Genomic DNA, 54,283 nt, shown 5'->3' with positions numbered 1-54,283 from the left:
GGCGAAGACGACGCTCGCGTTCGTCGCCCACGACGAGGACGCGGAACGCGGGTTCTCCTTCTACCGCGACGAAACCGCCGACACGCGGATGCAACCCGGCGGACTCGCGGACGAGGACCTCGAAGGTGCCGAGTGGGTCCACGTCGGCGGCGTCACCCTCGCGGACGAACCGTCGCGCGAGGCCACCTTCGACCTGATGCGCCGCGCGCGGGAGGCGGGCGCGACGGTTTCGTTCGACCCCAACGCCCGGCCGGAACTGTGGGAGACGTTCGACTACGTCGGGTCGATGCGCGAGGCGTTCGGACTCGCCGACGTGGTGAAGGCGACGCCGGAGGACTTGGCCGCCTTCGACGTGAGCGGCGACCCCTCGGAACTCGCGCACGCGATTCTCGACGAGGGACCGCACACGGCGCTTCTCACCCTCGGCGGCGACGGGTCGCTTGCGGCCACCTCCGACGGGTCGCCGTGGACGTCGGACCTCTCGGTGGTCGAACACGGCGGGTACGAGGTGACGCCCGTCGACACCACCGGCGCGGGCGACGCCTTCACCGCGGGCGTCATCGCGGCACTCGTCGGAGACGAACCGCTCTCGGAGGTGTTGGCGTTCGCCAACGCCGTCGCCGCGGTGACGACCACCGCCGCGGGGGCGATGACGGCGCTTCCGGACCGCGAGGCGGTCCGGGCGTTCAGAGAAGAGCAGTCCTGACTACTCGACGAGTCGTTCCGCGATGCGCCGGGCACCCTCGGCGGGCGCGGTGTCCGGCCGGTCCGCGGCGACGCACTCCACGTCGCGGTTGAGTTCCTCGCTCATCCGCGCTTCGAACTCCTCGACGATACCCGGGATGCACGCCATCCCACCCGTGAGGACGATGGGCTTGCTCAGGGCGAGTTGGTACGGTTTCATGTGGTCGTTCGCCAGTTGCGAGAGGAAGTTGTTCGCTACCTCGTCCACCGCGTCGTCGAGGTAGTCGTCGAGGGGTTCCATCACCGAGCGTTCGATGGTGAACTCGTGGGACCCGCCGCCGGGTTGCTGGATGACGTCCGTGAACGGTTCGAACTCGTCGAAGTCGGCGTGCGTCTCCTTGTACTCCCGCGCCGTCGTCAGGTCGACGTTGACGCGGCCCTGCGTCTCCTCCTCGACGGCGTTTGCGATGCGGCGGTCCACTTCGTTGCCGGTGACGGCCCCAGAGACGAACGGCGACAGTTGCTCGCCGTGGCGGTACGCCGACGCTTCGAGGTTCGTCGAGCCCATGTTGACCGCGACGAAGACGCTCTCTATCGCTTCGAGGCCGTCGCCCAACGCGGGAATCGAACCGGTGAGCGACTCGGGGAAACTGCGGACGAACGCCCCGCCGACGGGACTGTCCTCTATCACCTCGTTGAGACTCGCCAGTCCGGGTTCGTTGTCTATCGTCGGAATCGCGTAGACGATGGCGCTGTCGGTATCGAGTCCGTGCGCCGACACCAGTTCCGCGAAGAACTTCTTGGCCAACTCCGTCCCCTCGCGGCTTTCGGGGAGGCCCGACCGGAGCATGTACTCCACTCTGTCGGGGTACTCTTGGGCGGCCTGTTCGCCGAACAGGACTCGCTCCTCGCCGGTCAACGGGTCGTCGTACGTCGCCAGACAGGTCAGCGTCCGAACCGTCTCCACCTCGCCGTCGTCGTTCCGGAACTGAAGCACCGTGCGCGTACTGCCGAGTTTCACTCCGACCGCAGTCGGCCCCGAACTGCTCTCGTCGTTCGTCGATTCGTCTTCGCCGCTTCCATCCTCCGTCATACCCGGACGGATACGCAACTGGTAGAAAATCCTGTTGGTAATCGTTCTTACATAAGTGGATCGAACGCGACGAGTCGAAAAACGGAAGACAGAGAGCCAATGAAGTGGTTCGGAGGGAGGCGTCCGCGGGAGGATGTAATTCCTCGGTTACGTCATCGAAGTGAGGCGCGCGACGTAGAGGAGGCTGAGGTGGTGGTCGTCCACGTCGAACTCCGTCGTGTCGGCGACGTTGCCCGAGAAGCCGATGAGGTAGTCGTGCAGTTCCGTCTCGACGTCCTCGGTGATCCAATCGACGGTGAGGTAGTAGCGGAGGGCGTCCATCGTCCGCTTGAACCCGCCCTTCAGCACCATGAACTCCAACCAGTCGAAGACGACTCGCTCGGCGGCGTACTCGTTCGGCAGGGTTCGCAGGTAGGGCTTCTCGAGCGAATCGCCCGCGGCGGCCGTCTCGTGGACGAGAAGCTGTTCGAGTTGGTTCTGCCGGAGCACTTCGCCCGCCCGGCCGCGGGGGCGTTCGTGGACTTCGTTGTCGAAGCGGAACTGTCCCACGTCGTCGGGGTGGTCGTCGTAATCGTCGTACTCGGCGTCGCGCCCGAAGGAGTCGTTCGACCGACCCTCGTCGTACTCCGTGTAGCCGAGTTCGTCGTACTGGGGGTCGTCGTACTCGTCGTACCCGTCGTCGTACTCCGAGTAGCCGTCGTCGTAGCCTCTCTCGTCGTACTGTCGGTCGTCGCGGGCGTCCCGACGGTGGCCGTTACGGGAACCTCGGCGCTGACCGTCGTTCGCGCGTCCGCGGTCGTTCTCGGCGCGGCCGGTTCCTCGGCGTCCGTCGCGGGAGGAGTCGCCGAACGGGCGACCGAGGCCGATTTCGCTCGCGAGGCGGTCCGCTCTGACGACTTCGTCCTGCGCGTCGCCGTGGTCTGAGTGTCCCTGTCGGGGGCGACTGAGTTCGTCGGACCGGCCGTTTCGGTTCCGACGCGGTCGGTCGTCGCTTCGGCGCTGGTCGCCGCTTCGGCGCTGGTGGTCGTCGTTCCGGCGCGGTCTGTCGTCGCTTCGGCGTCGGCTCTCGCCGTTCCGGCGCGACTCGTCTCGACGCGGCGCGTCCCGGTCCTCACGGGACCGGCGGCCGTCGTTTCGACCGCTTCGGTTCGGCGGGCCCTCGCGTCGCGGTCGCCGTCCGTCGGCCTCGTCCTCGTCGGACGCTTCGTCGGCCTCGGACGTTCGTCCGTTGCGGTCTGCCCGTCGTTCGTCGGCGATACGCCGGAGTTCTCGGAGGTCGTAGTTTTCGGGATCTATCTTCATCAGCCTCACCTCGCTCACGACGGTTCGTCGGTCGAACGCGCCGCGGCAAAGACGCCGCCCGTCGGTCACGGAAGGCGTCGTCGTGTTGTGAGTGCCAATCCGCGGGACCGGGATAAACCTGCCCCCGATATTATCAAAACAGATAACTAGGGTCGGAGGCGTTCGAGAGTCGTTCAGTCGTCGTCAGCGTGACCGCCGTCGGGCGTCGGACGCGCCGTCGCCTCCGTCTCACTCTCCTCGGCGGCGTCGGCGACGGTGGAGTCGTCGCCATCCGGGGCGGCGAAATCGCTCTCCGCATCGGTCGCCTCCGACTGCTCGTCGCCGTCCGACGGTTCGGCGTCGCCGTCGGAGGCGGTCACCGAGTCGAATTCGAATCCGGACTCGGCCTCGGCGTCGGACGCCGGTTCGTCGGCGGACGGCGGGTCGCCGTCCGACCCCGATTCGTCGCCGGCGTCCGGTTCGGTCCCGACGGCGGGCGCCTCCTCGGACGTCCGGTCCCCGCCGGTCGGTTCCTCACGGAGCGAACGTTCGCCGTCGGCCGCCGCGTCGGGTCGCCCGTCGGACCCCGCAACCTCGAAGCGGTCGAGCATCGTCACGAGTCGGTCGGTGTCCGTCGAGAGCGACTGCATCTGCTCGTTCACGTCGTCCACCGTCGCCGTCTGCTCCTCGGCGGTCTCGGCGACGGCACCCGCCTCGGCGGTCATCTCCTCCGCGATGCTGGCGATGTCGTCCGCCATCGACAGCACCTCTTGGGAGGAGGAGGCCTGTCCGCCGGTCGCGTCGGTTATCTCCAACACGCTGTCGTTCGTCTCCTCGACGCGGACGACGATGTCGTCGAGGGAATCGAGCGCTCCTTCGACGTCCTCCGCGCCGGACCGGACGCCCTCCTGCATCCGTTCGACGCGCCGGACGACGCGCTGTCTCTGTTCGGCGATGTCCTCGACGAGGGCCGATATCTCCGAAGCGGACTCTTGGGTCTCCTCGGCGAGCGATTTCACCTCGTGGGAGACGACGGCGAACCCCTCGCCGGCCTCGCCCGCGCGGGCGGCCTCTATCTCCGCGTTCAACGCGAGGATGTTCGTCTGCTCGGCCACGTCGGAGATGACTCCGACCACGGCCTCTATCTCGCGGAGATGACCGTCGAGTCGCTCTATCTCCTCGACGGTGCGTTCGGTCTCCGCGCGGATGTCGTCCATCCCGTCGAGGGCGTCCGTCGCGGCGTCGGCCCCGCCGTGGGCGCGTTCCGCCGTCTCCTCGGAGAGCGTGGCGAGTTCGTCCGCGGCGGAGGCTATCTGCTGGATGGACGCCGAGAGGTCGTCCATCTCTTCGGACACCTGCGCGATGCCCGACGACTGCTGGGCGGCCCCGGCGGATATCTGTTCGATGGACTCGCTCACCGCTCTGCTCCGCTCGCTCACCTCGTCCGTGCTCGCCGCGACTTCCCGCCCGAGTTCGGCCACGTCCTCGCCGAACTGCGAGACCCGACGCACCGTCGCGGACAGTTCGTCCATCATGTCGTTGAACGCCTCGGCGATGGTGGACATCTCCTGCGAACGGCTCTCCTCGTCCATCCGGGCGGTCAGGTCGCCGTCGGCGGTGCGCTCCATCACCTCGCGGTACGCCTCGGCGTCCGCCCGTTGGTCCCGGAGGTCGTCGCGCATCTGCGCGATGCCCGCGAACACGTCGCCGAACTCGTCGTCTCGGCTCGATTCGACGCTCGCGTCGAGTTCGCCCGCCCGCAGTCGGTCTACGGTCGAGTTGAGTCGGTTCAGCGGCGTCACCGTGTTCCGGCGGAGGACGCCCCCGACTCCGGCGAGGGAGACGACGGCGAGGCCGACGATGAGGAAGACGTGCGTCCCGACGGTGTGTTGGAGGCCGTACGCCGTCCGCGTCGGCGCGTACACGAGGACGACCGACCCCTCGCCCGTCGGCGCGTACGCGAGCAGGTGTTTCTCGTCCATCGAGTCGTCGGCCGGACGCTCCGTCACGCCGCTCTTGCCGCTCTGGGCGAGAGAGAGCAGTTCCCCGTCGGACCTGAGCGACGGCGACTCCGCGCCGCTTCCGTCGAACATCACGTCGCCGTCCGTCGAGACGACGCGGACGAACGACCCCTCGACGGAGGTGTCGAGCCTGCTCTCCAACGCCGACACGTCGGCGGTCACGACGATGGCGCGCGCGGGGCGCGTCTGGACTCCGGACGCGAACGCGATGACTCGCTCGCCCGACCGAGAGGCGTACGGGGACGACCGGACGACGTTTTGGGAGAACGACGACCCCGCGGACGCGACGAGGTCCGTCCCCTTCCACGGCGTCGTTCCCACGGCGGACTCGTCGGAGCTGGCCACGACTTTCCCGCTGTTCGTGTCCACGTAGTGGATGGCCCGGTAGCCGGCCGGAAGCTTGTCCACCTCGCGAGTCAACCGCTCGCTGACGAGCGATTCGTGCTGGTCGTAGATGCCGTACGCCGAGAGCATCCGGGCCGTCTCGCGGCGTTGGCTCATCCACTCGCCGAGCTGCGTCGCCTGCAGTTCGGCGGTCTGTTGGAGCTCCTCCTGTTCGTTGGCGTGGACCTTCTCGGAGACGGCTCGGTACTCCATCGCCGCGAACCCGGCGAACAAAAGGAGGACGACGAGAAAGAGCGCGGCCAACTTACGCGCGTAGCTCCGCCGAATCCGCTCGGGCGCGAGCGACCCGATGCGGTCGGCGACCAGTCCCAGTCGGCGGCCGACGCCACCGACCGCTGTGCGGAGAGTAATCATGATAATCGCGTCGCGTCAGTGAACGTATAAATCCGGGGATCCGGATATCATCTGAGATAACAACCGGCGCAGTCGTGCGATTTCTCGTTATCAGAGAGTGCTTACGCCGGCGTTCGCGCTCCGAACGCGGAGGTCGGCGGAGCGGACGGAAAACTGGAGCGAACGGCCGTAGTCGCCGCCGACGTCTTCGGCGACGAGCGGGATATCGAGCGAATCCAACGTGTCGCGCGCCGCGACCACGTTCCTGTCGCCGATGCTCTCTTCGGCCGACGTGAACTCGAACATCGTCGCACCGCCCGCCAGCTTCGCCCGGAGGTTGCCGGGAACGGCCCCCTCTTTCTCCATCGCCCCGACGAGCGCCGGGACGGCGGTGTCGACGTACTTCGCGTCGTTCTCGTCGCCGTCGGCGGTCGGTAACATCGCGTGCGCGAGGCCGCCGACGGACTGCTGGGCGTCGAACACCGCGATGCCGACGCAGGAACCGAGCCCGCTCGTTACGAGGGTCGTCTCGCCGGTTCCGACGGCGAAGTCCGCGATGCCGACTTTGATTCGCTCCTTCGTCCGGTGCGTACTCTGCGTCTCGCTCGTGTATACTTTCATAGTGGTTTGTCGGACGTCACGACGAGGACGGTTCCCGGTGGTGAGCCGGGGGTTCGCCCCCGACGCGAGTTACGCTTCCGCCGCAAGGCGATTGAGCGCCTCGCGGAGTTGCGCTTCGTTCGGGAGGGCGTAGATGTCGCACGTGAACTCGTCGTCGTCGGTGACGATGGTCGAGTCGATGAGGAACGCGTGTTCCTGCGACTGTGCGAGCTCGGTGGCGAGCGGGTCGATTATCGCCGAGCCGAGGTCTTCGACGTACGTCGGCGGCGAAATCTCTATCGTCGTCTCGAGCGCGTTCGCCCACCCGTCGAGGAACCCCGACGTGGTGATGTTGCCTATCTCCTGAATCGCGCTTTGGCGCATCGCCGCGTCCGCCTCCATTCCCGGCATGAGCGACTCCGCGAGGTTGTCCGCCGACTCCTCGTCGAACAGAATCGCGATGTAGCCGGACGGCAACCCCTCGAACTCCAACACGACGCCGAGGCGGGTCTCCTCCGTGAGTTCCATCGGAACGGCTTCGATGGGGACGAAACTGAGGCGACTCACTTCGACCGTCGTGTCGCTTCCGGTCATCGCCGTCAGGTCCTCCGAGGCCTGCTCCGCGCCGTCCGTGATCATCTCGGAGAAGGAGGTGAACGATTCGACGGGCACCGTCTTCCCCTCCGACCCGGCGATAGTCGAGATAGTCTCGATGGAATCGTGGGTCGGGAGCATGTAGATCTGGAAGTTGACCTTCTCGTCTGCGGTCTCGAGTTGGTTCCGGAACGCGAGGACGTGGTCCTCGCCGGTGTCCATCTCGAACCCGGAATCGCCCGTGATGTCGTCCAACGCGCCTTGACTCTCCACGTCGACGAACGTCGGCGTCGTGATGTCTATCGACGTTTCGAGGAAGTCGGCCCAGCCGTCGATGAAGCCGCCGAGCATGATGTTACCGAGCTCTTTCAGTCCGCTCGTCGCCATCTCTCCGTCGGGCTGTTCCGCGGCCCCCGGAACGAGGACGTCGACGAGTTCGACCGCCTTGTCACGGTCGAACGCGAGCACGGTCCGCCCGTCGATACCGCCGTTGAATCCGATGTGGACGCTGACGAGGTCCTGTTCGACGAACTCTCGTTCGACGTCGCCGCGCGTGCTCACTTCGATCTTGGTGACGTTGACGGACGTTTCGACGCCGGTCAACTGCGTGAGCGACCCCGCGGCGCGCTCTGCGCCCGAGTGGGCGAGCCGGCTGAACGTTCGTAACGACTGGACGTCGAGATTCATGCCTCGACGCTCACCACGTCGTCGATGGCTTGGAGGACGTTGGGCTTCTGGAAGGGTTTCGTGATGTACCCGTCTGCGCCCGCTTCGACCGCCTCGCGCATCTTCTCTTCCTGTCCGACGGAGGTGCACATGATGACCGACGCCGAGGAGTCCATCGACTTGATCTCTGTCGTCGCTTCGATTCCATTTCTGATGGGCATCACGACGTCCATCGTCACGACGTCGGGCCCGAGTTCTCGGTAGAGTTCGACGGCTTCGACGCCGTTCTCGGCTTCCCCAACTACTTCGTGCTCTCCGTCGAGCAACTGCTTCAGCAGGTTCCGCATGAACGCCGAGTCGTCCACAACCAGTACGGTGCTTGCCATGGAGAGACTGTTCCGAGAAACGGTCTATAAACCCTCGCTCCCTATTATCAGCGTTGATAGGGTGCGTCCGCGTCGGTACGCCGCCCGCTCCCGCCCGCCGCGTCCCGGTAGCGCGATTAGCGATTCTCCGGGGGTATCTGCAGTCCGTCACTGCCCAACGCCTCGACTAACTCGCCGATGGAGTCGTCCGTCGTGAGGCCGTGCGTTCGCAGGACGGGGGCGAGAACTTTGGTCGGGAACGCGACGTCGGTGTCGGAGGCCAAAAGGAGGATGCCCAACACCTCCTGGGGCGTCGCGTCGGCGTCGACTTGGTCGGCGTACCACTGGACGACGTCGCCGAACGCCGTCGCGATGTCGTCGGAGAACCGTTCGCGTTGGGCGACCCGCCCGCCGAACGACGCGGTGACGGCGATGCCGTGACTCGAACCCTTGTCCGAGACGTACCGCGCCATCTGCTGCTTCGCGAAGTTCCCGCGTTCTTCGAGGGTGCGTTCCTCCTCGGCCTCTCTGGGCGGTGACTCCTCTTCGTCCACGCGCGGTTTCTCGTCGTTGTCCGTGGCGACGACGTACCGACCGTCTCGAATCTGGGCGACGCGTTCGTCGTCCGAGTAGTCGAGTTCGTTCGGGCCGATGACGCCCTCCTCCTCCCGGCGGCGACGGCTTCTGTCTTCGGGCGGATTTCCGGGAGCCATGATGCTTGGTCCCGGCGGGGGAATATTAAGCCCATCGCTGACAGTTCAGCTGATTGATGTCCGAGGCCTGACGGTTATCCACCCGATAACTCGGGCGACGTTTTCGACTTCGAGTCATACTGGTAACCAACACATTCACATGGACTCACGACAGACCTACCCCCATCTATGGAGTCTGACAGGACCCTTGCAGCGTTGGGCAACGAATACAACCCGGACATCTTACGCGCCGCGGACGAACCGCACTCGGCGCAGGAGTTCAGCGAGATGCTCGACATCCCGATCGCGACGTGCTACCGTCGCATCGAGGAACTCACCGCCGCCGGCCTTCTGGAACTTCACGACAGGGTCCTCTCTGACGAACACCGCCGGACGAACGTCTACCGGCGCGAGGTGGACAAGATAGTCATCAGCTTCGACGAGGACGACTACAACGTCGCCGTGACGGAACGACCCGAGGTGAAAAACAAACTCGACGACGTCTGGCGTCAGATCGCACACGACTGATTCTTCAGCGTATTCGACTCTGCCCCACGTTCGTAGAGAGGTCTCGCCGCGTGCTACCTGCTCTCACTCCATTGTAATTCTTCATTCGCCCGCGTGCGCGTAGTATTTCATTAATTCGACGCACACGCCCCCGATTATCATCTCCGAAAATCGGGCCCGTACCGTTATGTAGGATACGATGATTTTCAGCATCGTAGGTCTTCACCTCCGGCGAGGGGGTGGAGGACCGATTTGGAGATAACTAACCCATGTTCGAAGAAAACAACGCCGACCGCGGTCAGGTCGGTATCGGAACTCTCATCGTGTTCATCGCGATGGTCCTCGTCGCAGCGATCGCGGCGGGCGTCCTCGTGAACACGGCCGGCTTCCTCCAGGCGACTGCGCAGGATGCTGGACAGGAAAGTGTGAATAAGGTAACCAACCGTGTCGACGTCGTCAGTAAGCACGGTATGGTCAACGACACCAGTAACGGCCTGGCCGTCGACAGTCTCAACCTGACTGTCCGTCTGGCCGCCGGGTCCGGTAGTGTGTCGCTCGAAGACACGTCGATAAAGTACGTGAGCGGATCTACGGCGAAGAACCTCGTCTACAAGAACTCGACGAGTAACAACGGGACCGAGCTCGGAGCTGTCCACAAGTACAACTCCACCGGTGCTAACGAAGGTCTCAACCACACCGAGTTCACGGCGTACGCGCTCAACGACGACGACGACGCGTCGTACCCCGTTCTGAACAGTCAGGCCGACCGCTACGAGCTCATCATCAACACGTCCGTCGTCGAGCAGAACGGCGCGGGTGTCTCGACCGGCGACTCGGTCAAGCTCGAGATTACGAGCCGGTCCGGTGGCTCCACGCAGGTCATCCTGACGATGCCCCAGCAGCTCGCGGGCCAGAGCGACGACGACCCGGTTCCCCTCTAAGGAGTAATTGACATGAAAAACATATTCAACGAAGAAGATCGCGGTCAGGTCGGTATCGGTACGCTCATCGTGTTCATCGCGATGGTTCTCGTCGCGGCGATCGCGGCGGGCGTCCTCGTGAACACGGCCGGCTTCCTCCAGGCGACTGCCGAGGATGCGGGTCAGGAAAGCGTCAACAAGGTCACGAACCGCGTCGAGGTTCTGAACACCCACGGTACGGTCGGTAACAACACGGACATCGCAAACATCACGATGACCGTCCGTCTGGCCGCCGGTTCCAGCAGCGTCGACATGGACCAGACGTCCATAAAGTACCTCAGCGACTCCGAGGTACAGACGGTGACGAACTCGACCGACAAGACCGCCGACGGGGAGTACTTCGCGCTCCAGAAGGTCACTGACGACGACGGTTCCTTCGGCGTTCTCAACAGCATGAACGACCGCTACGAGGTCAAACTCAACACGTCGGCTATCGAGAGCGGTGACGGTGGACTCAACACGGGCGAACAGGTCCGTCTCGAGATCACCAGCCGAACGGGCGGCACGACGCAGGTCATGCTGACGATGCCCCAGCAGCTCGCGGGCAAGAGCCAGGGTCAGCCGGTCGAACTCTAAGTTCGTCCACCTCTTCGGTATCGGCAACGACTACTCGACTTCTTTCATTTTCCACGCCCGATAGCGGAGCGGACGCGACGGCGCGACGGCCGGTCCGTCGACTCGCGGCGTTCGAGCGAACGACCGGCTCGACGCTCCGAAGCGTCGTGACGCGGACGAAAAAACGAAGGGCCGACTATTCGAGGCCGTCTTCTTCGCCGAACCACGGCGGCGATTCGCCGACCATCGAGAACCCGGCGGCCTGTTCGTATATCTGGATGCCGCCTTGGTTGATCTCCAAGGGGAACATGGAGTTTTTGATGGACTGTTTGCGCATCTTCGCGACCCAGACGTACCGGTTGCTCGTCGCTCCCGCCGGACTCTGGATGAGGTAGATGTTCCCGTCGGTCAGGAAGTTCTCCAACCCGATCTCCGTCTCGGGGAAGATGGCCGACTGTTCGGTCGTGAGAAGCGACGTGAGGCCGCTATCTTTCAGGATGTCGATGAACTTCAGGAGGTACTGTCGCTGCTCCTTCTCGTCTTCGAAGAAGAGTTGGAACATCGTCAGCGAGTCGAGGACGAGTCGGTCGTAGTTGGTGTCCTGCAGGTCGCCGAGGATCCGGTCGAGCGTCGCCGAAAAGTCGCCGTCGCGCAGGAGCGTGCGCTTGTCGTACACCTTGATTCGGCCGTCCTCGACGTACTCGTCCCACTTCTCGAAGCCGATGGACTCCGCCGCCTGCCGGATGTCCTCCTCCGACTCCTCGAAAGTGAGGTAGATGCCGCCTTGGTCGTACTTGTCGACGCCGTTGTAGAGGTACTGCAGTCCGAGGATACTCTTACCGGTACCCGGATTTCCGCTGATAAGTACCGCGGCGTTCTTCACGATGCCGCCGTTGAGGATGGAGTCGAGTCCCTCGACCCCTGTCTTGACGAACTCTGGCATGATTGGGTGACTTCCGTGGAAGGTTATCGGTACGAGGGTCGGTTCCCCATCCGGTTAATTCTTCTTACACCCGTCCGTCGGTCGATGCGCCGCGGCCGTCGAGATATTCGGTCGGTCGACGGACCGGGTTCTCGGTTTTGCCGATATCACGGCTGATAATCGAAAGCGAACATTCTTGTATTACTGTAAGTACCGTAGGATCAATGCTACCTGCACCCCCGAGCCCGGAGACCCGATCCGGTCGGGAGTCGGCGCGTTACCGCCACGACGGTTCGGTGTCGTCACCGGAGCCGGTTCGGTGGCCCGCAGAGCGTGACTCTGCGCTGTCATCGAGCGGTGTCCGATGGCCCACGAAACGCCGTTCGGCGGCGCCGTCGGCGAGACACTCTCGTCGGTCACGTACGCGTGGTCGGACGGCGTCGAGCGACGTTCGACTACCCGCCAGAGACGGTCTGGTCACGCGACAGCGTCCCGGCTTGCGGGACGCGAGACCCCGTCTCGTATCCACAACCGACGACGCGCGTCGGGATAGCGGGCGTCGTTCGCTCCCGCCGGCGGGAGCGTCGACCCCGCGTGACCCTCAGCGGAGACGGAGGCGAGACAGATGGGAATGATGGACTGGATGGACGGACACGACGAGAATTCGCCGTCCGACGGCGAGAACACCGTCGCCACCGACGGACTCGGGTTCGACGAGGACCTCGACGACCTCTCCGACGACTTCGGCGACTTCGGAGACGGTGACGAGTTCGAGGACGGCGACGACTTCGGAGACGGCGACGACTTCGGAGACGGCGGCGGAGGCGGCGGTTCCGTCGACGACTCGACGGTCGCCGAACTCGAAGACCGCATCTCCGACCTCGAGAACGAACTGAGCGCCGTCTCGTCCGGCATGAACACCGTCCGCGAGGAGAACAAACAGATAGGGGAGACGGTCGAAGAACTCGACGACACGATCAGGAAGCTCCTCGACATCTACGAGATGGTTACTCGCGGCATCAACCCGTTCGTGGACGACGCCCGCGAGATGGGCGGCCTCGAAGGGGGCGGCTCGTTCGGCATCTTCGAAGGCGAGGAGGAAGAGGACGAAAACCTCGACCCCGACGTCGCCAACGCCGACGCCGAGAGCTTCTTCGACGAGGACTTCGGCGAAATCGACGCCGAGGCCGGCGAGGCCGAGGCCGAGTTGGCCGCCGGGGACGAACTCGCCGAAGAGGAACGAGAGAGCCCGGCCGACGCCTTAGACGACGGCGACGACGACTCCGAGGAGGAGACCGAATCGTCGTCCGGCGGCGGGTCGAGCTTCGACGACCTGAAATCCGAGTACGAGGAGGGCGAAGGCTGGGAGGACGATCTCGACGAGGACGGCGACGACGAAGAGGAGGCCGTCGACGAGTCGCCCCTCGACGAGGCGGACATCGCTTCCGACGACTCCGAGATGCCGACGACCGAGGAGTTGGTCGGCGAGTCCCCCGACGAGTCGTCCGCCGACGAGGCGGACGCCGCCGAGTCGGACGCGTACTTCGAGGAGGACGACGCGGAGACCGAGTCGGACGACCAATCGCAGGCGTTCGAGTTCGACCACGAGGCCGCGACGGAGACGCCCGAGCCGGAACCGGAGCCGGAACCGGTCGAACAGCAGCCCGCACCGACGCAGAGCCGGTCTCAGCCCCGGTCGGGCCGAACCGAACCGCAGTCCGGATACGGTGCGAGCGCCGACGTCGCCGAGGGTCCGGAGTACCTCACCAGCCTGCCCGCGAGCTACATCGCGGAGTCGGTCGCGCTGGAGTGGACTCGGTTCCTCGTCTCCGTCGGCGGCGCGATCGGCGCGGCCCGCGCGCTTCGACAGTACAGAGAACAGGAGTGGATTTCGCGGCACGTCGAGCGGAAGATGAACGCCCACGTGCGGAACGCGGCGTCCGCGACGGCGACGGAGGAGCCGCGTGACCTGCGCGTCGAACACCACAAGGAGAGCCTGACGTACATCAGCCGACTGGCGGGCGACGTCGCCGAGGCGCGTCTGCTCGAAGAGCTCTCCGCTCACGGACGGAGAGGGGGTCGCGGTGGGCTTCGGCGTTAGTGGCTCGACGGCGATAATCTTCCTCGGCGTGCTCATCTGTACGGGCACGCTGTACACCGCAGCGGCGGGTACCGCCGAGCGACTGACGGAGGCCGAACAGGAGAACCACGAGCGTCTCCTCGACCAACGGAACACGGGAATAGACATCTTCAATGCGACGTACAACACCAGCGACGGGAACGGAGTCGTGATTCGTGCCAACAACACCGGTTCGACGACGCTCTCGGTTCGGGATACGACGGTGCTCGCGGACAACGAGTACCAGGACGTGTCCGGTAACAACACGTACGTCGACGGAGAGATGAACACCGACCTCTGGGCGCCCGGGGAGACGCTCCGCATCGACTTGGGGACCAACGCCTCGCGCGTGAAGCTCGTCACCGAGACGGGCGTCTCCGACACGAGAACCGTGACGGTGGTGAGCTAAGATGGCGGACGTCTCCGCTCCGAGCCTCATCCTCTTTATCGCCAGCCTCGTCATCGCGGCGGGAGTCGCAGGCGTCCTCATCGACACGGTCGGCGGTATCAGCAACGCCCTCGACGAACGCGGCGGCGACGTGACCGAGAACATCAGAACCGACATCGAGGTGATAAGCGACAGCGAGGCTGGCGTCTACAACAGTTCGGAGGGTAACCTCACACTGTTGGTGAAAAACACCGGGCTCAGTACCCTCCCGGCGACGGGCAAGACGTTCGACGTCATCGTCGACTCGAAGTACCAGACGAACGTGAGCGTCTCCATCGTCGACGGAAGTACCGACTGGCGACCGCACGGCGTGGTCAGAGTGACGGTGTCCGAACTGTCGCTCGAATCGGGCGACCACCGTGCGAAAGTCGTCATCAACGGCGACGAAGAGATATTCAAATTCAGGACGAACTAATGAACGCAAATCACTTTCCTCTCGGATTGGGACAGCACGACCGCTTAGAGAAGGAACTCGGCGGGGGACTACCGAAGGGCGCTATCGTCCTCATCGAGGGGGACTACGGTGCCGGAAAGAGCGTCCTCTCGCAGCGATTCACCTACGGGTTCTGCCAAGAGGACATCGTTACGACGCTCGTATCGACCGAGTTGGGCGTCCGCGGTTTCCTCGACCAGATGCACTCGCTGTCGTACGACGTGGTCAAGCCCCTGCTGAACGAGGAGGTTCTGTTCCTCCAAGCGGAGATAGACGCCTCCGGTGCGCTGACGGGAGGGTCCGCGGAGCAAGAGCGGAAACAGTTGCTCCGACGACTGATGGACGCCGACACCCTCTGGGACGGCGACGTCATCATCATCGACACGTTCGACGCCATCCTGCGGAACGACCCGCAGTTCGAGGCACTCGTCCGGCAGAACGAGGAGCGACAGGCCGCCCTCGAAATCATCTCGTTCTTCCGCGACCTGACGACGAAGGGCAAGACCATCGTCCTCACCGTCGACCCCTCGACGGTCGACGACGAGGCGATCGGGCCGTTCCGCTCCATCGCCGACGTGTTCCTCGAACTGGAGATGGTCGAAGTCGGGAACGACGTGCGCCGGAACATCTTCGTCAAGCGGTTCGCGGGGATGGGCGAACAGGTCGGCGACCGCGTCGGGTTCTCCGTCCGGTCCGGAATCGGCATCGTCATCGAAAGTAGGAGTGTCGCATAATGCCGACGGACCACGGCTCATCCGCGATTTCGGACGACCTGAAACAGCACGCGATGCGGTGGTCCCACCTGCGTGAGCACCTCAAGCGGTTCAAGCAGATTACCGGCGAATTTCCGATGCTCATCGACGAACCGACGGGCGACCACGAGTCGCGCCGACCGAACATCGTCTATCACCTCGGCGGACCGATATACGCGCAGGTGTACGGGAACTTCGGCGAGACGACGAAGTACTACGCCATCGAACCCGAACTCGACGAGAAGGAACACGACATCTTCGATCAGGTGAAGGACAAGCTCCTCGAACGCTCGGTGTCGAAGCCCGCGCCCGAGGAGGACGTCGAGTACGAAGACCGGATTCAAGAACTCCTCGAGGAGATCGTCGCCATCGAAGGGGCCCAAGAGGGTCGCGTCCAAGAGCTGATTCAGCGACTCGACCTCGGTCCGGTGCAGGTGACCGAGGAGACGTACGAGAAGATACAGTACCGGTTAGTGCGCGACATCGTGGGTCTCGGTCCGCTCGAACCCATCATGCGCGACCCGGCGAACGAGGACATTCACGTCATCGGACCCAACCAGGTCGACGTCGACCACGGCGTGTTCGGCCTGCTCGAGACCACCGTCGAGTTCGACTCGACGGACCAGTTCGACAACTGGCTCAGAAACATGGGTGAACGCATCGGCGACCCCATCTCCGACGCGCACCCCATCGTCGACTCGACGCTCCCGGACGGGTCGCGTATCAACATCATCTACTCCGACGACGTGTCGCTGAAGGGGTCGAGCCTCACCATCCGTCAGGGCGACGACGTTCCGCTGTCCGCGTTCCAAATCTCGAAGTGGGGGACGCTATCGCCGGAACTCTGTGCGTACCTCTGGATAGCGTTGGAGAACGAGCGGACGGTGTTCGTGGTCGGCGAGACGGCGTCGGGGAAGACGACGACGCTGAACGCCATCACGTCGTTCATCCCGCAGGACTCGAAGATTTACACCGCGGAGGACACCGCCGAGGTGCTTCCGCCGCACGACACGTGGCAGCAACTCCTCACGCGCGAGGGTCGCGGGGGCGGGTCCGAGGTGGACATGTTCGACCTCGTCGCCGCCGCCCTCCGTTCTCGCCCCGACTACATCATCGTCGGGGAGGTTCGTGGCGAGGAGGGGCGGATGGCGTTCCAGGCCGCCCAGACCGGTCACCCGGTGATGCTGACGTTCCACGCATCCGACATCGTTTCCATGATTCAGCGTTTCACCGGCGACCCCATCAACGTCCCCGAGACGTTCATGTCGAACTGCGACATCGCCCTCTTCCAAAACAGGGTGAAGCGAGGCAACGACATCCTCCGTCGCGTGACGAGCGTCCAAGAGATAGAGGGGTACTCAAAGGAGATGGGCGGCGTCGTGACTCGCGAGGCGTTCTACTGGGACCCCGTCGAGGACGAGATCGTGTTCCAGGGCCGGAACAACTCCTTCATCATGGAGGAGAAGATCGCGACCCTGCTGGGCTACTCCGACACCCGGAAGATATACGAGGACATCGAGTTCCGCGCCGAAATCGTCCGCCGCGCACAACAGGAGAACATCGTCGGCTACCACGAGACGAACGAACTCATCGAAGACTACCAGCGTGACGGCGTCGAGGGACTGCCGTTCGACATGGCGAGGGTGTGATCATGACGGGAGCAGGTGCCACGGGCGACGGGATGACGACGCAGGCCCAACGGGCCCGCGAGTTCCTCGGATCGATTCTCGACTCCTACGAGCGGATGCCGATGGAGACGCAGCGGTACGGCCTCATCGTCCTCCTGCCGGCCACCGTGTTCTTCTTCGCGTCCGTGCTCGGGGCGCTACTGCTTCCGTTACCGCTACTCGTCCGCCTTCCCATCTTCCTGCTCGGCGCACTCATGCTGATCGCGGCGCTTCTGTACCCGCGCCTGCTGGTCGAACAACAGCGCCGGGGACTGGAGAACCAGCTTCACCTCGTCATCACGCACATGACCGTGCTCTCGACGACGAACATCGACCGCGTGCAGGTGTTCCGAACGCTCGGCCGCGAGAAGGAGTACGGCGAACTCGCCGTCGAGATGCGCCGCATCACGCAGTTGGTGGACACGTGGAACCAGTCGCTCGACGACGCCTGCCGCCGTCGGGCGAGACAGGTCCCCTCGAAACCGCTCGCGGACTTCCTCGACCGCCTCGCGTACGCGCTCAACGCCGGGCAGAGCATCGACGACTTCCTCCTCGGCGAGCAGAGTGCGATGGTCCAGAAGTACATCACCGTCTACGAGAGCGCACTCGGCAACCTCGAAGTGATGAAGGACCTCTACCTCTCGATGATCCTGTCGATGACGTTCGCCATCATCAACGCCATCGTCCTCCCGATACTGACGGGGACGGACGCGACGATGACCATCTCGGCGGTCATCGTGCTGTTCGTCTTCGTCCAACTGGGCTTTTACTACGTCATCAGGACGATGTCGCCGTACGACCCCCTCTGGTACCACCAGAGCGACTACCGGACGAAGGCCGACAGGCAGATAGACATCACCCTCTACGGTGCCGTCGCGCTCTCGTTCCTGTTCGTCGGCGTCCTCGCCATCGGCACCGCGGGCGTCACGTCCGTCGGACGGACGATACAGGGAGTCATGCTCGATACGCCCGTTCCGCTACTGCTCGCGACGCCTTTGACGCCGCTTGCGGTTCCCGGCATCATCGCGCGGCGACACGAGAACCGCATCAAGGAACGCGACGAGGAGTTCCCCGGGTTCATCCGCGCACTCGGCGCGTCCGAGAGCGCGAAGCAGAGCACGACGACCGCGGTGTTGAAGACCCTCCGAAACAAGGACTTCGGCGTGCTAACGCGGCAGATAGACCGACTCTACACCCGGTTGAAGATGCGGATCGGTCCGACCCGGTCGTGGTTCTTCTTCACGGCGGAGTCGAGTTCGTACCTCATCCAGAAGTTCAGCGAGATGTACAACGTGGGCCGACAGATGGGTGGGGAACCGAAGCAGCTCGGCGAACTCATCAGTACCAACATGAGCGAGGTCATCAAGCTCCGCCGCCAGCGCGAGCAGTCGACCATCACGCTCATCGGGGTGCTGTACGGCATCACCGCCTCCGCGTCCTTCGCGTTCTTCATCGGACTGGAAGTCGTCGAGATTCTGGCGTCGTTCTCCACGCAGATGAACCTCGCACAACTGGAGTTCGGTCAGCTCATCTACGCGGGCGTGTACGACATCCCGTTCATCGAGTACCTGCTGACGCTCATCATCCTGTTCAACGCCCTGCTGTCGTCGCTGATGATCCGGATGGTCGACGGCGGGCACAAAGCGAACGCGTACCTTCACTTCGTGGTCCTCGTTTGGATCGGCTGTGCGAGCGCAGTCGCCACCTCCTCGCTCGCGGGAGCACTGATTAGCGTATGACGGACACCTCAGACAGAGAGATAGAAACCGACGGCTCGGGTACCTCCCCGGCCGACACCGAGTCGAACGGGGAGAACCTGCTCGAAGCCTATCGGCAGAAGAAGGAAGAACCGGACACGACGGACGAAGAGCCCGACCGCTCGGAGCGCGACAAGAAGAAGGCCGCCAAGGGCGAGTCCATCGTGGTGGACTTCGTCGCGAACTTCGTCGCGGGGGGCAACGCCTCGTTCGACCCGGTGAAGGGTCGCGTCCTGATGAGCAGTCGCCGCCTCATCCTCGCTACGTCGCGGTCGAAGACGGTCATCCCCATCACCTCGGTGTTCGACATCGCGGTCGGACAGGTCCCGGCGGAAGTCGAGGAGTTCTTCGACTACACCGTGATGGTGGGATACATCGTCGACAACCGCCGTCAGACGACGGTCATCGGCGGGGACCGCGACACAATCGAGAAGTTCTCGCTACTCCTGTTCCGCGCGGCGCTGAACGGGTCGAAGACGATGGTCACGCACCCGGCGAAGGTGGGCGGCCGCGTCATGGACTCGCCGAAGCGCGAGACCGGACTCCACCTCGACTACGAGTCCGTCACGTTCCCCGGCAACGACTCCCTCGGCGAGGAGGACGAACCGTTCACCATCGACCTCGCCTCCGTCATCTTCTTCGAGGTCATCGAACGGACGGTCGAGGGGGAGAAACAGCTCGTCCTCTCGGTGCAACACGTCGAGAACGGACAGACCGTCACCACAGAGATATCCCTCCCGTCGCGGCGGAAGATGAACGTCCTCGGTCGGTACCTGCGTCTCATCTACCACTGGATAAAGAGCGACGCGCGCGACGTGGAGGTGAGCGAGGAGGGACTGGAGGTGCTCGTCGGCCTCTACTCCACCGGACCCGAAATCGACCTCGCGTCGCTTCTGGAACTCGACGAGAACGAACTGGAGGTGAAGCTCGAAGAACTGTTCGAGGACGACCTCATCACCGACAGCACGACGCCGTGCGAACTCACGCCGCAGGGGCGGTTCGTCGTCAACGAGGAGATAGAGGACGTCAACGTCTGAGCCGCCCTACAATCGCGGCTTCGTCGACATCCCGATAACGTGACGAGGCGCGAACGCCGACGACGGAGAAGGTACTCGGCGGGGGCAACCTCGTTTCAGTTCGTTCGCGACGAAACGGTCGTAGGGGGGAGGCGTGCCGAACGTCTGTGTTGACTCACTCTACTCTAACGGTTGCGCGTAATCTACTTGCTTCGGTCGGAACTCGGTATCGCGGTAGAACCGGCGTGCGCCCTCGTTGTGCCATTCACAGGAGACCTTGAGGTGGTCACAACCCATCTCGCGGGCGATCTCCTCGACGCGTTCGATAACGTTCGTACCGTGACCTCGGTTCCGATGCGATTCGTCAATAGCGAGGTTCACGATGCGAAGATATCTCGAGTACTGCCGAGACGAATGGTGGCCCTCGCGGAGAGTTACGAAGCCGATCGTCTCACCTTCGTGAATGACGAGATAGTCGGTGATTTCGTCGTCGTCAAGATGAGCGCGGAAGCCGTCATCCGAGACTTCGTCGATATCCGTATAGACGAGTTTATTCAGCTCGTCGTACGATTCCATCGCTCTTGCAAGAGAATACCAGTAGTCGACGAGCGTGTCGAGGTCGTCTTCTTCGGCTTCGATGAGTTCCATACAACAATTCCCCGCGATTGGCTCTTCAAATTACAGATGGCATGTTAGTGTCTGACGCATCAGTGTATGGGTACACGAACTGGACTCTCTACATGATGGTCGATGGAGTCGCTCCCTCTGACTCGGGGAAGTACGAATAGATCGGATGGGATATGCCGCGTCGATGGAAGGGTATCGCCGTCGCGCGGCGCATCGACTTGCACCGCGAGCGAGGACTTCGCCCGAGCCTCGCGAAACTCTTTGTCGCCAGAACGCGAAGCGTTCTGGCTGAACGACCCGAATCTCCGATTTCTGGTAGCGGTCCGGTTTTTACTTCATCGGGTCGCGCTACGCACGACCGCTCCTCGCAAAAAGGTGGATTTACATCGAGGCTTGGTCGTCTTCTATGGCGTCCGCCGCGATGCTCCGCCCGCGCGCGTTGAGTTCGACTTCGTGCCGGACGCGAACCTCGTCTAAGACGTCGTGGTCGACGAGTCGGACGAACAGTTCCTCGACTTCCTCCACGTCGAGGCCGAGAAACGCGGGGATGTCGAACGGCTCGACGCCGGAGTACAGCGCCATCAGAACCTGTTTGTCGGTCTTGCTCAGGTCCAGCGCCATCTCCGACTGCTCCTCGCCGATTCTGAGAAGCGACTTGAGGATGCCGATGGGTTGTTCCGGACCGGAGATGTACGTCTGGACGCTCGTCCCGTCGTCGTCGGAGTGTTCGACTTCGATGACCTCGCGGGACTCCTCGCGGACCGTCCGGCGGCCCATGTTGATGTCGCCGATGTCGTCCAGTCGGACTTCGACGAACGACCCGGTGACGGTGGCGATGCTCACGGCCTCCTGTTCGACTTTCATGCGGGCACCGACCCACTCGGTGTTCTGGACGACGCCCCCCTCGACGGCCGGGTGGCGGACGAGGAACTTCGTCGAGTTCAGCAACGCGCCGTAGAGGTCGAGTTCGAACTCGTCGAAGTTCTTGGGCGCGACGAGGACGACTTCCTCGCCGCCGTCGTAGTGAAGCGCGAGATAGTCGGAGACGGTTGCGACTCGCTGGTTGACGTCGAACCGGCCGCCGACCTGTTCGATGGTCGAAAGCGGAAACGTCCGCTTTCCCCCCGTGCCCGCGAGGATGAGGCGCTGGTTCGAGAGGAGGATGCGACCGTTCGTCCAGTTTGCGTCGCTCACTTCGCGGCCGTTCCGGAGCGCCTGCAGGAACCGACCGTTGGTGTCGCTTACCTTCTGTTCTCCGGGTTTCATCCACTCACCTCACGAGTTCGAATCGCCTGCGCTGTTTCGGTAGATGCGAAGCCGTTTCTCGACCGGTTCGAACCGACCGCGGCAGGAGGGCGGTATCGTCTCGGTCATCCCGATGGTGAGATAGCCGTCGGGAGCGAGCGCGGAGCCGAGCGTCTCGAAGATGGCCTGCTTGGCGTCGGTGTTGATGTAGATGAACAGGTTCCGACAGAGGACGAGGTCGAACGTCTGCGGCGGTTCCTCTTGGACCAAGTCGTGCTTCTGGAACGACACCAGATCGCGGACTTCGTCCGTGACTTGGAACGAGTCGCCGTCGCGTTCGATGTACCGTTCGTGGTCGTCCAACGGCGACAACTGATCGAGCAGGTCGTTCGTCTCCGAGGCCCGGTACTCGCCGCGGCGGGCCGCGGTGAGTATCGTCGGCTTGATGTCCGTACCGAGGATTTCGACGTTCGAGGGGTCGATTCGGTCGTCGTCGTGCGCGAGCATCGCGAGCGAGTACGCCTCGCGGCCGTCAGAGCAGGCCGCGCTCCACACTCTCGTCCGCCCCGAGGCGGACAACTCCGCGAGAACCTCCCGGAGCGCCTCCCACATCTTCGGATTGCGGAAGAAACTCGTGACGTTCACGCTCAGGGAGTTGAGCAGCGCGGTCTGTTCCTCCGCGTCGTCGAGCAACAGCGCTTGGTAGCTCTCGTAATCGTCCACGCGGCGGCGCCGCATCCGCGCGGAGATGCGCCTGTCGAGGTAGGCGTTGTTGTACGAACTCGTGGCGAACGACAGCGACTCCTCGATGATTTCGAGGAGGTCGGTGAACCCCTCGTCTGCCGAGAGGTCGGAACTTCCCATCAGTCAGCCGCCTCCTCTGCGTCCGTCGCGCCCTCGTCCTCGGTCGACGGTGGCGTCCACTCCCGCATCGCCTGCTTCCCTTGCTCGGGAAGTTCGAGCGTGCTCACGTCGAGGATGGGGATGACGTTCCCGTCGCCGATGACCGCGGTTCCGGAGAGCCCTCGGGTTCCGCTGAGCGGCCCCTGAAGCGGCGTGACGACGACTTCCTCCTGACGGGTCACGCTGTCACAGTGGAGCGCGACCTGCCTGTCTTCGGGGCGGATGCGCACGACCATCCCGCTGTCGGACTCGTCGATGTCGACGTCGAGCGCGTTCCGGAGGCGGATGAGCGGGAATATCTGGTCCTCGTGGACGACGACTTCCGCGGCGTTTATCGTCTCGACGCGCTGGCGGCGCGAAATCTCGTCGATGTACTTGATGGGGACGCCGAACTCCCGTTCGCCGACGCTGACGAACAGCACCTTGATGATGGCGACGGAGACGGGGAGGCGAATCGTGAACGTCGACCCCTCGCCCGGCGTGCTGGTGACGTCCACGGACCCGTCGAGCGACTCGACGGTGGTCTTCACCACGTCCATCCCGACGCCGCGTCCGCTCACGTCGGTGATCTCGTCGTTCGTCGAGAAGCCGGGGTGGAAGACGTAGTCGTACACCTCCTCGTCGGGTAGTTCGTTTATCTCCTCGCGCGTCGCGAGTCCCTTCGAGACGGCCTTGTCGCGCACCGCGTCGGCGTCGATGCCGCCGCCGTCGTCCTCGACGGTGACGATGACGGTGTCGTGTTGCCGGCGGGCGCTGAGTTCGATGGTCCCGGTGCGGGACTTGCCCGCCGCCTCGCGTTCGTCCGGCATCTCGATGCCGTGGTCCACGGCGTTCCGGAGGACGTGCATCAGCGGGTCGGATATCTCGTCCAAGATGGTCCGGTCGAGTTCGATATCCTCGCCCTCGACCTTGAAGCGGACGCGCTTGTCCTGTTCGCGCGCGATGTCGCGGACCATCCGCGGGAACTTGTCGAACACCTTCTTCAGCGGGATGAGCCGCATGTCCATGACGGTGTTCTGGAGGTTCGTCGATATCTTGTCCAGTTCGTCTAAGGTGTCTAAGCCGGCCTCGCCGCCCGCGCCCTCGCCCTCCATCGCCTGCCGGAGTTTGATACGGCTGGTGACGAGCTGCTCGACGAGTTCGTGGAGTTGGTCGAGTTGGTCTACGTCCACGCGGACCGACTTCACCGCCGAGATGGAGCGGCCCTTCTTCTTCTTCTTCTCGTCTTTCTTCTCCGACTCGGACGACTCCGAGGCGTCGTCGTCCGCCGACGACGCCTCGGACGCGTCTCCGCCGGCGTCCGCCGACGCGGGTTCGCCGGGCGTCTCGGCGGGTTCCTCGTCGGACTCCGCCTCGGCGTCGGCCGTCGCGTCCGCGTCCGCTTCGACGGCGTCGGACTCGGGGGCGTCCGCGTCTGCGTCCGCCTCGGACGCGTCGTCGGACGTTCCCCCGCTACCCGAGAACGAGGCGACGGCTTCGACGGCCGCCTCGGCCTCCTCGGGGTCTACCTCGGCCGACGGGTCGGCGACCACGCCCTCGGCGTCGTCTGCGTCCGTCCCGTCGCCGGATGCGCTTCGTTCGTCGGCGTCGTCCGACTCCGTCGAGTCGTCGCCCGCCGCGGACTCCGCGGCGTCCGCTTCGGATTCCGTCTCCGCCTCGGCGTCCGTCCCGGCGTCCGCGTCGCCCGCGACCGGTGCGTCGAACGCGTCCGACGCGTCGGTGCACTCGACGGATTCGACCTTCCAGAGGCCGGAGAGCGTCGCGTCGAGTTCCTCGCCGGGAACGCCCGCGACGAAGAGCGCGAAGCCGTCCTCGAAGTCGCCGCGTTCGATGCTGTCCACGTCGGGGCTCGCGCCCACGACGTCGAACTCCTCGGGCACGTTGCCCAAGAAGAGGCCGGCGTCGACGCCCTTCATCTCGCCCGTGTCGAGTTCGACCGCGACGTGGTAGAGGTGGTCGGCGTCCGCGACGGTCCCCTCGTCGAGGACGTCACGGGTCAGCGCGGCCACGTCGGTTTCGGCGGCCGACTCGTCAACGGCCGCCGCGTCCGAGTTTCCCGCCGTCGTCTCCGCGTCGTCGTCGCCCTCCGCCGCGGCGCGAATCTTCTCGACCAGGTCCGTCGGGTCGGTCCGGGACTCGCCGTGCTCCTCTATCTCGTGGAGGATGTCGAGAATCTCGTCCATCCCGTCGAACACGAGGTCCATGCGCTCGGGCGTGACTTCGAGGCGGTCGTGCCGAATCTCGTCTAAGAGGTCCTCGACTGCGTGGGCGACCGTCGCCGCGTTGTCGAAGCCCATCGCGCCGAAGTTCCCCTTCAGCGTGTGCGCCTGCCGGAAAATCTCGTCGATTGCGTCGGTGTCTTCGGGGTTCGACTCCAGTTCCAGCAGCGAGTTGTTCAGTTGCGTGATGCTCTCTTCGCTCTCGGTGATGAATGCTTGGTAGAGTTCCTCGTCCATCGTTAGTCCTCCTGTAGTCCGCGCAGGACGCCGTCGGCGACGCCCTCCGCTGGTGCGATCGTATCGACGCAGCCCGTCTCGATGGCTCGCTTCGGCATGCCGAAGATGGCTGACGTCTCTTCGTCCTGTGCGACCGTGTGTCCGCCCGCGCCGTGGATGCGACCCATCCCGTCGACGCCGTCTCGACCCATGCCGGTCAGGAGGACGCCCGCGAGGGGGCCCTCGACCGATTCGACGGCCGAGGCCATCGTCAGGTCTATCGCGGGTTTGACTCCGTGGACCGGTTGCGTGTCGGTGAGTTCGAGCGTGAGTCGCCCGCCTCGGTCGCGGGTGACGAGTAGGTGCGACCCGCCGGGGGCGATGCGCGCCTCGCCGACGCCGATCTGTTCCCCGTCGGTCGCCTCGCGGACGTCGTACTCCGAGCGGTCGTTCAGGCGGTCGGCGAAGCGTGCGGTGAACCCTTTCGGCATGTGCTGTACCACGAGGATGCGGAGGTTCGCCTCCGTCGGAAGGTCCCCGAGGACGCGTTCGACGACGTTCGGACCGCCGGTCGACGCCCCGACGATAAGCGTCGAAACGTCGGGGTACGCGGACTCGTCCGTCGGGCGCGACGACGAGGACGAACCGCCGGACGACGTCCGCTCTGACGTCGTCGGTTCGGACGCGTCGTCCGTCTGTTCGGGCCCGTCGGGCGTCTCTCGTTTCGTCTTGCGCGCCGCCGAGAGGTCGACCGCCGCGGCGGACCTGACCTTCTCGACTAACTCGCGTTTGACCCGCGGCATCGAGGAGGTGACCTCGCCTCCGGGTTTCGTGACGAAGTCGACGGCACCCTTATCGAGGGCCTCGAAGGTCACCTCGGCCCCGTCGTCGGCGTGCGCGGACAACATCAACACCGGCGTCGGACACTCGGACATGATGGTCTCGACCGCTTCGAGACCGTTCATCTCCGGCATCTCGATGTCCATCGTCACGACGTCGGGTTCGCAGTCGCCGACGACGTCGACGGCGTCGGCGCCGTTCTCCGCCTCGGCGACGACGTCGATGCCGCCGTCCTCCAACAGCGTGCGGATGAGAGTCCGCATGAACCGCGAATCGTCTACGACGACGGCGCGGGTGTTCGCGTCGCCGTTACCGGGACCGGAGACGGCGCTCATCGGTGCGACCCCGCTACCCTCGCGGGAACGCCGGGGTCTGCGGGGGTCGCCCGCCGGGTCGAAGCCGTTCGTACTCTGTTCTGTCCGCTCATCTATAGACGACGTTCCGAATTGGGCACCTTAAACGCTCCCCGGCAAGAATCACGGCTGATAATCGGGTACGTACATTTATTGGCGGCTTCGCGCCAGATACGAGCAAGCCCGGCGTCGCCGAGGCGGCGTCGGAGGACCACAACATGTCGCAGAACACACAGGCCGCGGGTGCCGGAGCGACCACCGGGGCGGCGGCAGACGACACGGAAGAGGAATCGACCAAGGAAGTGCAGGTGCTGGAGTTCAAACTCGGCGGGGAGACGTACTGCGTCGACATCGACTACGTCTCGGAGATAGTCGACAAGGGGTCGCTCACCGCGGTTCCGAACGCACCCCACTACGTGGAGGGCGTGATGGACCTCCGCGGGCGAACCACCTCCATCATCAACCCCAAGTCGCTTCTCAACGTCGACGACGACGACGACGAGTCGAAGCGCATCGTCATCTTCGACCCCGGGAAGTTCGACGACGAGGCGGCCATCGGATGGATGGTCGACGAGGTGTACCAGGTCGTCCGCGTCGGCATGGACGACGTCGAGGAACCGCCCTTAGAGAAGGACGACGCCATCGAGGGCGTCATCAAGCGCGACGGCGAACTCGTCATCTGGATATCGCCCGTCGACGCCGTGGCGTCGGCCTGAACGCGCCGCGCCGTCTCTCTCTTCTGCGATTTCGTTTCGGTCGGAGCGACCGCGACTCGCCGACGTTCAGTCGCCGGCGACGGGGTCCGTCGTCGTCCCACCGGGGCGGCCGGCGACGGCCACTCCGACGGCGGCGACGACGCAGGCCGCCGCGACGCCGAACGCCGCCCCGTAGCCGAGTCCGTCCGCCACCGCGCCGCCGAGGATGCTCCCGACGCCGCCGCCGAGACTGCCGAGTGCGGTGTACGCGCCCAACGCCTCGCCGCGGACGGACTCGGGTGCGAGCGTGGAGACGAGTCCCGTCGCCGTGATGCTGATGACCGCCCACGTCACGCCGATGGCGAAAAAGAGGACGCCGACGACGGCGAGTCCGACGGGCGGCGCGAGGGCGGCCCCCACGAACGCGACCAACGGGAACGCGACGGCGCGCGAGAGGAGCGCACCGGTCTGCAGGCGGAACGGGTCCCGCCGCGCGACGAGACTCCCGACGCGGGCGTACGACACCGCCGAGGCGGCCGACGACGCCACGAACAGGCCGAACACCTGGTCCGTCGAGTAGCCGGCCTCCGTGAGGTACGCCGGAAGCGGGCCGAAGAAGGCCGCGAACCCGGTGAAGAACACAGTCGCCGCGAGGAGGTAGCGCGTCAGTCCCGCGGGAAAGCGCCCGCGGAGTCCGCCCGCGCCCGACGCACCGTCGCCGTCGGACCCTCTGCGCAGGTTCCGAAGCGCCCAGTAGACGCGTTGCGGGCCGAACGGGACGGCTCGGACGGACCGCCCGAGCATCCCGTTGCCCGCGAACTGCTCTGCCAGTCGCAGGAACCGTCGCTCGGAGATGGTCGATTTCTCGGGGTAGCGCGCGTAGACGACGGCGAGACCGGCGAGTGCGGCGACGCCGCCCGCGAGGAAGAACAGGCGCTTGGCTGCGAGGGGTCCGACGCCGACCGGACCCGCGGCGGCGGACCACACCGCGCCGACGACGAGGCCGCCCAGCCAGCCGTACCCCTGATAGTGGTTGAGGAGGCCGAACCGTTCGCTCCACCGCGACGCCTCGTACCCCTCGACGACGATGACGTTGAGCACCGGCGCGGCGGCGGCCACGACGAACCAGAGAGCGGCGTTGGCGACCAGAACCGCCCACGGCGACGTGTAGAACGGCATCGTCAGGAGGACGACGGCGGTGAGTCCGAGGGCCACGAGGACGAACGGTCGGCGGCGATTCGTCGTCGCGACGAGTTTCCCCCAGAGTATCGCGCCGGGGACGCCGGCGAACGCCGCCGTCGCGGCGACGAGACTGACCAGAAGCGCCCCCGCCCCCAAGTCGATGGCGTACAGCGGTACTAACAGCGAGGCCGCACCGACCGACGCGTAACCGAGGCCCCACCCCAGTAGCCACGAGTCGTTCCCCGTCGTCTCCCTTGGACCGGACATATCGGCTCCACGGACGGCGCACGCAAATCAGTTGTCACGCTTACCTGTCTCCTATCTCCGTTGTCGCGTCCGCGGGGACGGTTCGAACGCGTGAGCGTCCCGCACGGTCGTTCCGTACGTCTCGTCGGGCGCAGAACGTCGGATATATGTGCGTCGGTACGAACCCAACCGACAGACATGGACGGGGATTCGAGATGAGTCGCGGGGGCGACTCGTCGTTCGTAGAGTACAGCATCGAAGACAAACCACCCTTCGGAACCTCGCTGCTTCTCGGCGTCCAACACTACCTCACGATGGTCGGCGCGAACATCGCCGTCCCCCTCATCCTCGCGGGCGCACTCGGCATGCCCGCCGAGATTATCCCGCGCTTCGTCGGGACGTTCTTCGTCGTCTCGGGGATAGCGACGCTGGCGCAGACGACGTTCGGGAACCGCTACCCCATCGTGCAGGGCGCGCCGTTCTCGATGCTCGCGCCCGCACTCGCCGTCGTCGGCGTCGTGACGGCGACGAACCCCGCCGGCCCCGATTGGCAGGCGGCGTTGCTCCAGTTGCAGGGGGCTATCATCGCGGCGGCGGTGGTCGAAATCGTCGTCGGCTACCTCGGCTTGCTGGGGAAACTCCGCGCCTATCTCTCGCCGGTCGTCATCGCGCCGACGATAGCGCTCATCGGCCTCTCGCTTTTCGACACGTCGCAGGTGACCTCCGCCGGGGGTAACGTGTGGCTCCTCGCGTTCACCCTGCTTCTCATCGTCCTGTTCTCGCAGTACTTCGACACCGCCCACCGCGTGTTCCAACTGTTCCCGGTGCTCCTCGGTATCGTCGCCGCGTACGTCGCCGCCGCCGTCCTCTCGGCCACCGGCGTCTACGCGCCCGGAACGCCGGGGTACGTCGACTTCGGGATGGTGCTGTCCGCGCCGGCGTTCGTGCCCATCTACCCCCTCCAGTGGGGCTTCGCGGGCGGGCCGAACACGGTGACGGTCGGACTCCCCCTCGTCGGGTCCGTCGCGTTCGGCGTGCCGCAGTTCACCGCCTCCTTCTTCGTCGGGATGCTGGCGGGCGTCGCCGCCTCGATGATAGAGTCTCTGGGCGACTACCACGCCGTCGCGCGCCTCTCGGGCGTCGGCGCGCCCTCGAAGAAGCGCATCGACCACGGCATCGGCATGGAGGGCATCATGAACGTGTTCTCCGGCATCATGGGCGGGAGCGGTTCGACCTCCTACTCGGAGAACATCGGCGCCATCGGCCTGACGGGCGTCGCCTCCCGATACGTCGTCCAAATCGGCGCGGCGGTGATGCTGTTCGTCGGGTTCGTCGGCTACTTCGGCCAACTGGTCGCCACCATCCCGGACCCAATCGTCGGCGGCCTCTACATCGCCATGTTCGGCCAAATCGTCGCCGTCGGCCTCTCGAACCTCAAGTACGTGGACTTAGACTCCTCGCGCAACGTCTTCATCGTCGGCGTCGCCCTGTTCGTCGGACTCGCCGTCCCCTCGTACATGGGGAACGTCGGGTCGGCGCAGGCGTTCCAGGAGGGGATGGCCGGCGTCTGGCTGTTCGGCCCGGTTCTCGGGACCCAAATCGTCGCGAACACCGTCTACGTCATCGGCTCCACCGGCATGGCCGTCGGCGGCCTGTTCGCGTTCGTCCTCGACAACACCGTCGAGGGCACCCGCGAGGAACGCGGACTCGACGAGTGGGAGGAGTCCGCGGAGGCGGACGAGGACTTCGCCTCGGCGTACGACCGGTTCGTCCGCAGCGACGAACGGCAGACGAAGGCCGACTGACCGCCCGAACGCTCGAACGCTTTCTTCTCGCCGCTTCGCTCACACCTTTGCCCGTCGCGTTCGACGGGTCGGACGTGACCGACCTCGACCTCCCGGACATCGGACTCGGCACCTCCGGAAACGACGACCCCGAGGAGTGCGCAGAGAGCGTCGCGACGGCGCTGAATCTCGGCTACAGGCACGTCGATACGGCGCAGATGTACGACAACGAGGCGGCCGTCGGCGAGGGAATCCGCCGGAGCGACGTCGACCGCTCGGAGGTGGTCCTCGCGACGAAAGTTCACCCCGACAACCTCGCGCCCGACGACGTACGGCGGACGGCCCGCGAGAGCCTCGACCGCCTCGGCGTCGACTCCGTGGAGATGCTCTACGTCCACTGGCCCACCGGCGCGTACGACGCCGAGGAGACGCTTCCGGCGTTCGACGAACTCCGCGACGAGGGTCTCGTCGACCACGTCTGCGTGAGCAACTTCACGCCCGAACTCCTCGCGGAGGCGCGCGGGATTCTCGACTCACCGCTCGCGGCCAACCAAGTGGAGTGTCACCCCCTCCTCCGACAGGACGAACTCCGGGCGGACGCCCGCGAACACGGCTACTCGCTGGTGTCGTACGCACCGCTCGGCCGAGGGGAGTTCTTCGACGACCCGACGCTCGTCGATATCGCGGAGAAGCACGACGCCACGCCCGCGCAGGTGTCTCTCGCGTGGGCGATGGCCCAAGAGTCGGTCGTCCCGATTCCGAAGGCGACGGGCGACCACATCGAGGAGAACCTCGCCGCGCGCGACGTGGAACTCGACGCGGAGGACCTCGACCGCATCGCCGACATCGACCGCGAGAAGCGAATCATCGACCCCGACGACGCGCCGTGGCACCGGTGACGGCGAGCGACGAACTCCCGGTCAGGCGTCGTCGTCCGACCGGTCGGCGCGCGTCTCTCCGTCGTCGCCGTCGCCGCCGTCGCGGAGCGTCGCCGCCGCGTCGTCGGTCGGCGCGTCGCCCTCGACGCCCGCGCGCCCGACGGCGACCAGAAACAGGTAGCCGACGGCACCCAACGCGAACAACGCGACGGGGATGACGAACGGGCCGTACGCGTTGATGACGCCGTCGAGGAGCTCCGCGACGGCCGACTGCATCGGCGAGACCATACGGCCGTTCGGTCCCCCGCGAGGTTACCGTTTGGGGCGTCCGTCGGCGAGGTCTGCGGAGTCGCCGTTCGAGGCGATTTCCGCGTCGAGAGCGTCGCCGTTCGCGGCGGCGGTGGGTGCGTCGGCGTCGACGCCGGCCTCGCGCCGAATCGTCACGTCGCGCTTGGGGTACGGAATCTCGACGTTCGCGGCGAGAAGTTCCGTGTAGAGCGCCCGGTTCAGTTCGTGTTGGGCGCGGCGGCGACGCGTCGGGCCGTCGACCCAACAGAGCAGTTCGTACTCCAACGCGGAGTCGCCGAAGCGCCGGAACCGCATCCGCGGGCGCGGCGAGTCGAGGACGATATCGGCCGCGAGGGCGACGTCGACGCCGAGTGCCTCGAAGGCGTCCACGTCGGTGCCGTAGGCGACGCCGACGGGGACGCGAATCCGCCGTCGGCGTTGGGGCGCGGACTCGTTCGTTATCTTCGCGGCGTTGAGGACGGAGTTCGGCACCGTCACCAGCAGTTCGTCGCGCGTGAGCAGGGTGGTCGACCGGATACCCACCTTCACGACGGTTCCGGCGGTGCCGTCGTCGAGGACGATGTAGTCGCCTATCTTGTACGTGTCGTCGAAGTAGAGGGCGATTCCCCCGAAGAAGTTGGCGACGGTGTCCTTCGCGGCGAACCCGACCGCTATCCCGGCGACGCCCGCCGCGCCGAGGAGGGGGGTTATCTCGACGTTCCAGAGCCAAAGGAGCGTCGCGGCGGCCCCGCCGAGGACGACGAGCGTCCAGACGTTCGAGAACACCGGCGCGAAGTCGTAGCGACTCCCCTTCTCGGAGACGGAGTCGACGATTCGGTTGACGATGCGGTTCGCGGCGACGGCCCAGACGACGACGATGACGGAGAGGGAAGGCAGGCCGAAGAACCGTTCGACGGTCGCGGGGTCCACTAACACGGCGGTTCGGACGGCGGGCACCTGCGTCAGGACGAACACGCCCGCCAGCGCCGCCGTCAGGACGACCGGAATCCGAAGTTCCGTGAGGACGATGTCGTCGTACTCCGTGTCTGTGTGGGTGACGTAGCGGCGGGCGGCGCGGAGGACGACGAACTCCAACGCGAGGGCCGCGCCGACGGAGACGAGGAGGACGAGCGCCGTCGTCTCCCACGGACCGAAACCGTCGAAAATGCGGACGAGAGGGTCGAACATGGGAGATATGGACGCCGCCGAGAGATAACCGTTTCCGGTACGGTCTCCGGCGGCGACCGGTCGCTTTTTCCGGCCGCCACGCCGACGGGGGGTATGTACCAACTGGGGCACTACGGCGTCTCCCTCGCGGTGTTCTCGCCCGTCGGGTTCGCCCTCCTCCGCCTCGGACGGCCGGAGTTGGCGTTCCTGACGGGCGCGGCGATGCTCGGGTTGGCGATGCTGCCGGACGTCGACCACCGGATTCCGTTCCTCGACCACCGCGGTCCGACCCACTCGCTCCCGTTCGCCGCCGCCGTCGGCGGCGCGTTCGCCGGGGTAGGCCACCTGCTGGCCGACGCGGGGTCGGAAGTCGGCGTCGCCCTCGCAGTCGGCGTCGGCGGCGTAAGCGTCGGTCTGCCCGCGTTCGGCTTCTTCGTCGGCGTCCTCACCGTCGTCGCGCACCTCCTCGCCGACGTGCTCACCCCGATGGGCGTGAACTTCCTGTGGCCGCTTTCGTCCCGCCGGTACTCGCTGTCGCTTTGGCCCGCGAAGAGTCGAATCGCGAACTACGGACTGTTCGCCGCGGGCGTCTTCGTCGCGTCGGCCACGTTCCTCCTCGCGGTCAGGGTCTGAGCGGCGGCCGAAGTCGACGCTTCCTCTCTGGACCTGTTTTAAACGGGGCGTCCGAACCGGCGAAACAGTAATCCGAAGCGCGGCGAGAGATGTCAACATGGGAAACAGAGACCCGAAATCGAACGGTCCCCTCTCCCCGTACTTCCCCTCCGAGGTGCCCTCCCTGCCGGGGAACGGCCGCCGGTGGTTCGCGATTCTCCTCGCCGCGGCGTTCCTCAGCGGTCCGGTGTACGTGTTCGTCACGTTCCTCATCTCGGCGTTCTTCCTCTGAAGGACGCGCGCGGACGCGGGCGCAAATCATTAAGCATCGACCGGGAGGAATACCGGCATGGTCGAGTTCGACTCCGACGCGATGCGGCGCTTTCCGGTCCCCGAGTACGACGAACTGCCGGCGGACCTGAAGGAACGAATCGACGAGGAGACGGACCGCGCGGGCTTTCCGCCGAACGTCTTCGCGGCGTTCGGGTACAAGCCGAGTCACTTCCGGGCGTTCTTCGACTACCACGACGCCCTCGTCGAGGACACCTCCCTCGACAGGGAGGAGGTGGAGATGATAATCGTCGCCGTCTCGGGCGTCAACCACTGTTACTACTGCAACGTCGCCCACGGCGCACTCGTCCGCATCTACGCCGAGGACCCGACGCTCGCGGACCAACTCGTCGCGAACTACCGGACGGCGGACGTCTCCGACGAACGACTGGCGATGCTCGACGTGGCGGTGAAACTCACCGAACGGCCGACGGAGGTGGACGAGTCCGACTTCGAACTCCTGCGCGAGGCGGGGTTCACGGAGGAGGAAATCTGGGACGTCGGCGCGGTCACCGCGTTCTTCAACCTCTCGAACCGGATGGCGATGTTCGCCGACATGCGCCCGAACGAGGAGTTCCACGAGATGGGACGAAACTCGGGGGAGTGAGCGTCAGAAGACGCCGATGACGAACCCCAGTCCAATCGCGATCAAGACGAGGGCCGAAATCGTCGGGAAGTACGGCGCGAGTGCCTCCACGCGGTCCTCGTAGCGGTAGTACCCCGCCACGAGGAGCAACGTGAGGCCGACGATGCCGGCGACGACGGCGAGGGCGTAGGCGGTCATCAGTTCGAGGCAGTAGTTCGACCCCGAACAGAGGAGGATAATCTCGAACTCCTCCTCGTGGGCGAACCCGAGGACGAACGCGAACGAGGCGAGACTCCGGAGACTCGTCTCCGAGGCGTCCGGTTCCGGATGGTCGTGGTCGTGCGAGTGACCGCCCGAGGGGAGGACGCCGCGGAGGCGTGCGGAGAGACCGGTGTCGGTGTCGGCGTCGCGGTGGTGGCTGTGGTCGTGACCGTGGGTGTGGCCGTGGTCGTCGGAGTCGTCGTGTCCGTGGTCGTGACCGTACCCGTGTCCGCCTCCGCGGAGTTCGTGCAGACCGAGGAGAATCAGGAGGATACCCGCGACGGTCGGAAGCCACGACGCCTCCCCGAGTTCGAAGTACGACTTCGCGGCGAAGAAGACGGCGACCATCGCCAGACTGCTGACGAGGTGGCCGACGCCGAGGACGACGCCCGCGAGTGTCCCGCGGACCCACTTCCGTCGCTTCTCCATCGCGTACGCCGCCGCGACGGGCCACCCGTGTCCGGGTTCGACGCCGTGGACGACGCCGAGGCCGACGGCCCCGACGAACAGTCCGACGAGTTCGCTCACCATGACGGAGGTAGTCGAAGACGGCGTAAAACGCCTGTTAAGACCGATTCGGGGGTTTCGTAATAACGACGACCGACGCAGCGAACGGACTCGAACCGCGAGAGCCGGAACGGTAGGGTTCAGAACAGGTCAATAGAGCCGACCGCGTCGTTTTATTCTTGCATCCATAGAAGTAGGTAATGGCCACGGACGCGACAGTTGACTCGATAGAAATTCTACTGGTCGAGCCCAGTCCCGGCGACACGCGGTTGTTCACAGAGCAGTTCGAGGACGCGAAGATTCTGAACACGCTAAACGCGGTTTCCGACGGCGAGTCCGCCCTCGATTACATCCACCAACGCGGCGAGTACGAGGATTCCCCGTGTCCGGACCTCATTCTGCTGGAACTGCAACTTCCCGGAAAGAGCGGCATCGAGGTGCTGTCCGAACTGAAAGGCGACCCCGAAGTGGCCGACATCCCGGTGGTCGCCCTGACGAGTTCGGACCTCGGCGAGGATCTGGTCAGGTCGCACGGACTGGAGGCGGAGGCGTACATCCAGAAACCGGTCGAACCCGCGGAGTTCGTCGAGTTCATCCAGTCCGTCGAGGACTTCTGGCTCAAGATCGTCCGAGACTCCGACGAGGAGTGAGTCGCGCCCGTAGCAGTCGGCTTCTTGTCCCTCCGCCGCCGACCGTCGAGGTATGCGAACCAGTCTGAACGTATCCGAGGAGGTGCTCTCGGCGTTCGACGCCGTCTGGCGGGCCGAGGGTATCGACTCCCGGTCGCGCGCCATCCGCGAGGCGATGCTGGAGTACGTCGAGTCCCACAGTCGACTCGAAGACGCCGAGGGCGACATCGCCGCCGTCGTCGTCTTCGACTACGAACACGAGGCGGTCATCGGCGAGTTGCACGTCGTCCAACACGAGTTCGAGGCGGTCATCGACGCGACGAGTCACACCCACCACGGCGAGTGGTGCCTCGAAGCGGCGTTCTGCGAGGGCCCGGCCGAACGGGTCCGAACGCTCGTCTACCGCCTCCGGGACTTCGACGCCGTCCGCCGCGTCTCTGTGCTGTCTCTGACCGCGGAGTCCACGGAGATGTGAGTGTTCGCATCGTGATACAGACGCCGGAATCCTTATCAGTCCCCTGCCCGTTTTACCGTGCGTAATGGCGAAAGGTACGGTTGCGTTCTTCAACGACACAGGCGGTTACGGTTTCATCGAAAGCGACGACGCGGACGAAGACGTGTTCTTCCACATGGAAGACGTCGGCGGCCCGGACCTCGAGGAGGGTCAGGAGGTCGAATTCGAAATCGAGCAGGCCGACAAAGGCCCGCGAGCGAAGAACCTCCAGCGTCTGTAAGAACGCAACACGGTAGCGGTACTGCGGTCGGCGGCCACGTCGATTCTCACCACGGTTCTGCCGTTTTTCACGCCTCCTAGTCCCGACTCCGCGCCCGAACGGGCGTGCGGCGATACCGACGAGACGGCGAAGCCACTATGCCGTCTCCGCCGAGAGTCTCCGCCGATGGTCCCATCCCCACCCACCGTCGCGTTCGTCTGCGTCCAAAACGCCGGGCGGAGCCAGATGGCCTACGCGTTCGCGCGGAGAGAACTCGCGGAACGAGAACTCGACGCGACCGTCCTCACGGGCGGGACGCGCCCCGCCGACGGCGTCCACGAGAACGTCGTCGAGTCGATGGCCGAACTCGGAATCGACCTCTCGGACCGCACGCCGCGGGAGGTCACGTTCGAGGAGATAGCCGACGCGGACTACGTCGTCACCATGGGATGTTCCGCCGAGGACGTCTGCCCCGCCGGGTGGGGCGGCGAGAACCGCGACTGGGGACTCGACGACCCGCACGGCGAGGGGCCGGAGAAGACGGCGGAGATACGCGACGAGATACGCCGCCGCGTCGGGGCGTTCTTCGACGAACTCGAAGCGGAGGCGGGCACGGACGCGGAGACGGAGGCGGCGGACGCGGGTGCGACGGCGGAGACGGAGACGAACGCCGCGAACGACCGGTAACGGTCGAACCGCTTTCTCGCGTCGGACCGGCGAACCGTGCGGCGCGATTCCACACCAACCTATTGGTCGTTCCTCCCGGAGAGTTCGGTAATGTACCTCGGAGACGAAGCGTGGCCGGACCTCGAAGCCTACTTCGAGGAAGAATCGCTCGCACTGGTTCCCACCGGGTCGACGGAACAGCACGGTCCGCACCTCCCGGAGGCGACTGACCACCTCATCGCGGAGGCGTTCGCCCGGGAGGCCGCAGACCGGACGGGGTACCTCTGCACGCCGACGATAAACGTCGGCGTCAGCGGTCACCACCGGCAGTTCCACGGGACGATGTGGGTCGAACCGCGGGTGTTCCGAGAGTACGTCGAATCGCTGACGCGGAACCTCACCGAACACGGCATCGACCGGGTGATATACGTCAACGCCCACGGCGGGAACGTCCCGCACCTCCGGGAGGTGGGCGCGCGCCTCCGCGAGGACGAGACGGCGTTCGCGATAGAGTGGATGTGGAACGAGAGCATCCCCGAACTCGTCGACGACCTCTTCGAACAGAACGGGCCGCACGGCGGGCCGAAGGAGACGGCGATGATTCAGTACCTCCGCTCGGAGTTGGTCCACGACGACCGACTGACGGAGGCCAGAGACGGCGGGGTTCCGAGCGTCGACGCGGCCGGGACCGTGAAGTACGGGTCGCGGACGTTCTACGACGCCGCCGACAACACGGCGAACGGCGTCCTCGGCGACCAGACGGACGCGACTGCGGAGAAGGGCGAGGAGATGTTCGAGGCCGCGAGCGACCAACTCGTCGAACTCTGCGAGTGGCTAGCCGCGCGGGAGTTCGAGGAACTGATGCCGGAACCGCACGTGTAGGCGCGGCCGGCGACGGGTCCGTCGAAGCCGGGGTTACTGCCCGAACGCCTCCTTCTCCTGGGTTCGGAGTTCGATGCGGCGTATCTTTCCGCTGGATGTCTTCGGGAGTTCCTCGACGAACTCCACCCGGCGCGGATACTTGTACGGGGCCGTCTCCTCCTTCGTGAACTCCTGAATCTCGGTCGCTAACTCGTCGGAGGGGTCGTACCCGTCCGCGAGGACGATGTACGCCTTCACCACGTCGCCGCGTTCCTCGTGCGGCGAGGCGACGGCGGCCGCCTCGGCGACCGAGGGGTGCGAGACGAGGGCGTCCTCCACCTCGAACGGGCCGATGCGGTACCCCGCGGAGATGATGATGTCGTCGGCGCGCCCCTCGAAGAAGAAGTAGCCGTCCTCGTCGCGGGAGGCCAAATCGCCCGTCCGGTAGTACTCGCCCGCGAACGTCTCGCGGTCCAACTCCTCGCGTTCGAAGTAGCCGTCGAAGATGCCCGGACAGTCGACGGGGACGGCGATTTCGCCGATGTCGCCCGCGCCGAGTTCCTCTCCCTCGTCGTCGAGTATCGTCGTGCCGAGGCCGGGCGTCGGCTTCCCCATGCTGCCGGGCTTCACGTCGATTCCGGGGTAGTTCGAGACGAGAGCCACCGTCTCCGTCTGCCCGTACCCGTCCCGCGGCGTGACGCCGAACGCGGATTCGAGGGCCTCGATGGGTTCGCGGTTCAGCGGTTCGCCCGCGGAGAGGGCCGCGCGGAGGTCGATGTCGTACGCCGAGAGGTCCGCCTGCGCGAACATGCGGTACTGCGTCGGGACGGCGCAGAGGCGGGTGACGCCCTCCTCGGCCATCACCGAGAGGAACGTCTCGGGGTCAAACTCGCCGTCGTAGAGCAACTGCGTCGCCCCCGTCGTGAGTCCGACGCCGACGGGACTCCAGAACCACTTCGCCCACCCGGTCCCGGTCGTCGCCCAGAGGAGTTCGTCTTCGAGGGTCGGCGCGTCGGACCCCTCGAACCCCGGCGCGACGACGCCGTCCGCGGTGACGCCCCACCAGTAGGGCGCGTTCACGAGTTCGAAACACCGCATCCACCGGTGGCGGTGCACCACCGGTTTCGGTTGGCCCGTCGTCCCAGACGTGTAGTTGATGGACATCGGGTCCTCGGCGCGGAGTTCCGGACCGTCGTGCGTCTCCGCCCGTCCGTCGACCGATTCCTCGAACGAGTCCCACCCGTCGAGGGCGCCGCCGACGCAGACGAACGTCGAGAGGGGCGTCTCCTCGCGGACGGCGTCGACCATGCCGACGAGAGAGTCGTGGGCGACGACGGCCGTCGCCTCGCAGTCGGACGCCCGATAGGCGATGTCCTTCGGTTTGAGCATCGACGAACAGGGGACGAGCAACGCGCCGCGCTTCAGAGCGCCGAGTTGAATCGCGAACACGTCCGGGTGCCGCGGCAGGAGGTGCAACACCCGGTCGCCCGGACCGACGCCCGCCGCCTCCAACGCGTTCGCAAAGCGGTTCGCGTCCCGCCGCAAGTCGCCGTACGTCCGTTCCTCGCGGACGCCGCCGGCGTCTCGGAAGCGAAGCGCCACCCGGTCGTCGAACGAGTCCGCGTGCGACTCGACGACCGCCGGGAGGTTGTAGTCGGCGGGTACGTCCCACTCGAACGATGCTACCGCGGCCTCGTACTCTACGGTCATGGTAGTTAGTCGCACATAATCGTAATAATCGTTAGTGTTTTTTCAGGCGGCGGCTTCCCGCCGCCTCACCCTCCGAGGACACGGCCGGCGTTCCCCGAGGGTTCCGGCGGTCCGGACCGCCTCCCGTGACTTCTTTGCCGCGGCGAGAGACGGTAGCGATACACATGGAGTACACGACGCTCGGCGACACCGGGATGGAGGTGTCGAGGATCTGTCTCGGCTGCATGAGTTTCGGAACCAGCGACTGGCGCGACTGGGTGCTAGACGAGGAGGAGGGGAAGGAACTCGTCGAACGCGCCCTCGAACTCGGAATCAACTTCTTCGACACCGCCAACATGTACTCCGAGGGCGAGTCCGAACGCGTCCTCGGCGAGGCGTTGGAGGGTCGCCGCGACGAGGCGGTGGTGGCGACGAAGGTGTACTTCCAGATGGACGAGGGGAACCCCAACTCGGGCGGCCTCTCCCGGAAGGCCATCGAACAGGAGCTGGACGACTCGCTCGATAGGCTGGGGATGGACACCGTGGACCTCCTGCAGATTCACCGCTACGACGACGACACGCCGATGGAGACGACGCTCCGGGCGTTGGACGACGCCGTCCGCCGCGGGAAGGCGCGGTACGTCGGCGCCTCGTCGATGTGGGCCTACCAGTTCGCCGACGCCCTCCACACGTCCGAGAGCCTCGGACTCGAACGGTTCGCGACGATGCAGAACCACTACAACCTCCTCTACAGGGAGGAGGAACGCGAGATGCTCCCCCTCTGTGAGAAGGAGAACGTCGGCGTCATCCCGTGGTCGCCCCTCGCGCGAGGGTGGGTCGCCCGGCCCCACGAGGAGGCGCGGTCCACCACGCGCGGGGAGTCCGACGAACACGCCCACGGCCACCCCTACCTCGAAGGCGGCGGCCGCGAGGTGAACGAACGCGTGCAGGAACTGGCCGAAGAGAAGGGCGTGAAGATGGCCCAGATAGGCCTCGCGTGGTTGTTCCACAAAGACCGGGTGGACGCGCCCATCGTCGGGACGACGAGCGTCGAACACCTCGAAGACGCCGTCGAAGCCCTCGATATCGACCTTTCGGAGTCGGATATGGAGTACCTCGAAGAGCCGTACGAACCGGTCCGGGTCTCCGGACACGACTGAGACCGGACGCGTCGCTCGAAGGGTTTCGAAGGAACTATGACCGGTTCTCGGGAGAACTCACCGAACCCAGACGTGAGCTCGATTGACAATCGGTCAGCGGACGAGGCGGAAGCGTTTCTGGAGATGGCCCGCGAGTTCCCCGCTCGGACGGCCATCTTCACGTTCGGCCTCCCGGTGTTTTCGGCGTTACAGTTCGTCAACGGCGTCGTGCACGACGGGTCGCTCCCCTACATCGCCGCGTTCGGAGCGGTCGCGGTAGCGTTCTCGGTGATACTCACGCGGTACCACGTGGCGGCGTACCGACGAAAGAAACTCGACCGACCGCGGGACGGTCGCTGAGGCCGAATCGGGGGCCGCCCGGCGTTTGCAGGCACCGCGTCGACGTTACGCTGTCAGGTCGCCGTCCGGCGGACGTCCTCGCGTCGGTCACGCGCTTTGTACGCGCTGTACCCGCCGATGACGGCCGCGATGAGGCCGACGACCACGTCGTTCCAGAAGCCGAGGTCGTTCGCCGTCTCGGTCGCGCCCGCGTCGACTCCGAGCACGAACGGCGCGACGATTAGCCACAGGCCGACCAACGCGGCGACGGCGGCCGCCGCGACGTTGCCTATCCGCTCGTTCGACCGCCGATAGTAGTTGTACGCCCCGACGACGAGGAACAGGGCACCCACGAGAACGTCGTTCCAGAACTGGCTGGCCGCGAGTTCGAAGAGGACGGCTTGCGCGAGCATCCACAGTCCGAGGAGGCCGATGACGGCCGAGAGCCACTTTCCGCGTTCGCCGGGGTTCGGGTCGTAGTCGGTCGCCGTCTCCGCTGTCGTTCTGTCACGTTCACTCATTGTATAGACACCACCGACCATTGGAGCAGTATCGGTAAGCGTCCGATGCCTTCCTGAGAAGGCAGTTTCGCTCCACGGACGAGCTTCCTGAAGCCCTGTGAGCCGAATACTTAAACGGGAGCGCTGCACCTCCCGCCCGCGCAGCCGCGGTCAGTCGTTTGCCGAGAACGCCACCCCGCCCGTCGGCGTCGGACTGAGGCGTCTGACCGCCCGCGAGGCGACGACGGCGATGGCGACTTCCGAGAAGCCGACGGTGACGAACGCCGCGAGGTAGCCCGCGGTGCTGGTGGCGACGCCGCCGACGACGAACCCCGCGAGGAAGCCGAGACTGCCGAAGATGTTGAACCCCCCGAGGGCCGCCCCGCGTTCCTCCGGCGACGCCACGTCGGTGACGAGCGCCATCGTCGCCGGGGAGACGAGTGCGCCGAAGACGCCGACGACGACCATCCCGGCGACGGCGAGTTCGAGCGTCGGCGCGAGTCCGACGCCGACGATGGCGAACCCGAAGCAGAGCGACCCGACGACGACCGGACCGAACCGCCCGACGCGGTCAGAGAGGACTCCCGCGGGGTACTGCAACAGCGCGAAGGGGAAGAAGAACGCCGAAAGCGCGAGTCCCGCGCCGAACGCGTCGAGGCCGAACGTCTCCCGGAAGTAGTAGACGCCGACGAGGGCGAAGAACCCCGCCGTCATCCGGTCGATGAACCCGAACGCGTACGGGACTGCGAGCGCCGGTTTCTCGCTCAGACGCGAGAGCGCGGGGCCGAGGCGGAGTCGGACGCCGTCGGGCGTCCGGTCGGGGATGGTCGCGACCAGTGCGGCGGCGGCGACGAGGAGGACGGCCGCGCCGTACAGCGGATACAGCGGGTCGACGTCGGAGAGTCGCCCGCCGACGACGGACCCCAGCGCCGCCCCGAGGCCGATGGCGATGCCCGCCGCGCCCATGTTGCGCCCGTTGCCGCCCGCGAGGTCCGCCAGCGCCGTCATCGAAAGCGAGAACGCGCCGATGGTCATCGCGCCGCCGAGGGCGCGAATCAGAAGCACCGCGGCGAACGGGAGTCCGAGGGAGGGGACGGCCGCGAGGAGGAGATAGCCGCCCGCGCCGCCGACTGCGCCGAGGACGACGAGCGGTCTGCGGCGGCCGAGTGCGTCGCTGGCCGCGCCCCAGACGCCGGCGAAGAGAACGAAGGCCGCGAACTCCGCGACGAGGAACCACATGCCCGCGTTCACGTCGCCGCCGCCGCCGAGGGCGACGACGAGGTCGGACACGCCGGGGTAGACGAGCACCTGCGAGACCAACACCGCCCACACCGCGAGCGCCAGACGCACACGTTCGCCGCGTCGTCCGTCCATACAGATCACTTAGCGTCGTCGGACAAAAGCGAGTCGTTGTATTCGCGTGCCGCACCAGAACCCCTTTTTTCCGCAGACGCCTAGCCGGGGTATGTTCGACGGAGGCGGAGCGTCCAGACGGGAGTTTATGAAGGCCGCCGTCGCCGTCGGCGGAGCGACCGCGCTCTCGGCCTGCATGAACCGCGCCGAGGAGGAAAACGAAGCGCCGATTCCGACGGGGACGACCGACCCCGGGTCGCTCCCGTCCAGACAGCACGCGTGGAACGACTTCGTCCGACGGGACGACGACGGCAACGTGGAACTGCCGCGCCATCAGGTGTTTCTCTACCTGACGCTCCCGGGCGACGCGCCGCCGAGCGACGACGACCGACGGACCGTCGAGTCCGCCCTCGCGACCGTCGACGAGGCGTACGAACGGAGCAACGAGGGCGTCATCTACTCGGTCGCCTACTCGCCGCGGTACTTCTCGCGGTTCGAAGACTCCCTGCCGGAGAGCGTCGACTTGCCGGAACCGCGCGCGCTCTCGTCGTTCGAGACGCCGGAGTTCGACCGACAGGACGCGCTCGTCCACCTCGCCTCCGACCGCGCGGACGCGGTTCTCGAAGCCGAACAAGCCCTCCGCGGGGAGTCGGAGACGGCAAACGGCGTCGAGATGCGGGCGGCGCTGACGGACGTGTTCGACGTCGATGCCCGCCGGACCGGGTTCGTCGGGCCGGGGATGCCCGCCGAGAGGCAGGACGGCCTGAAGGGGATCCCCGACACGAACCCCGTCCCGGAGGAGTCACCGCTGTTCATGGGCTTCAAAGCCGGGTTCGCGAAGACGCAAGCGACCGAAGACTACGTCACGATCCGGGAGGGGCCGTTCTCGGGCGGGACGACGAAGCACGTCTCGAACGTCCGCCAACGCCTGCAGGACTGGTACGTCGAACAGAACTTCGACCAACGGGTCTCGGAGATGTTCTCGCCCGTCCACGCCGAGAAGGGACTCGTGGAGGGCGTCGGCGACAACCTCGGGAACGACAGCGGCGTGACAGCGGAGATACGCGACGCCATCCGCGACCACGCGATGGAGTTCGGCCGCGTCGGCCACGCCCAGAAGGCCGCGCGGGCGAACCGCGACGAGGAGGGGAACGTCCGCATCCTGCGCCGACACGTCGAGTCCACCGACGACAACACCGCCAGCCTCCACTTCCCGACGCTCCAGCGCCGAATCACCGACTTCGAGGAGGTGCGGGCGGCGATGAACGGCGAGGACCTGACGGACATCCCCACCATCCGTCAGCGAGTGAACAACGGCATCTTGGAGTACATCTTCGTGAAACGGCGGGGGAACTTCCTCGTCCCGCCGCGGGAACTCCGGTCGCTCCCGACGCCGACGGGCGAGGTGCCCGGACTCGACGGGTGAGGAGTCCGGCCGAGAGCGCGAAAAAAGAGTCGACCCGACTCAGTCCAACAGCGAGACGTTGTCCCGGAGGTCGGTCTCTATCGCTTCGAGCGTCCGGCCCTTCGTCTCGGGGACGAACCGGTGGACGAACACCAGTCCGACCAGACTAAAGAAGCCGAACAGCCCGAACGTCGAGGGCGTCCCGATGCTGGCCCGCAGGACGGGGAACGCCAGCGACACGAGGAGGTTCGCGCCCCAGTTGGCGACGGTGACGACCCCCATGGCGGACCCGCGGACGGCGAGCGGGTAGATTTCGGAGATGAGCAGCCAGAACACGGGACCGAGCCCGATGGCGAAGAACGCCACGAACAGCATCAGGCTGATCGTCGCCACGATTCCGAGCACGTCGCCGAACCCGGGGAGGTAGAACACCGTCCCGAGGATGGCGAGCGTGACGACCATCCCGCCGACCCCGACGAGGAGCAGTCGCCGCCGGCCGACGCGGTCCACCAAGGCGATCGCGACGACGGTCATCACCACGTTGATGGTCCCGATGCCGACCGTCGCGAGGATGGACGTGACGCCGCCGAAGCCGGTCGATTCGAGGATGGTGGGGGCGTAGTAGATGACCGCGTTGATGCCGGTTATCTGCTGGAGGACGGCGAGTCCCAGACCGACGACCAGCGCCGGGCGGAGCCACGGTTCCAACAGGTCCCGGAGTCCGCTGTCGGACTGCTTGTTCACGGTCTCTTCGATTTCGTCGAGTTCGGTGTCGACGCCCTCGTCGCGGGTCCGTTCGAGGACGGCCCGCGCCTCGTCCCGCCGGCCGTGTTCGAAGAGCCAACGCGGGCTCTCGGGCATCTTCAGCATTCCGACGGCGAGCACGACGGCCGGAACCATCCCGGCGCCGAGCATCCAGCGCCACGCGCCCGCGTCGGCGAACGCGAAGTTGACGAAGTACGAGATGAGGATGCCCGTGGTCACCATGAGTTGGTTCAAAGACGTGAGCGCCCCGCGGATGCTCGGCGGGGCGATTTCGGAGATGTACAGGGGGCCGACGATGGAGGCGAAGCCGATGGCCACGCCGTCTATCAGTCGCCCGGCGACCAACACGGGGACGTTCGGAGCCACGGCCATGGTGAACGAACCGACGAAGAAGACGACCGACGACAGGAGGATGAGTCGCCGCCGTCCGATTCTGTCCGCCAACTGCCCGCCGACGGCCGCGCCGGCGGCCGCACCGGCCATCGCTCCGCTGACGATGATCCCCTCGACGAGGGGGGACATCGTGAAGGTGTCTTGGATGAACAGGAACGCACCCGAGATGATGCCGGTGTCGAATCCGAACAAAAGCCCGTTGAGGGCGGCCAACGCGGAGACGACGTAGACGAACCGGTCGCCGTCGCCGCGTACGACCTCGCGTATGCTAGCTGTAGACATCTGTGAATAGTAACTCGCTCGTGTGTAAAAAATATGGTTCGATTCCCAGACGGAGCAGTGCCGTGGCTCTCAGTGGCGACCGTACGGCCGAGGCTCGCTCACTCCCGATTTCGAACGAACGTCACCGGGCAGGGAGCCTCGAGCATCACTTCTTGGGCCACGCTTCCGAATATCGCCTTGCCCGCCGGCGACCGCTGACGGCCGCCGACGACCACCCGGTCGGCTCCGACTTCCTCCGCGATTTCGACGATTCCCTCGCCGCTCGTTCCGGTCGTCGCGCGGGGTTCGCAGTCGATGCCGTCCCGCTCTAACCGCTCGATAATCTCCCGGGTGAGGCTCATCCGCGACGCCAGTTCGTCGGGCTCGATGGTTCCGCCCTCCGCGTCGAGCAACTGCTCGACGGCGTCCCTGTAGGACTCCTTGTCGAAGACGTGCGCGACGACGACCGTCGCGTCGGTCGGTCCGGCCGTCTCCCTGACGGCGTCGACGAGTGCGTCGACGCGGGCGTCGTCGCGTCCGCCGATGCCGAGGAGAACCGTATCCAGTCCCGTCGCGTCCGTGCGGTCTGCCGTGTTTGCGCTCATCTCGTTTTCCCGATGACCGCCGGGGCGTAAAGAGCTTCTCGGGAACTTACTATGATTATAGTAATCGTTTGGCGCCGTCCGTCGAGTCCGAATCCGGGGTCGTCACCGCCGTCAGAGCTTGCTCTCGATGGCCGAAGACACCGCGTCGTAGCTGTAGGAGTCGAGCGCTTCGCCGTCGACGACGATCGTCGGCGTCGAGTCGTACCCGTTGTCCGTGGCGCGTTGCCGGTCCGCCTCCACGACCGGCCGGTACGTGTCCTGCTCGACGGCGGCCATGACCTGACAGCCGTTCACGTCGAGCTCCTCCGCTTGGTCGTGGACGAGTTGGTGGCCCGAACTCGTGAGTTTGTCTTGATTCTCGAACAGGGCGTGCGCGTAGTCGAAGTACGTCTCGGCGTCCGTCCGGTCTTGGACCGCGCGCGCGGCGATAGCGCCGCCCCACGACCACTGCTCGTTCACGGGAAGCGGGAAGTCGAAGAACCGGTACTTGATGTCGCCCGAGGAGACGTAGTCCTCGCGTATCTTCGGGAAGATGTCCGTGCTGTACGTCGCGCAGTGGGGACAGGCGAAGTCCTCGTAGGCGTCCACCGTCACGGGCGCGTCGTCGGGTCCGAGCGTCGGGCGGGGGAGTTCTTGGACCGTCTCTTGCTCTCCGACGTCGCAGGAGGGTTTTGCTCCACCCGAGGAACCGGGGAGACTGCCGAGGCAACCGGCGGTGGCGGTGAGCGCACCACCCGTCGCGGCGAGGAGGGAGCGTCGACTCGTTCGCATACTCGGCAGGAGAACTCCCCGGTATTTAGGACCACCGAGGCAGCGTGAGCTACTCCTATAGGCTCGGCGCACGAACTCGATACTATGCCAGTCATTAACTATCGCGGCACGGAGATAGAGTGCGAACGCGGGGCCGTCCTCCGCGACGTGCTCCTCGACGCGGGCGAGACGCCGCACAACGGGGGGTCGCGGCTACTGAACTGTCGCGGCCACGCGACGTGCGGGACGTGCGCCGTCGCCGTCGAGGGCGAGGTGTCCGACCCCGAGGACCGAGAGCGCAAGCGCCTGTCCGCGCCGCCGCACGACCCGGAATCGGGTCTGAGGCTCGCCTGTCAGACGCGGGTTCTCGGCGACGTGACGGTCACGAAACACCCCGGATTCTGGGGGCAGAAAGTGGAAACGGCCGCGGACGGCGACGACGCGCCGCGGTGAGCGTCGCACTCGCTCGTCACGGCCCCGCGCGGTCGTACCACGCGAGGATGTCGTCTCGGTCGCGCGTGTCGGCGGGGAGGTTCGAGACGGGGAACCACTCCGCCGCGGAGATTTCCCCGTCCGGGTCGCACACCGAGAGGTCGAGTTCGGTCGCCGCCGCGGCGAACACGGGGAGGACGCCCCACGTCGCGTAGTCGTCGCACGCGATGTCGATGCGGTTCGCCATGGCGAGGCCGCGGAAGTCCGCGGAGACGCCCGCCTCCTCGGCGAGTTCTCGCTCCGCCGCCTCGCGGTACGTCTCCCCGTCGCGCAGTTCGCCGCCGGGGAGCACCCACATGTCGACGCCCTCGTGTCTGACGAGGAGTATCTCGTCGCCGTCGCGGTGGACGACGGTCTGTGCGCCGTACGGCGCGCCGGTCTCCTTCACCCGCCGCGCGAGCGTCCGGAACCGCTCTCTGGTGACGCGTCGCGTGTGCGTCCGCTGGATGTACCCCGAGTGTCGCTCCCGGAGTCGGTGGTACGCCTGTTCGGCCCGTTGCGTCGCTTCGTCCGCGAGAAACCAGAGGTCGTCGACCGTCATCTGTCGTCGAGCGAGTATCGAGGGCCCGCCGGACTCCGTCCGGTGCTGTCGGGCGGGCGGGTTTCTCGGCCGTCCGTGGCGTTCATAGCGGCGATTCGACCCCGCGCGTAAAGGTAGCTTCGTTCGGGAAACGCCCCGGGTCTGCGGTCGGCGGAGGCGCCGAGACGCCGTCCGGACGACGAGCGGTCGGTGAATCAGTCCACTTTTGAGCGTCCGGAGCGACCGTTCGGCCATGTCCTTCGAAAAGGAAGATACGGTCGTCCTGCACGACAAACACAGCGAGTTCGACGGCGAAGTCGGGACCATCACGCAGGTCGTCGAGACGATGTTCGGCGACCCGACGTACACCGTGAGCTTCGACGACGGACAGGAGGTCGGCATCTCCGAGGACCAACTCGAAGCCGCCGAGGAAGACGAGGAATAAGCGGGCTTTTCCCCGCGCAGTGCGAATCGACGAGGAAGAATGCCGCGCGTCCCGTTCCACTACGTAGATCTGCGTACGTTCTGTTACGCGACCGAAGACGAGAAGCGCGTCGAGGACGCGCTTCGAACGTTCCTCCCCGAGGAGTTCGAGGTCGAACGTACCGTCAGCACCGGCCACCACGGCGACCGCATCATCGTCTTCTCCGCCCGCGTCGAGAACGCCGACGAGGTTCGCCACGTCCTCGCGCGCATCTCGGAACTGCCCGACTTCGAGGGACTCCTCGACGAACTCGACGACCGGGTGACCGAGAACTGCGAACTGTTCATGCGGTTGGACAAACAGGCCGCGTTCCGAGGCGACGTCCGCCGCGGCGGGGGCCTCACGCTCCGCGCGAAGGTCGAAGCCTACCCGGCGAAGAAGGAAACCGCGGTCGAGAGCGCCCGCGAGGCGCTTCAGCAGGCCTCGGAGTTAGAACTCGACTGACTACTCCTCGCGCCACTTGATGGAGCACCCCTGCGAGGGCGTCTCCTCGGTCGGTATCTCCTCGTCGGCCAACACCGCCTCGACGGCCGTCCGCATCTCGTAGTCGGTCGGTTCCTCGTCGGGACTCATCGCGTCGTCGATGCGCGAGTGGAAGACCAACTCGAATCCGTCGTCCGCGCGTTCGAAGAGGAACGGGTCGGGCGTGCAGACGGCCCCGTACTCCCGTGCGACGTCTTGGGACTCGTCGCGCAGGTAGGCGGTGAAGCGAATCTCCCCCTCTTCGACCCGTTCGCGCATCGCCTCGTAGGAGTCGTCGGGGTACTCCTCGGCGTCGTTCGGGTTGATGCCGACGACGGCGAGTCCGTCGTACGACTCCGCGAGGTGGTTCAACTCCTCCCGTTTCGCCTCCGCGTACGGGCAGTGGTTGCACGTGAACACGACGAGCAACGCCTCGTAGTCGGCGAAGGTATCGAGCGCGTACGTCTCCCCGTCCGCGCCCGGGAGCGAGAAGAAGGGCGCTTCGTCGCCGCGAGACAGTTCGGAGTCTGACTGCATCAACACCATGCGCGGGGGTTGGGTCGCCGCGCAAAAAGTCGTTGCCGCTCCGGTCCTCCACCGAGTGAGTCTCACTCGACGCTGACGAGGTAGATGGCGACGAGGGCGAGGCCGATTCCGATCACCTTGCGGGCGGTGAGCGACTCGTTCAGGAAGGCGATGCCGATGACGGAACTGAGAACGAGGAACATCCCGAAGACGGGCGAGACGATGCTCACCGGCCCCATCGACAGCGCGCGGTAGTACGCGAGGATGCCGACGGTGAGACAGACGCCCGCGGCGAGGACGAACTTCGCCTTCGGATGCGAGACGTAGGTGACGGCGTTGCTGTCGTTGTAGACGACGACGCCCAACGTCACGGCGACCAGCACCGTGTTCGCCATCAGCGCCGCGACGTTGCTCGGTATCTTCGGCGACCCGGTCGTCGCGACGCTCATAAGCGGCGCGACGAGCGAGTAGGCGGCGAGGGCGATAACTGCCCACAGCATGTAGTTCATCGACCGAATCGTACCCCCTCGCCGAGGTTTATCGTTTCGAAGCGTCCCGAACGTTCTTCGAACCATATCTAAACTCAAATCGCACTATTGTGGATGTTTGTTCCAAAAATGTCGAATATCTACCCCATACTTATGTAAAATGAGTGTGTACTCGCGCGTATGTCAGAACCAGAACCACCCTCCGTGCTGGCGTACACGTGGGACGACCCGAGCGTCTGTCCGTTCTGCATGGCCGAGTTAGAGAACCCCGGCGAGGGGTTCATGACCCACCTGCAGGAGAGTTCCGTCTGCGAACGCGGCTTCGAGGAGTGGCGGAGTTCGGTCACGAACGACATCGGCGGCGAGTGGTCCGGATAGCCCGCCGAAAAAACCGGACGGTCTCCGTTTTTACTCGATTCCCGGCGCGATACCGAGTTGGCTCGCCATCGTCGCGGCGTCGGTGCTGTTCCACTCCTCGACGCACCGGCCGTCTTCGAACCGCGCTTCGACGAGTCCCCACAGTTCGATTCGCTCGCCGGTGGCGGGGATGTCGCCGTCGGGACTCCGGAGCGTCCCGTCGTGCGTGCCGCGGACGGCGTACCGCCCGTAGACCACGTCGTCCGACGCCCGAACGTCGCACAGGTCGAGCTCGAAGTCCGAGAACGCGTCGTGGTACCGCCGAGCGAACGCCTTCACCCCCTCGACGCCTTCGAGGACGTCCGGTTCCGTCTGCGTGCGCAGCGTAACCTCCTCGGCGTAGGCGTCGTCGGCCGCGTCGTAGTTCCGTTCGTTCCAGAACTCGCGGGCGATACGCTCGAACGTTCGTCGGTTCTGTGCCGCGGTGGACGCAGTAGTTGCCATCACTAATCACCGCAGACGGATACGACGTGCAGAATAGTGAAGATATCTACGAGCGCGGCTGATTTTCGCGGTTCGCTGACGGTGCGTCGCCGTCAGTCGTCGGCCGTCGGCGCGGGGGCCGTGACCGACGGCGGCGCGGTTCGGAGCGTCAGGCGGACGAGGACGAGACAGAGGAGGGCGATGCCGGCGACGACGCCGAACGCGGCGGCGACGCCCGCGGCGTCGATGAGGTACCCGAACGCCGGCGGCGCGAGTGCGCCGCCGAGGGAGATGCCGACGGTCACGAGCGCGAAGTTCTTCCCTAAATCGCTCCGCGCGGAGAAGCGGTCCGCGAGCGTCGAACGCGCGGGGCGAGAGAGGCTGATGGTTCCGCTGAACGGCAACACGAGGACCAGACCCGCGAGGGGGAGCGACAGCGTCGCGAGCGCCGCCGCGACGACGGCGAGCGCCGTGTACCCGCCGTAGGCCACCGCAGGCGGCCCCACGCGGTCCGTCATCGACCCGCCGAAGACGATGAGTCCCGCGCCGACGACGAGCATCGCGGAGACGAGGAGGTTCGCCGTGCCGTCGGCGACGCCGTACCCCGCGGTCAGAAGCTGCGGCGTGTACGTCCGGATGCACCACGCCGCCGCGGAGGTGACGAAGGCGAGGACGGTCAACCCGAGGATGCCCGTCGAACTCGCGAGGGCGCGGCCCGTCGCCGCGACGCGGCCGGGAATCGAACGGAGCGTCGGCCGTTCCGTCGCTCTGTCCGCCGGGTCCGGGCGCTTGATGCCGCCGTCCAGCCCCCGAACCACGACGAACGTGAGGAGGGTGTACGCGAGGCCGACGACGGCGAGAGCGCCGACGGCGTAGCGCCACGACAGAGACAGCGCGGAGGTGACTCCGACGGCGGCGTACGGAGCGGCGAGGCCGGCCTCCCCGCCGAACGCGTGTGCGCTGTAGGCTCTCCCCCGCGACTCGTCGGGGGAGGCGACGGCCAAGAGGGGGTAGTGGGCGGGGTGGTGTCCGGCGACGCCGACGCCGAGAACCACCTGCGCGGCGAGGAGCCACTCGTAGGAGGGTGCGAGCGCCGTCGCCGCGGCACCGACCGTTCCGAAGACGAGCGACGCGAGGAGGACGAGCGTGCGACTGTGGCCGTCCGAGACGTAGCCGAACGGGAGCTGTAACAGGAGCACCACCGCCTGCGGGACGCCGATTGCGAGCCCTATCGCGGCGATTCCCACGTCGAACCGCGCGGCGAGGACGCCCACGAGAGGGGCTAGAAGCACCATGAAGGCGTGATTGACGAAGTGCGAGCCCGAGACGAGAGCGACCACGCGACGACCCTGTTCGCGCGACACGTTCCACCGTCGCACATCGACCGTCAAATAGGCGCGGGATGCGGTCAGTCGCGTCGGTTACCCGAACGCCGCGTCGGCGAACGCGCGCAACTCCGTCGCGGTGCCGGTGCCGCCCGTCGCGACGCGGTAGGTGGCACAGAGGTTGCCGAGCGCCAGCGACTCCTCGGCGGGCCACCCGGCGGCCAACGCGCGTGCGAGTCCCGCCGAGAACCGGTCGCCCGCGCCCGTCGTCGTCTCGACGCGGTCCGTCTCCGCGTTCGGAACCGCCGTCACCTCGGCGTCCCCTCCCTCCCCGTCTCCGGCGCCCGCGGCGACGGCCCTGTCGGCGTCGTGCAGGACCGCCAGACGGAGCGACGTGGACTCCCGGAGGCCGGCGAGTCGGGCCGCGTCGTCGTCGGAGTCTGACCGGTCGCCCGCGGAGGCCCCCTCGGCGTCGTCCGCCTCGGCGCTCTCGTTCGTCGCGCCGTCCGCGTACGACGCGAGGACGCCGAGTTCCCGGTCGTTGAGGCTCAAGACCGCATCGTTCGACTCCGAGACAGCTCGGAGCGCGTCGAACAGGCCCTCGATCCGTTCGTCGGGGAGATGGCCGAGGGGGCCGGGGTCGACGACGACAAGCGAGTCGGTCAGTTCCTCGGCCATCGTGTCGAACGCCGCCGCGAGTCCGGGGGCCGACGCCCAGTTGCCGACGTACACCGCGTCGGCGTCGTAGAGGGCCGCGAGCGACCTGTCCGACCGGAGGACGGCTCCGGACCACGATTCGAGTTCGTCCGACTCGGTGACGAGCATCAGGTCGCTCTCCGCGAGGCGGAGCACGTCCACCTCCGAGGGCGACCCGAACGACACCGTCTCGACGGCCGGGTCGAGGCGTTCGAACACCGCGTGGTCGAGGTGGCCGAAGAGGGTCGCGTCGTCTCCGAGCGCGGCGGTCTGACGTGCGGCGTTGACCGCCTGTCCGCCGGGTTCGCGCGCGACGCGCCGCCGTCTGAGCGACCCCTCGCCGCCCTCGACGGCCCGAGCGAACCCCTCCCGCGACGCGACGCGTTCGTCGCCGGCGTCGAGTTCGTAGTGGTCGTCCACGCTGCCGTCCGGGAGACAGCAGACCGAGACGGGGTCGAGGTCGGAGAGGCGCGCCGCGACGTTCTCGTACGGTGGTGTCACGGGGCGAGTATCGGACCCGTCGATGAAAAGCGCGCGGGCGGACGGGAGCCGGGGGCCGGATCGCTCGGTCACCCGACCCAGACGGCCGTGAACGCCTCGAAGAACTCCTCGCCCGTATCGAGGAGGGCGTAGTCGGCCCGGAGGTCCCGCGCCCGTTCGGCGACGGCGTCGGTGTGCTCCTCCAGTCGGTTTCGGTACTGCCGGGCCAACGACCCGCCGAAGTACGACCGCCGCGTCTCGTGGGACTCGGGGTCCTCGAAGATGGTGTCGCCGGTCACGCCGGGGTCGAGTTCGTCCGGCGCGAGGACGTTGACGAGGAGCACGTCGTTGTCGCCGAGGGCGGCGACGGTTTCGGCCACCTCCTCGGGGTCCACGAGGAAGTCGCTGACGAGGACGACGAGCGACCGCGAGCGGATGGTGTCCGCGTACTCCTCGGCGGCGGCGGCGAGTTCCGCCTCGCCGTCGAGCGTCGTCTCGTTCAACCGGTCTATCACCGAGAGCAGTTCGCCGCGGTTCGACCGCCCGGCGTCGAGGCGGTACGGCCTGTCGCCGACGGTCGAAAAGCGGAAGTCGTTGTTCTCCTCGGCGGTGAGGTAGGCGAACCCGAGGCCGATCTTCGCGCCGAACTCGAACTTGTGGTCGTCGCCCTCGCCGTAGTCCATCGACGCCGAGGAGTCGACGAGGACGTGGACGGTGAGGTTTCGCTCCGCCTCGAACTGCTTGATGAAGTACTCCTCCGTCCGCGCGTAGACGCGCCAGTCGATGAGGCGGGTGTCGTCGCCGGGCGCGTACCTGCGGTAGTCGCTGAACGTCAACCCCTCGCCGACGCTCTCGGACTCCTGTTCGCCCTGCAACGGCGAGTCGGACTGCCGTTTCAGCGACGCGTCGAGGCGCGCGAGTTCGTCGAGGAAGCCGGGGTCGATGGTCATCGTCAGGCGTCCGCGAGCAACGATTTCACCGCCTCGTCGGGCGTGACGCCCTCGCGTTCGGCGCGGAAATCGACGATGATGCGGTGTCTGATGACGGGCGGGGCCATCTCCTTCACGTCCTCCC

At 66.0% G+C, this 54,283-nt stretch carries 59 protein-coding genes and 1 pseudogene (2 of these 60 cut by a window edge); 29 read left to right on the top strand and 31 right to left on the bottom strand.

What is annotated here, in order from left to right:
- Nucleotides 1–706: the 3' portion of a carbohydrate kinase family protein gene (locus BLS11_RS08635; RefSeq protein WP_092536036.1), read on the top strand. It extends 287 nt beyond the left edge of the window; only the last 706 of its 993 coding nucleotides appear in the window; the start codon falls outside the window, past its left edge; its stop codon occupies nt 704–706.
- On the opposite strand, the gene BLS11_RS08630 is transcribed toward BLS11_RS08635, so the two are convergent.
- The 7 genes from BLS11_RS08630 to BLS11_RS08600 form a co-directional block, all read right to left on the bottom strand.
- Nucleotides 707–1,777, bottom strand: coding sequence for an actin-like salactin (locus BLS11_RS08630; protein ID WP_092536033.1), 1,071 nt, complete (start codon nt 1,775–1,777; stop codon nt 707–709). It lies immediately after the preceding gene.
- 147 nt (nt 1,778–1,924) lie between these two features.
- A complete protein-coding gene (locus BLS11_RS20000) occupies nt 1,925–3,079 on the bottom strand; it encodes a FlaD/FlaE family flagellar protein (protein ID WP_092536030.1) in 1,155 nt (384 codons plus the stop codon).
- A 173-nt stretch (nt 3,080–3,252) separates the two neighbouring features.
- Entirely contained in the window at nt 3,253–5,838 is a 2,586-nt protein-coding gene (locus tag BLS11_RS08620; protein ID WP_092536027.1) for a methyl-accepting chemotaxis protein, read from the bottom strand.
- 90 nt (nt 5,839–5,928) lie between these two features.
- Nucleotides 5,929–6,438, bottom strand: coding sequence for a chemotaxis protein CheD (locus tag BLS11_RS08615; RefSeq protein ID WP_092536025.1), 510 nt, complete (start codon nt 6,436–6,438; stop codon nt 5,929–5,931).
- Nucleotides 6,439–6,507: 69 nt separating this feature from the next.
- Nucleotides 6,508–7,698 (bottom strand): chemotaxis protein CheC, encoded by a 1,191-nt coding sequence (locus tag BLS11_RS08610; protein WP_092536022.1) that lies wholly within the window; start codon nt 7,696–7,698, stop codon nt 6,508–6,510.
- Entirely contained in the window at nt 7,695–8,063 is a 369-nt protein-coding gene (gene cheY, locus BLS11_RS08605) for a chemotaxis protein CheY (RefSeq protein ID WP_092536019.1), read from the bottom strand. The genes BLS11_RS08610 and cheY overlap by 4 nt, the downstream gene beginning before the upstream one ends.
- 116 nt (nt 8,064–8,179) lie before the next feature.
- A complete protein-coding gene (locus BLS11_RS08600) occupies nt 8,180–8,755 on the bottom strand; it encodes a DUF7500 family protein (protein ID WP_092536016.1) in 576 nt (191 codons plus the stop codon).
- 168 nt (nt 8,756–8,923) lie between these two features.
- On the opposite strand from BLS11_RS08600, the gene BLS11_RS08595 reads away from it, so the two are divergent.
- The 3 genes from BLS11_RS08595 (at nt 8,924) to BLS11_RS08585 (ending at nt 10,797) form a co-directional block, all read left to right on the top strand.
- Entirely contained in the window at nt 8,924–9,262 is a 339-nt protein-coding gene (locus tag BLS11_RS08595) for an ArsR/SmtB family transcription factor (RefSeq protein WP_092536013.1), read from the top strand.
- Nucleotides 9,263–9,510: 248 nt separating this feature from the next.
- Nucleotides 9,511–10,182: an archaellin/type IV pilin N-terminal domain-containing protein gene (locus BLS11_RS08590; protein WP_092536010.1), complete on the top strand. Its 672-nt coding sequence runs from the start codon at nt 9,511–9,513 to the stop codon at nt 10,180–10,182.
- A 12-nt stretch (nt 10,183–10,194) separates the two neighbouring features.
- The gene (locus BLS11_RS08585) at nt 10,195–10,797 is read left to right on the top strand and encodes an archaellin/type IV pilin N-terminal domain-containing protein (protein ID WP_092536007.1); all 603 of its coding nucleotides are present in this window, start codon (nt 10,195–10,197) and stop codon (nt 10,795–10,797) included.
- A gap of 175 nt (nt 10,798–10,972) precedes the next feature.
- On the opposite strand, the gene BLS11_RS08580 is transcribed toward BLS11_RS08585, so the two are convergent.
- The gene (locus BLS11_RS08580; RefSeq protein WP_092536004.1) at nt 10,973–11,719 is read right to left on the bottom strand and encodes an RAD55 family ATPase; all 747 of its coding nucleotides are present in this window, start codon (nt 11,717–11,719) and stop codon (nt 10,973–10,975) included.
- Between the two features lie 604 nt (nt 11,720–12,323).
- Between BLS11_RS08580 and BLS11_RS08570 the strand changes: the two genes are divergently transcribed.
- The 7 genes from BLS11_RS08570 to BLS11_RS08540 are packed head-to-tail and all read left to right on the top strand — an operon-like array spanning nt 12,324 to nt 19,911.
- On the top strand, nt 12,324–13,799 hold the full coding sequence (locus BLS11_RS08570; RefSeq protein ID WP_092535998.1) for a flagella accessory protein C: 1,476 nt from the start codon (nt 12,324–12,326) through the stop codon (nt 13,797–13,799).
- A complete protein-coding gene (locus tag BLS11_RS08565; RefSeq protein WP_092535995.1) occupies nt 13,783–14,226 on the top strand; it encodes an archaellum stator protein ArlF in 444 nt (147 codons plus the stop codon). Before BLS11_RS08570 ends, BLS11_RS08565 begins: the two co-directional genes overlap by 17 nt.
- A gap of 1 nt (nt 14,227) precedes the next feature.
- Nucleotides 14,228–14,680 (top strand): archaellum stator protein ArlG, encoded by a 453-nt coding sequence (locus BLS11_RS08560; protein WP_092535992.1) that lies wholly within the window; start codon nt 14,228–14,230, stop codon nt 14,678–14,680.
- Nucleotides 14,680–15,432 carry an archaellum protein ArlH gene (locus BLS11_RS08555; RefSeq protein ID WP_092535989.1) on the top strand — a complete coding sequence of 251 codons (753 nt, stop codon included), beginning with the start codon at nt 14,680–14,682 and terminating at the stop codon, nt 15,430–15,432. Before BLS11_RS08560 ends, BLS11_RS08555 begins: the two co-directional genes overlap by 1 nt.
- Nucleotides 15,432–17,099: a type II/IV secretion system ATPase subunit gene (locus BLS11_RS08550; protein WP_092535986.1), complete on the top strand. Its 1,668-nt coding sequence runs from the start codon at nt 15,432–15,434 to the stop codon at nt 17,097–17,099. Before BLS11_RS08555 ends, BLS11_RS08550 begins: the two co-directional genes overlap by 1 nt.
- Before the next feature lie 32 nt (nt 17,100–17,131).
- Nucleotides 17,132–18,856 carry an archaellar assembly protein FlaJ gene (gene flaJ / locus BLS11_RS08545; RefSeq protein ID WP_175454432.1) on the top strand — a complete coding sequence of 575 codons (1,725 nt, stop codon included), beginning with the start codon at nt 17,132–17,134 and terminating at the stop codon, nt 18,854–18,856.
- The gene (locus BLS11_RS08540; RefSeq protein ID WP_092535980.1) at nt 18,853–19,911 is read left to right on the top strand and encodes a CheF family chemotaxis protein; all 1,059 of its coding nucleotides are present in this window, start codon (nt 18,853–18,855) and stop codon (nt 19,909–19,911) included. Before flaJ ends, BLS11_RS08540 begins: the two co-directional genes overlap by 4 nt.
- A 159-nt stretch (nt 19,912–20,070) precedes the next feature.
- Here BLS11_RS08540 and BLS11_RS08535 read toward each other — a convergent pair whose 3' ends face one another.
- The 5 genes from BLS11_RS08535 to cheB form a co-directional block, all read right to left on the bottom strand.
- Nucleotides 20,071–20,538, bottom strand: coding sequence for a GNAT family N-acetyltransferase (locus BLS11_RS08535; RefSeq protein ID WP_092535977.1), 468 nt, complete (start codon nt 20,536–20,538; stop codon nt 20,071–20,073).
- A 360-nt stretch (nt 20,539–20,898) separates the two neighbouring features.
- Nucleotides 20,899–21,783 carry a CheF family chemotaxis protein gene (locus BLS11_RS08530; protein ID WP_092535974.1) on the bottom strand — a complete coding sequence of 295 codons (885 nt, stop codon included), beginning with the start codon at nt 21,781–21,783 and terminating at the stop codon, nt 20,899–20,901.
- A gap of 9 nt (nt 21,784–21,792) precedes the next feature.
- Nucleotides 21,793–22,626: a CheR family methyltransferase gene (locus BLS11_RS08525; RefSeq protein WP_092535971.1), complete on the bottom strand. Its 834-nt coding sequence runs from the start codon at nt 22,624–22,626 to the stop codon at nt 21,793–21,795.
- Nucleotides 22,626–25,121, bottom strand: a complete 2,496-nt coding sequence (locus BLS11_RS08520) for a chemotaxis protein CheA (RefSeq protein WP_092535968.1) — start codon at nt 25,119–25,121, stop codon at nt 22,626–22,628. Before BLS11_RS08520 ends, BLS11_RS08525 begins: the two co-directional genes overlap by 1 nt.
- A gap of 2 nt (nt 25,122–25,123) precedes the next feature.
- A complete protein-coding gene (gene cheB / locus BLS11_RS08515; RefSeq protein ID WP_092535965.1) occupies nt 25,124–26,275 on the bottom strand; it encodes a chemotaxis-specific protein-glutamate methyltransferase CheB in 1,152 nt (383 codons plus the stop codon).
- 236 nt (nt 26,276–26,511) lie between these two features.
- On the opposite strand from cheB, the gene BLS11_RS08510 reads away from it, so the two are divergent.
- A complete protein-coding gene (locus BLS11_RS08510; protein ID WP_092535962.1) occupies nt 26,512–27,009 on the top strand; it encodes a chemotaxis protein CheW in 498 nt (165 codons plus the stop codon).
- Between the two features lie 66 nt (nt 27,010–27,075).
- Here the strand turns inward: BLS11_RS08510 and BLS11_RS08505 are convergent, their stop codons facing one another.
- Entirely contained in the window at nt 27,076–28,437 is a 1,362-nt protein-coding gene (locus BLS11_RS08505; protein ID WP_092535959.1) for an MFS transporter, read from the bottom strand.
- Between the two features lie 194 nt (nt 28,438–28,631).
- On the opposite strand from BLS11_RS08505, the gene BLS11_RS08500 reads away from it, so the two are divergent.
- Nucleotides 28,632–30,221 (top strand): uracil-xanthine permease family protein, encoded by a 1,590-nt coding sequence (locus BLS11_RS08500; protein ID WP_092535956.1) that lies wholly within the window; start codon nt 28,632–28,634, stop codon nt 30,219–30,221.
- Nucleotides 30,222–30,295: 74 nt separating this feature from the next.
- The gene (locus BLS11_RS08495) at nt 30,296–31,099 is read left to right on the top strand and encodes an aldo/keto reductase (RefSeq protein ID WP_092537213.1); all 804 of its coding nucleotides are present in this window, start codon (nt 30,296–30,298) and stop codon (nt 31,097–31,099) included.
- A gap of 21 nt (nt 31,100–31,120) precedes the next feature.
- Here BLS11_RS08495 and BLS11_RS08490 read toward each other — a convergent pair whose 3' ends face one another.
- Both BLS11_RS08490 and BLS11_RS08485 read right to left on the bottom strand, forming a co-directional pair.
- Entirely contained in the window at nt 31,121–31,366 is a 246-nt protein-coding gene (locus tag BLS11_RS08490) for a hypothetical protein (protein ID WP_092535953.1), read from the bottom strand.
- A gap of 24 nt (nt 31,367–31,390) precedes the next feature.
- A complete protein-coding gene (locus BLS11_RS08485) occupies nt 31,391–32,554 on the bottom strand; it encodes a mechanosensitive ion channel family protein (RefSeq protein ID WP_092535950.1) in 1,164 nt (387 codons plus the stop codon).
- A gap of 93 nt (nt 32,555–32,647) precedes the next feature.
- Here BLS11_RS08485 and BLS11_RS08480 point away from each other — a divergent pair, with 93 nt between their 5' ends.
- The 3 genes from BLS11_RS08480 to BLS11_RS08475 all read left to right on the top strand — a co-directional run bounded on the left by BLS11_RS08480 (nt 32,648) and on the right by BLS11_RS08475 (nt 34,082).
- Nucleotides 32,648–33,166 carry a metal-dependent hydrolase gene (locus tag BLS11_RS08480; RefSeq protein ID WP_092535947.1) on the top strand — a complete coding sequence of 173 codons (519 nt, stop codon included), beginning with the start codon at nt 32,648–32,650 and terminating at the stop codon, nt 33,164–33,166.
- 97 nt (nt 33,167–33,263) lie between these two features.
- Nucleotides 33,264–33,437, top strand: coding sequence for a hypothetical protein (locus BLS11_RS19380; protein WP_175454411.1), 174 nt, complete (start codon nt 33,264–33,266; stop codon nt 33,435–33,437).
- Nucleotides 33,438–33,494: 57 nt separating this feature from the next.
- The gene (locus tag BLS11_RS08475; RefSeq protein ID WP_092535944.1) at nt 33,495–34,082 is read left to right on the top strand and encodes a peroxidase-related enzyme; all 588 of its coding nucleotides are present in this window, start codon (nt 33,495–33,497) and stop codon (nt 34,080–34,082) included.
- Nucleotides 34,083–34,085: 3 nt separating this feature from the next.
- Here BLS11_RS08475 and BLS11_RS08470 read toward each other — a convergent pair whose 3' ends face one another.
- A complete protein-coding gene (locus tag BLS11_RS08470; protein WP_092535941.1) occupies nt 34,086–34,853 on the bottom strand; it encodes a hypothetical protein in 768 nt (255 codons plus the stop codon).
- Between the two features lie 176 nt (nt 34,854–35,029).
- On the opposite strand from BLS11_RS08470, the gene BLS11_RS08465 reads away from it, so the two are divergent.
- The 5 genes and pseudogenes from BLS11_RS08465 to BLS11_RS08445 all read left to right on the top strand — a co-directional run bounded on the left by BLS11_RS08465 (nt 35,030) and on the right by BLS11_RS08445 (nt 37,719).
- Nucleotides 35,030–35,479: a response regulator gene (locus BLS11_RS08465; protein ID WP_092535938.1), complete on the top strand. Its 450-nt coding sequence runs from the start codon at nt 35,030–35,032 to the stop codon at nt 35,477–35,479.
- Nucleotides 35,480–35,531: 52 nt separating this feature from the next.
- Entirely contained in the window at nt 35,532–35,933 is a 402-nt protein-coding gene (locus BLS11_RS08460) for a CopG family ribbon-helix-helix protein (protein WP_092535935.1), read from the top strand.
- Between the two features lie 64 nt (nt 35,934–35,997).
- Nucleotides 35,998–36,192, top strand: a complete 195-nt coding sequence (locus tag BLS11_RS08455; protein ID WP_092535932.1) for a cold-shock protein — start codon at nt 35,998–36,000, stop codon at nt 36,190–36,192.
- A 165-nt stretch (nt 36,193–36,357) separates the two neighbouring features.
- Nucleotides 36,358–36,777 (top strand): annotated as a pseudogene (locus tag BLS11_RS08450) (arsenate-mycothiol transferase ArsC); the annotation flags it as partial.
- A gap of 171 nt (nt 36,778–36,948) precedes the next feature.
- Complete coding sequence (locus BLS11_RS08445; protein WP_092535926.1) at nt 36,949–37,719, top strand: creatininase family protein; 771 nt, start codon at nt 36,949–36,951, stop codon at nt 37,717–37,719.
- 33 nt (nt 37,720–37,752) lie between these two features.
- Here BLS11_RS08445 and BLS11_RS08440 read toward each other — a convergent pair whose 3' ends face one another.
- Nucleotides 37,753–39,408: an acetate--CoA ligase gene (locus BLS11_RS08440; RefSeq protein WP_092535923.1), complete on the bottom strand. Its 1,656-nt coding sequence runs from the start codon at nt 39,406–39,408 to the stop codon at nt 37,753–37,755.
- 164 nt (nt 39,409–39,572) lie between these two features.
- Between BLS11_RS08440 and BLS11_RS08435 the strand changes: the two genes are divergently transcribed.
- Both BLS11_RS08435 and BLS11_RS08430 read left to right on the top strand, forming a co-directional pair.
- A complete protein-coding gene (locus tag BLS11_RS08435) occupies nt 39,573–40,547 on the top strand; it encodes an aldo/keto reductase (protein WP_092535920.1) in 975 nt (324 codons plus the stop codon).
- Between the two features lie 72 nt (nt 40,548–40,619).
- Nucleotides 40,620–40,886, top strand: a complete 267-nt coding sequence (locus BLS11_RS08430) for a hypothetical protein (RefSeq protein WP_139172787.1) — start codon at nt 40,620–40,622, stop codon at nt 40,884–40,886.
- A 53-nt stretch (nt 40,887–40,939) separates the two neighbouring features.
- On the opposite strand, the gene BLS11_RS08425 is transcribed toward BLS11_RS08430, so the two are convergent.
- Nucleotides 40,940–41,386 (bottom strand): SPW repeat protein, encoded by a 447-nt coding sequence (locus BLS11_RS08425; protein WP_092535914.1) that lies wholly within the window; start codon nt 41,384–41,386, stop codon nt 40,940–40,942.
- 150 nt (nt 41,387–41,536) lie between these two features.
- Entirely contained in the window at nt 41,537–42,739 is a 1,203-nt protein-coding gene (locus tag BLS11_RS08420; protein ID WP_092535911.1) for an MFS transporter, read from the bottom strand.
- Nucleotides 42,740–42,830: 91 nt separating this feature from the next.
- Between BLS11_RS08420 and BLS11_RS08415 the strand changes: the two genes are divergently transcribed.
- On the top strand, nt 42,831–44,144 hold the full coding sequence (locus tag BLS11_RS08415; RefSeq protein WP_092535908.1) for a DUF7405 family protein: 1,314 nt from the start codon (nt 42,831–42,833) through the stop codon (nt 44,142–44,144).
- Nucleotides 44,145–44,183: 39 nt separating this feature from the next.
- On the opposite strand, the gene BLS11_RS08410 is transcribed toward BLS11_RS08415, so the two are convergent.
- The 3 genes from BLS11_RS08410 to BLS11_RS08400 form a co-directional block, all read right to left on the bottom strand.
- Nucleotides 44,184–45,563: a sugar porter family MFS transporter gene (locus BLS11_RS08410; RefSeq protein ID WP_092535905.1), complete on the bottom strand. Its 1,380-nt coding sequence runs from the start codon at nt 45,561–45,563 to the stop codon at nt 44,184–44,186.
- A 98-nt stretch (nt 45,564–45,661) separates the two neighbouring features.
- Nucleotides 45,662–46,147, bottom strand: a complete 486-nt coding sequence (locus BLS11_RS08405) for a universal stress protein (protein WP_092535902.1) — start codon at nt 46,145–46,147, stop codon at nt 45,662–45,664.
- Nucleotides 46,148–46,258: 111 nt separating this feature from the next.
- A complete protein-coding gene (locus BLS11_RS08400; protein ID WP_092535899.1) occupies nt 46,259–46,918 on the bottom strand; it encodes a thioredoxin domain-containing protein in 660 nt (219 codons plus the stop codon).
- Between the two features lie 84 nt (nt 46,919–47,002).
- Between BLS11_RS08400 and BLS11_RS08395 the strand changes: the two genes are divergently transcribed.
- A complete protein-coding gene (locus tag BLS11_RS08395) occupies nt 47,003–47,350 on the top strand; it encodes a 2Fe-2S iron-sulfur cluster-binding protein (protein WP_092535896.1) in 348 nt (115 codons plus the stop codon).
- Between the two features lie 16 nt (nt 47,351–47,366).
- On the opposite strand, the gene BLS11_RS08390 is transcribed toward BLS11_RS08395, so the two are convergent.
- The gene (locus tag BLS11_RS08390) at nt 47,367–47,930 is read right to left on the bottom strand and encodes an NUDIX domain-containing protein (protein ID WP_092535893.1); all 564 of its coding nucleotides are present in this window, start codon (nt 47,928–47,930) and stop codon (nt 47,367–47,369) included.
- Nucleotides 47,931–48,162: 232 nt separating this feature from the next.
- Here BLS11_RS08390 and BLS11_RS08385 point away from each other — a divergent pair, with 232 nt between their 5' ends.
- Nucleotides 48,163–48,354 carry a DUF1918 domain-containing protein gene (locus BLS11_RS08385; RefSeq protein WP_092535890.1) on the top strand — a complete coding sequence of 64 codons (192 nt, stop codon included), beginning with the start codon at nt 48,163–48,165 and terminating at the stop codon, nt 48,352–48,354.
- 39 nt (nt 48,355–48,393) lie between these two features.
- Nucleotides 48,394–48,837, top strand: a complete 444-nt coding sequence (locus BLS11_RS08380) for an RNA-binding protein (RefSeq protein ID WP_092535887.1) — start codon at nt 48,394–48,396, stop codon at nt 48,835–48,837.
- On the opposite strand, the gene BLS11_RS08375 is transcribed toward BLS11_RS08380, so the two are convergent.
- Nucleotides 48,838–49,401, bottom strand: a complete 564-nt coding sequence (locus BLS11_RS08375; protein WP_092535884.1) for a thioredoxin family protein — start codon at nt 49,399–49,401, stop codon at nt 48,838–48,840.
- A 62-nt stretch (nt 49,402–49,463) separates the two neighbouring features.
- Nucleotides 49,464–49,889: an EamA family transporter gene (locus BLS11_RS08370; RefSeq protein ID WP_092535881.1), complete on the bottom strand. Its 426-nt coding sequence runs from the start codon at nt 49,887–49,889 to the stop codon at nt 49,464–49,466.
- 159 nt (nt 49,890–50,048) lie between these two features.
- Between BLS11_RS08370 and BLS11_RS08365 the strand changes: the two genes are divergently transcribed.
- Nucleotides 50,049–50,246 carry a DUF7501 family protein gene (locus BLS11_RS08365; RefSeq protein ID WP_092535879.1) on the top strand — a complete coding sequence of 66 codons (198 nt, stop codon included), beginning with the start codon at nt 50,049–50,051 and terminating at the stop codon, nt 50,244–50,246.
- Between the two features lie 30 nt (nt 50,247–50,276).
- Here the strand turns inward: BLS11_RS08365 and BLS11_RS08360 are convergent, their stop codons facing one another.
- From BLS11_RS08360 to BLS11_RS08340, 5 genes are all read right to left on the bottom strand, one after another.
- Entirely contained in the window at nt 50,277–50,729 is a 453-nt protein-coding gene (locus BLS11_RS08360) for an ester cyclase (protein ID WP_092535876.1), read from the bottom strand.
- 92 nt (nt 50,730–50,821) lie between these two features.
- On the bottom strand, nt 50,822–52,072 hold the full coding sequence (locus tag BLS11_RS08355) for an MFS transporter (RefSeq protein ID WP_092537211.1): 1,251 nt from the start codon (nt 52,070–52,072) through the stop codon (nt 50,822–50,824).
- Nucleotides 52,073–52,129: 57 nt separating this feature from the next.
- Nucleotides 52,130–53,230, bottom strand: coding sequence for a PfkB family carbohydrate kinase (locus BLS11_RS08350; RefSeq protein WP_139172786.1), 1,101 nt, complete (start codon nt 53,228–53,230; stop codon nt 52,130–52,132).
- 68 nt (nt 53,231–53,298) lie between these two features.
- Complete coding sequence (locus tag BLS11_RS08345) at nt 53,299–54,159, bottom strand: DUF58 domain-containing protein (protein ID WP_092535870.1); 861 nt, start codon at nt 54,157–54,159, stop codon at nt 53,299–53,301.
- A 2-nt stretch (nt 54,160–54,161) separates the two neighbouring features.
- Nucleotides 54,162–54,283, bottom strand: partial view of an AAA family ATPase gene (locus BLS11_RS08340; RefSeq protein WP_092535867.1) — the 3' portion only. It continues 829 nt past the right edge of the window; only the last 122 of its 951 coding nucleotides appear in the window; its start codon lies off the right edge, out of view — the gene reads right to left on this strand; it ends in the stop codon at nt 54,162–54,164.

The sequence above is a fragment of the Halopelagius longus genome, assembly GCF_900100875.1.
In the GTDB taxonomy this organism is placed as follows: domain Archaea; phylum Halobacteriota; class Halobacteria; order Halobacteriales; family Haloferacaceae; genus Halopelagius; species Halopelagius longus.
The sequence above is the reverse complement of the archived record's forward strand: the minus strand, read 5'-3'. Positions and strand labels throughout refer to the sequence as shown.

What these genes read in the sequence shown, in the direction of transcription:
- BLS11_RS08630 (WP_092536033.1), bottom strand. Translation starts at nt 1,777, where the DNA reads ATGACGGAGGATGGAAGCGGCGAAGACGAATCGACGAACGACGAGAGC.
- BLS11_RS20000 (WP_092536030.1), bottom strand. Translation starts at nt 3,079, where the DNA reads ATGAAGATAGATCCCGAAAACTACGACCTCCGAGAACTCCGGCGTATC.
- BLS11_RS08620 (WP_092536027.1), bottom strand. Translation starts at nt 5,838, where the DNA reads ATGATTACTCTCCGCACAGCGGTCGGTGGCGTCGGCCGCCGACTGGGA.
- BLS11_RS08615 (WP_092536025.1), bottom strand. Translation starts at nt 6,438, where the DNA reads ATGAAAGTATACACGAGCGAGACGCAGAGTACGCACCGGACGAAGGAG.
- BLS11_RS08610 (WP_092536022.1), bottom strand. Translation starts at nt 7,698, where the DNA reads ATGAATCTCGACGTCCAGTCGTTACGAACGTTCAGCCGGCTCGCCCAC.
- cheY (WP_092536019.1), bottom strand. Translation starts at nt 8,063, where the DNA reads ATGGCAAGCACCGTACTGGTTGTGGACGACTCGGCGTTCATGCGGAAC.
- BLS11_RS08600 (WP_092536016.1), bottom strand. Translation starts at nt 8,755, where the DNA reads ATGGCTCCCGGAAATCCGCCCGAAGACAGAAGCCGTCGCCGCCGGGAG.
- BLS11_RS08595 (WP_092536013.1), top strand. Translation starts at nt 8,924, where the DNA reads ATGGAGTCTGACAGGACCCTTGCAGCGTTGGGCAACGAATACAACCCG.
- BLS11_RS08590 (WP_092536010.1), top strand. Translation starts at nt 9,511, where the DNA reads ATGTTCGAAGAAAACAACGCCGACCGCGGTCAGGTCGGTATCGGAACT.
- BLS11_RS08585 (WP_092536007.1), top strand. Translation starts at nt 10,195, where the DNA reads ATGAAAAACATATTCAACGAAGAAGATCGCGGTCAGGTCGGTATCGGT.
- BLS11_RS08580 (WP_092536004.1), bottom strand. Translation starts at nt 11,719, where the DNA reads ATGCCAGAGTTCGTCAAGACAGGGGTCGAGGGACTCGACTCCATCCTC.
- BLS11_RS08570 (WP_092535998.1), top strand. Translation starts at nt 12,324, where the DNA reads ATGGGAATGATGGACTGGATGGACGGACACGACGAGAATTCGCCGTCC.
- BLS11_RS08560 (WP_092535992.1), top strand. Translation starts at nt 14,228, where the DNA reads ATGGCGGACGTCTCCGCTCCGAGCCTCATCCTCTTTATCGCCAGCCTC.
- BLS11_RS08555 (WP_092535989.1), top strand. Translation starts at nt 14,680, where the DNA reads ATGAACGCAAATCACTTTCCTCTCGGATTGGGACAGCACGACCGCTTA.
- BLS11_RS08550 (WP_092535986.1), top strand. Translation starts at nt 15,432, where the DNA reads ATGCCGACGGACCACGGCTCATCCGCGATTTCGGACGACCTGAAACAG.
- flaJ (WP_175454432.1), top strand. Translation starts at nt 17,132, where the DNA reads ATGACGACGCAGGCCCAACGGGCCCGCGAGTTCCTCGGATCGATTCTC.
- BLS11_RS08540 (WP_092535980.1), top strand. Translation starts at nt 18,853, where the DNA reads ATGACGGACACCTCAGACAGAGAGATAGAAACCGACGGCTCGGGTACC.
- BLS11_RS08535 (WP_092535977.1), bottom strand. Translation starts at nt 20,538, where the DNA reads ATGGAACTCATCGAAGCCGAAGAAGACGACCTCGACACGCTCGTCGAC.
- BLS11_RS08530 (WP_092535974.1), bottom strand. Translation starts at nt 21,783, where the DNA reads ATGAAACCCGGAGAACAGAAGGTAAGCGACACCAACGGTCGGTTCCTG.
- BLS11_RS08525 (WP_092535971.1), bottom strand. Translation starts at nt 22,626, where the DNA reads ATGGGAAGTTCCGACCTCTCGGCAGACGAGGGGTTCACCGACCTCCTC.
- BLS11_RS08520 (WP_092535968.1), bottom strand. Translation starts at nt 25,121, where the DNA reads ATGGACGAGGAACTCTACCAAGCATTCATCACCGAGAGCGAAGAGAGC.
- cheB (WP_092535965.1), bottom strand. Translation starts at nt 26,275, where the DNA reads ATGAGCGCCGTCTCCGGTCCCGGTAACGGCGACGCGAACACCCGCGCC.
- BLS11_RS08510 (WP_092535962.1), top strand. Translation starts at nt 26,512, where the DNA reads ATGTCGCAGAACACACAGGCCGCGGGTGCCGGAGCGACCACCGGGGCG.
- BLS11_RS08505 (WP_092535959.1), bottom strand. Translation starts at nt 28,437, where the DNA reads ATGTCCGGTCCAAGGGAGACGACGGGGAACGACTCGTGGCTACTGGGG.
- BLS11_RS08500 (WP_092535956.1), top strand. Translation starts at nt 28,632, where the DNA reads ATGAGTCGCGGGGGCGACTCGTCGTTCGTAGAGTACAGCATCGAAGAC.
- BLS11_RS08490 (WP_092535953.1), bottom strand. Translation starts at nt 31,366, where the DNA reads ATGGTCTCGCCGATGCAGTCGGCCGTCGCGGAGCTCCTCGACGGCGTC.
- BLS11_RS08485 (WP_092535950.1), bottom strand. Translation starts at nt 32,554, where the DNA reads ATGTTCGACCCTCTCGTCCGCATTTTCGACGGTTTCGGTCCGTGGGAG.
- BLS11_RS08480 (WP_092535947.1), top strand. Translation starts at nt 32,648, where the DNA reads ATGTACCAACTGGGGCACTACGGCGTCTCCCTCGCGGTGTTCTCGCCC.
- BLS11_RS19380 (WP_175454411.1), top strand. Translation starts at nt 33,264, where the DNA reads ATGGGAAACAGAGACCCGAAATCGAACGGTCCCCTCTCCCCGTACTTC.
- BLS11_RS08475 (WP_092535944.1), top strand. Translation starts at nt 33,495, where the DNA reads ATGGTCGAGTTCGACTCCGACGCGATGCGGCGCTTTCCGGTCCCCGAG.
- BLS11_RS08470 (WP_092535941.1), bottom strand. Translation starts at nt 34,853, where the DNA reads ATGGTGAGCGAACTCGTCGGACTGTTCGTCGGGGCCGTCGGCCTCGGC.
- BLS11_RS08465 (WP_092535938.1), top strand. Translation starts at nt 35,030, where the DNA reads ATGGCCACGGACGCGACAGTTGACTCGATAGAAATTCTACTGGTCGAG.
- BLS11_RS08460 (WP_092535935.1), top strand. Translation starts at nt 35,532, where the DNA reads ATGCGAACCAGTCTGAACGTATCCGAGGAGGTGCTCTCGGCGTTCGAC.
- BLS11_RS08455 (WP_092535932.1), top strand. Translation starts at nt 35,998, where the DNA reads ATGGCGAAAGGTACGGTTGCGTTCTTCAACGACACAGGCGGTTACGGT.
- BLS11_RS08445 (WP_092535926.1), top strand. Translation starts at nt 36,949, where the DNA reads ATGTACCTCGGAGACGAAGCGTGGCCGGACCTCGAAGCCTACTTCGAG.
- BLS11_RS08440 (WP_092535923.1), bottom strand. Translation starts at nt 39,408, where the DNA reads ATGACCGTAGAGTACGAGGCCGCGGTAGCATCGTTCGAGTGGGACGTA.
- BLS11_RS08435 (WP_092535920.1), top strand. Translation starts at nt 39,573, where the DNA reads ATGGAGTACACGACGCTCGGCGACACCGGGATGGAGGTGTCGAGGATC.
- BLS11_RS08425 (WP_092535914.1), bottom strand. Translation starts at nt 41,386, where the DNA reads ATGAGTGAACGTGACAGAACGACAGCGGAGACGGCGACCGACTACGAC.
- BLS11_RS08420 (WP_092535911.1), bottom strand. Translation starts at nt 42,739, where the DNA reads ATGGACGGACGACGCGGCGAACGTGTGCGTCTGGCGCTCGCGGTGTGG.
- BLS11_RS08415 (WP_092535908.1), top strand. Translation starts at nt 42,831, where the DNA reads ATGTTCGACGGAGGCGGAGCGTCCAGACGGGAGTTTATGAAGGCCGCC.
- BLS11_RS08410 (WP_092535905.1), bottom strand. Translation starts at nt 45,563, where the DNA reads ATGTCTACAGCTAGCATACGCGAGGTCGTACGCGGCGACGGCGACCGG.
- BLS11_RS08405 (WP_092535902.1), bottom strand. Translation starts at nt 46,147, where the DNA reads ATGAGCGCAAACACGGCAGACCGCACGGACGCGACGGGACTGGATACG.
- BLS11_RS08400 (WP_092535899.1), bottom strand. Translation starts at nt 46,918, where the DNA reads ATGCGAACGAGTCGACGCTCCCTCCTCGCCGCGACGGGTGGTGCGCTC.
- BLS11_RS08395 (WP_092535896.1), top strand. Translation starts at nt 47,003, where the DNA reads ATGCCAGTCATTAACTATCGCGGCACGGAGATAGAGTGCGAACGCGGG.
- BLS11_RS08390 (WP_092535893.1), bottom strand. Translation starts at nt 47,930, where the DNA reads ATGACGGTCGACGACCTCTGGTTTCTCGCGGACGAAGCGACGCAACGG.
- BLS11_RS08385 (WP_092535890.1), top strand. Translation starts at nt 48,163, where the DNA reads ATGTCCTTCGAAAAGGAAGATACGGTCGTCCTGCACGACAAACACAGC.
- BLS11_RS08380 (WP_092535887.1), top strand. Translation starts at nt 48,394, where the DNA reads ATGCCGCGCGTCCCGTTCCACTACGTAGATCTGCGTACGTTCTGTTAC.
- BLS11_RS08375 (WP_092535884.1), bottom strand. Translation starts at nt 49,401, where the DNA reads ATGGTGTTGATGCAGTCAGACTCCGAACTGTCTCGCGGCGACGAAGCG.
- BLS11_RS08370 (WP_092535881.1), bottom strand. Translation starts at nt 49,889, where the DNA reads ATGAACTACATGCTGTGGGCAGTTATCGCCCTCGCCGCCTACTCGCTC.
- BLS11_RS08365 (WP_092535879.1), top strand. Translation starts at nt 50,049, where the DNA reads ATGTCAGAACCAGAACCACCCTCCGTGCTGGCGTACACGTGGGACGAC.
- BLS11_RS08360 (WP_092535876.1), bottom strand. Translation starts at nt 50,729, where the DNA reads ATGGCAACTACTGCGTCCACCGCGGCACAGAACCGACGAACGTTCGAG.
- BLS11_RS08345 (WP_092535870.1), bottom strand. Translation starts at nt 54,159, where the DNA reads ATGACCATCGACCCCGGCTTCCTCGACGAACTCGCGCGCCTCGACGCG.